Source organism: Mitsuaria sp. GD03876 (assembly GCF_029840635.1).
Classification (GTDB): Bacteria; Pseudomonadota; Gammaproteobacteria; order Burkholderiales; family Burkholderiaceae_C; genus Roseateles.
The window spans coordinates 57672-113300 of the sequence record NZ_JAOCCU010000008.1 but is presented as its reverse complement, the minus strand read 5'-3'; the positions used below and the strand labels follow the sequence as shown (position 1 = coordinate 113300).

The window sequence follows — 55629 nt, the reverse complement described above, 5'->3', positions numbered from 1 at the left end:
TCGCGCGCGGCGCGCTCAAGCCGCCGCGGGCGGCACCAGCGAAAACATGTGGGCGTCCGCCACGACGCCGTTGACCTGCAGCCGGTTGCGCAGCACGCCCTCGTAGTGCGCGCCTGCCTTGCGCGCCACGGCTTGGCTGGGCTCGTTGCCGACGGCCACGACGATCTCGATGCGCTGGATCTTGAGCGTGCCGAAACCGAAGCGGCTCAGCGCGCGCACCGCCGCCGACGCGACGCCCCGGCCCTCGCACGACCGGCGCACCCAGTAGCCGAGGTTGCACAGCGGGTGCATGACGTTGAAGTGGTTGAGCCCGCAGCCGCCGACGAAGGCGCCGGTCTCGCGATCGAAGATGCCGAGGTCGTAGGACGTGCCGGCGGCCAGGTTCTGGGTGCAGCGCGCGAACCAGGCGGCGCCTTCCTCGACGGTGTAGCCCGCATGCGCGAAGCCCATCCAGCGGCCCACGGTCTCCTCGGATTCCCGCACGCCCGCGACGAACTCGGACAGGTCCTCGGGCCGGTAGGGGCGGAACACGAAGGCGCCTTCGTGCAACGGCTCGAAGGCCGGGCGCTCCGGCGCGTCGTCTTCCCAGACCTCCGGGGCCAGCTGCTTCGCGCAGGCCAGCATCGATCGGTTGTAGCGCGACAGGCGCGGCGCGAGCGTCGCCAGCGCCAGGCCGGCCGCCTCGTTGCCGCGGCCTTGCGCGGCATAGGTGAGGGCCAGCAGCGCGCGAGCCTCGTCATGCAGCGGCCGGTCGTTGCCGGACTGCAGGTGATGGGTGAGCTCGCCGACGAGCAGCGCCTCGCTCTCCTCGAGCCGGTCCAGCCAGCGCAGCGTGCTCGCCAGCTGGATCACCGCGCGCGTGCGGCGATAGGGGTCGAGCTGGCCGCTCTCGAGCGCGGCGCGGTAGAGCGGCTCGGCCTCGGCTTCGAGCCCCGCCGTGTCGCGGGCGCAGGCGCGCTCGAACAGGGCGCGGCCGTCGGTCGCGGGACGCTCGGCGGCGAGCGCGTCGATCGCGGCGACGAGCTGGTCGCCGGCCAGGTCCGGGGCGCGACGCCAGACGTCGTCGATGCGCAGGGTCCAGGCGTCGTGGAGCGGGGCGGGCGTGGTCATCGGGGCAGTCTAGCGACCGCTTTCAGGAGGTGCCGGAAGTCTGCAGGACCGCCATGGCGACCGTGGCCAGCGCCATCGCGGCGGTCGCGAGCCAGCCCAGCACGCGCCAGACCGGCGGCATGCGCAGTTCGCCGACGATCTTCGGATGCGAGGCGGCGATCATCACCGCCACCATGATCGGGACCGAGATCACCGCGTTCACCACGGCGGACCAGACCAGCGCCTTGATCGGGTTGATGCCCGCGAGGCTGACGGCGAGTCCGACCAGCATGGCGCCGCTGAGGATCGCGTAGAAGGCGCGAGCGGACTGCGGCGGGCGGTCCAGGCCGCGGCGCACGCCGGCGAGCGTCGCCACGGCGTAGGCGGCCGAGCCGGCCAGCACCGGCAGCGCGAGGAAGCCGGTGCCGACGATGCCGGCGGCGAAGAGCACGAAGGCGAACTCGCCGGCGATGGGCTTGAGGGCGGTGGCGGCCTGGGCGGTGGTTTCGATGTCGCGGATGCCGTGGGCGTGCAGCGCGGCGGCGGTCGCGACGATCATGAAGAAGGCGATGGTGTTGGAGAAGCCCATGCCGACCAGCGTGTCGGTGCGCAGGCGCCGGAACTGCGCGGCGGCCTGCTCGGGCGCGACGGCCAGGGGGCGGTCGGCGTCGATGCGGCGGATCTCTTCGGCTTCCTGGCTGGCCTGCCAGAAGAAGAGGTAGGGGCTGATGGTGGTGCCGAGGATGGCGACGAGGGTGGTGGCGTAGTCCCGATCCCAACGCAGGGTGGGGAGCACCAGCGACTTCAACGCGAGGGCCCAGTCGGCCTGCGCCGCGAAGCCGACGCCGACATAGGCGAGCAGCGACAGCGTGAGCCACTTGAGGAGCTTCACGTAGCGCTCATAGGGCAGCCAGATCTGCAGGAGGAGGGAGACCAGGGCCATGGCGATGACGTGGGCGCTGGCGGGGCCGCCGATGGCGAGGTGCATGGCGTCGCCCATGGCGGAGAGGTCGGCCCCGAGGTTGATGACGTTGGCGAGCACGAGCAGCGAGACCAGCGCGACGACGAGCCAACGCGGACAGAGTTTGGCGAAGGTTTCGGTGAGTCCTTTGCCGGTGATGCGTCCGATGCGGGCGCTGGCGAGCTGGATGCCGACCATGAGGGGGAAGGTGAGGAGGATGGTCCAGCTGACGGCGTAGCCGAACTGGGCGCCGGCTTGGGAGTAGGTGGCGATGCCGCTGGGGTCGTCGTCGGCGGCGCCTGTGATGAGTCCGGGTCCGAGCTTGGACCACCAGGGAGGCTGGACGTGTTTCGGTGCCTTCATCCCGCCCCCCAGGCAACCGGAATGCCCGAACGAACAACGGCCGTCTCGGAAACGGGCATGGCCGGGGCCGGCGACGAAGTCGAGCCTTCCATGACTGACCAGGCGCGTTCTGTCTGACCGGAGCGAGCCGAAGGTGAGCGCAGGGAGTTGAGCGCCGAGGCTCGACGGGAGTCGCCGGCCCCGGTCATGCTCGTTGGCGCTGTTGGTGGCGCAGTCGGCCTATGCCGAGCCTACTGGCCCAAGCCGGGCCTACTGGTCGAACCTGAGGTGTTCCACCGGAAGCCGAGGCGCCTCCCACGCGTAGTGGGGGTGGAGCACATTGCGGGCATCTTGCCGCCCGTCCCACCGCAGGTGCATGAGTTCCGCGAGCGTCCACCCGGCCCAATCGGCGCGGAACGGGCGAGCGGCGGTGGCTGGATCGAAGCCCGCGTCGCCGCGCCAAAGGAGTGTCGGGATGCGATACCCCGCCGCGGTTCCGGGGCTGTGCCCCGCGTGCACGATGGTGTGTCCGACCTCCTGTCCGTGGTCGGAGAGGAACATCCAGGCGGCCCGTCCATGGGCGGGCTGGTGCTGGCGGGTGAGGCGAAGCGACTGGGCGACGACGCTGTCGTGGTACTGGATGGCGCCGTCGTAGTCCTGGCGGAACTCGCGCAGCCAGGCGGGTTTGCCGGCGCGTGCCATGTCGGCGTCGATGGTGTCGTTGACGTGGTCGAACGGGTGATGGCCGGGCGGCATGCGCAGCCGGTAGTGGGGGTGGGCGCCGAGCAGATGGACGACGATGAGCTTGCGCGGCGCGGGATCGACGAGCGCTTCCTCGAGGCAGTCGAGGAGTTCCCCGTCCAGGGAGATGGTGGAGCGCCCGGGTCGGCGGTTGATCATCTCGATCTCGTCGGCGAGGCGCGCGTGCTGCTGGTCGACGGCGACGTCGTCGTGGTTGCCCATCCACCAGACCTTGTAGCCCGCGACGCGCGCGAGCGCGAGGAGGTGCTGCGCCTGGCCGGCCGGGTCGTCCTCGTCGCGTTCGCCGAAGCTGAACAGGCCGCTGAGCGAGGCCACCGTGCCGGCCTTGGCGGACCAGGCGTGGCGCAGGGTGAGCAGGCGGGAGGTTTCCTCGTCGCGCAGCGCCGCGAGTTGCGGCGTCGTGGGACGCGCGTAGCCGTAGAGGCTCATGTTGTCGCGGTTGATGCTGTCGCCCAGCACGAGCACGACCGTGGCGGGGCCGTCGGTGGTGATCGCCGGCGACGCGGCGCGCGCGTTGCGCATCAGCTGGTCGCGCTGGGCTTGCTGGTCGGACCAGATCGCGCGCAGGTCGGCGACCTGCTGCGTCCATTGCGGCCAGAACAGCAGCGGGTGGTGGCGGCGCCAAGGCTTGCTCAGGTGGGCGAGGGCGCACAGGACCAGCACGGCGACGAGCGCGATCCGCCAGCGCCGCGACAACGCGCGTTCGCCGCGCCCGGCGGCCGAGATCGCCGCGCCGGTCAGGAGCAGCAGGACGACCAGGGCGCCCGCGCCGGCCGCCATCGCGGACCGCTGCGCGTTCAGGAACTCGGCGGCCTCGCGCGGCGTCGTGTTCGCGACGGCGCCGAGCACCAGCGAGCTGTCCGGCGCCGCCTGGTAGTGCGCGAGCAGCCAGGTCCGCACCGCGCCGTCGAGCAGGAAGGCGGCGATGACGATGAACACGACGATCCCGCGCGTGCGACGCCAGAGGGCCGTCGCGATCGGCCATCGCAGCCACAGCAGCGCGGGGAGCGCCAGCATCGCGACCTGAGCGCCGCGCCGCCCGTCATGACCCAGCGCGATCGCGGCGGCGCATGACGCGCCAAGGAACACCATCGCGAGCCAGGACGGCATCGCGGACCGGAGAGGAATCGAAGGGAGCATCAACGCGCGGGCCGGAAACGGAAGCGGCGCGAGTCTAGGAGCGCGCCGCCTTTCCCACCTGCGCTTCGTCGAGGCCGGCCCGGAGGTTTTTGCGGCGACCCTCGGGGCCGCCGGCGCTCACAGCATCGGGCGCAGCACCTTCCAGACGTTGTCCAGCATCACCGGATGGGCCTTGGCCAGCGGATGGATGCGGTCGCCCTGGAACCAGTCCGCCGAATCGGCGCGGTCGGCGATGCCGGCCAGCAGGAAGGGCAGCAGCGGCACCTTCTCTTCCTGGGCGACGGTCTTGAAGCTGTTCTCGAAATCGCGCCCGTAGCTCGCGCCCATGTTCGGCGGGATCTGCATGCCGACCAGCATCACCTTCGCGCCGGCCGCCTTGCCGGCCCGGACCATCGCCTGCAGGTTCTCGCGGGTCATCTTCAGCGGCAGCCCGCGCAGCGCGTCGTTGCCGCCGAGCTCGATGACCAGGTGCGTCGGCCGATGCTGCTGGAGCAGCGCCGGCAGCCGCGAGCGGCCGCCCGACGTGGTGTCGCCGCTGATGCTGGCGTTGACGACGTCGGCGCCGAGCTTCTGGGCCTTCAGCCGCGCGTCCAGCAGCGCGACCCAGCCGCTGCCGCGGGCCAGGCCGTACTCGGCCGACAGGCTGTCGCCGAGCACCAGGATCCGGCGCGTGCCCGACGCGGCGCCTTCGGCGCGGCCTTGCGCCGCGACAGGCCGGGACAGGGTCCCCGCGGCGGCGAGGGTCACGACACAGGCGCTACAGTGCACGATCCATTCACGGCGGCGCATCTGCGGTTGATTCATGGTTCAGAACATCCTCGAAGTCGATCACGTCAGCAAGTCGGTCCAGGATGCCGACGGCGTGCTGACCATTCTGCATGACATCAATTTCCAGCTGCAGGCGCGGGAGTCCGTCGCCATCGTCGGCGCATCGGGCTCCGGCAAGAGCACGCTGCTGTCGATCCTGGCGGGCCTGGACACGCCCAGCGAGGGCACCGTGCGCCTGCGCGGGCAGGACATGTTCGCGCTGGACGAGGACGGCCGCGCCGCGCTGCGCGGCGCGCACCTGGGCTTCGTGTTCCAGAGCTTCCAGCTGCTGGCCCACCTGACCGCGCTGGAGAACGTGATGCTGCCGCTGGAGCTGCGCGGCGAGCGCGACGCCCGGGGACAGGCCAGGCAGATGCTCGAGCGCGTCGGGCTGGGGCAGCGGCTCTCGCACTACCCGCGCGTGCTGTCGGGCGGCGAGCAGCAGCGCGTCGCGCTGGCGCGGGCCTTCGTGCAGCAGCCGGCGCTGCTGCTGGCCGACGAGCCCACCGGTAGCCTGGACTACGCCACCGGCGAGCAGGTGATGGCGCTGATGTTCGAGCTCAACCGCGAGCTGGGCACGACGCTCGTCATGGTCACCCACGACAACAGCATCGCCGCGCGCTGCGAGCGGCAGCTGAAGATCTCGGCCGGCCATCTGCAGGACATCACGATGGCCGACCTGCCGGCCTGAGCTCAGGCATGGCGCGGCGGGAAGGCCGCGCCGGCGCTCAGACGCGCAGCGCGCGCTCGCGCAGGCGGCGTCGGCGCTCGTAGCGGATCACCGCCCACCAGCCGACATAGACGATCGCGTACAGCGACAGCCCGAGCAGGATGCCCGCCAGCGGCAGGCCCGCCAGCAACGGCGTGCCGAGCTCCGACAGCCACTGGCTGATCGCGTGCCACCAGCTGGTCGGATCGCTCCAGTTCAACGCCAGCTCCTTGGGCGCCGAGATCGGTCCATGGATGCCCAGCACCTGGCGGCCCAGGAAGATCGCCAGCGTCCAGATCGGCACCAGCGTCAGCGGATTGGTCAGCCAGGTCGCGGCGATCGCCGCGGCGACGTTGGCGCGGCACACGATGGCCACGAGCGCGGCCAGCAGCATCTGCGTGGGCAGCGGGATCACGCCCACCGCCAGTCCCAGGCCGGCGCCCAGCGCCACGCGCCGCCGGTGCGCGACCCACAGCCAGGGCCGATCGCGCAGGTAGTGGCCCAGCCATTTCAGCCCCTTGGTCTGTTCCAGGGATTCGGGCGAGGGCAGCAGCCGTCGGGCGAGTCGGGAAGCCGTCATGAAGGAGTCAAGTGGGCACGGAGGCCGGAAAAGAAAGAGCGGGGCGGATGTGAAAAGCCCGCGCGGCTGAGATCAGCGGCGCGGGCCTCGCAGGTCGACGGGACCGGGATCAGTTCGCGGAGAACTTGTAGTCCGTCTTGGCCTTCGTGCGCAGTTCCTCCTGGAACTCCGCGACCTTCTGCTGCTGCATGCGCTGGATGATCTGGGCCTTGACGTCGTCGAAGGCCGGGAACTGCTGCGGACGCGACTCTTCGAGCTTGATGATGTGGAAGCCGAATTGCGACTTCACCGGCTCCTGCGTCATCTCGCCCGGCTTGAGCTTGGCCATCGCGGCGCTGAACTCAGGCACGTAGGCGTCCGGCGCGGACCAGCCCAGGTCGCCGCCGTTCTGGGCGGAACCGGTGTCCTTGGAGTTCTTGGTCGCGACGTCCTCGAACTTCGCGCCGCCGTTGAGCTGCTTGATCAGCGCCTTGGCGTCGTCTTCCTTCTCGACCAGGATGTGACGCGCGTGGTATTCGTTGCCGGTGGCTTGCGCCTTGAACTTGTCGTACTCGGCCTTGGCGTCGGCGTCGGTGATCGGGTTCTTCTTCGCGTAGTCGGCGAAGAGCTCGCGGATCAGCAGCGACTGGCGCGCCAGTTCCATCTGGTTCTTGTAGTCGTCGGTCTTGTTCAGGCCGCGCTTCTCGGCTTCCTGCAGGAAGATCTCGCGCAGGACGACCTCGTCCTTGACCTTGGTTTCCATCTCCGGGCTGCGCGGCTGGCCGGCCTTGGTGATCTGGCTGATCAGCACGTCGGCGCGGGCCTTGGGCACCGGCTTGCCGTTCACGATCGCGATGTTCTGGGCCATGGCCGGCAGGGCCACGGCGCCGATGGCCGCCACGGCGGCGGCAAGCACAAACTTCTTCATGGATTAAGGGCCTTTCGACTCCCGGGTGAGCGTGAACGCTCCAAAACAAAGCGCCGGCAGGCGGCGCTACTGAGGACCAGAGTTCTGTTGTTCGTCGGGCGCGCGAGCATCGATGGCCAGCGCGTGAATGCCCTTCTGCATCAGATCGGCGAGGGCATCATATACGAGCCGATGTCGCGCGACCCTGGGTAAACCGGCAAAGCGCGGGCTCACGATTTCGAGGTAATAGTGGCCGCCCTCCCGGGCGCCGGCGTGCCCCGCGTGGTGCGCGCTGTCGTCGCGCAGACGCAGCGAGACGGGCTCGAGCGCGGCCTGCAGCCGGGCCTCGATCGCCGCCGACGGCGTGGCCGCCGGATTGGTTTTCCCCGAGGGAGTTCCGTGCCCGCTCATGGCTTGCGCTCCTCGGCCGGGGCTTCGCTTTCCTGCGGCAGGTGGCGGCTCATGTAGAGCCCCTGGCCCAGCGTGAACAGCAGGATCAGCCCGGTCGAGCCGAAGGCCTTGAAGTTGGCCCAGGCCTCGGTGCTGTAGGCGTAAGCGACGTAAAGATTCGCAAAACCCATCGCCGCGAAGAACGCGACCCAGGCCCAGTTCAGCCGCGTCCAGACCGGATCGGGCAGCGGGAGCTCCGCGCCCAGCATCTTGCGCAGCAGGTTCTTGCCGAGCACCACGTGGCTGATCAGGAAGGCGGCCGAGAACGCCCAGTACAGCATCGTCGGCTTCCACTTGATGAAGGTCTCGTTGTGGAAGTAGACCGTCGCGGCGCCCAGCGTGACCACCAGCCCGAGGCTGATCCACAGCATCAGGTCGACCTTGCGGCCGCGGATCTTCAGGTAGAGCACCTGCGCGATGGTCGCCAGCATCACCACGATCGTGGCGAGCAGCACCGGGGCCTCGGTCGGGCCGACCTTGCCGCCGGACACCAGGAAGCCCAGGTGCTCGGTGGCGAAGGCCGCCGCCCAGTCCGGCTGTCCGTCGGCGTACTTGAACGTCACGAAGAACAGCAGGAGCGGCAGGAAATCGAGCAACAGCTTCATTCGGAATCAGCAAACAGCAGCGCTCAGCGCTGGGGCTCGAAGTCTATCGCGGCGGAATTGATGCAGAACCGCTCGCCCGTCGGTTCCGGGCCGTCGGGAAAGACGTGGCCGAGGTGGGTGCCGCACTTGTTGCAGCGCACCTCGACACGGACCATCCCGTGCGTCGAGTCGACGACGCGCTCCACCACCTCGGCGTTGATCGGCTCGTAATAGCTGGGCCAGCCGCAGCCGGCGTCGAACTTGGTGTCGGCCTGGAACAGCGGCGTGCCGCAGCCGACGCAGTTGTAGCGGCCGGCTTCCCAGTGGTCCCAGTACTTGCCGGTGAAGGCGCGCTCGGTGGCGGCATGGCGGGCGACCTGGTACTGCGTCGGGTCGAGTTGCTCGCGCCATTCGGCATCGGTCTTGTGCACCGGGTAGGCGGTGTCGCGGTCGCGGTCCACGTCGGAGGCGGCTTGGATGAACTTGTCGTAGCGGCTCATGATGAACAGGAAACCTCCAGCGTTTGCGCCCAGTCGGGCGGGAAATCGGCGTCCGACGCCTGCGCGGGTTCGTCGAACGGGCGGCGCAGCACGTCCAGCAGCCGGCGCGTCTCGTCGAAGTCGCCGGTCTCGGCCCGCTGGATCGCCGTCTCGGCCAGGTGGTTGCGCAGCACCACCGCCGGGTTGACCGCGTCCATGCGGCGGGCACGGGTCGCAAGTGCGTCCGCCGGCTCGATCTTCAAGCGCGCCGCGTAGCGCGCGGCCCAGGCGTCGAAGGCGTCGCGGTCCAGGAACAAATCCCGGATCGGCGCCTGAGCGGCGGCATCCAGCGGCAGGGCGGCGTCGAAGCCGGCCAGGCGACGGTGCGCGATCGTGTAGTCGGTCCGGTGCGCGGCCAGCAGCCGCAGCCAGTCGTCGATCAACGGGCCGTCCTCGCCGCGCTCGTCGACCTCGGCGCTCAGGCCGAGCTTGGCGCGCATCGCGCCCAGCAGCGCGGCGCCGAAGCGCTCGCGGTAGACCTCCAGCGACTCGACCAGCTCGTCGCCGGCCGCCTCGGCGTCGGTGTCGACACCGGGCATCAGCGGCAGCAGCGCCTGCGCCAGCGCATGCAGGTTCCAGAACGCGACCTGCGGCTGGCGCGCGAAGGCGTAACGGCCCTGGTGGTCCGAGTGGTTGCAGACATGGCCTGGGTCGAAGCCGTCCATGAAGCCGAACGGGCCGTAGTCGATGGTCAGGCCGAGCATCGACATGTTGTCGGTGTTCATCACGCCATGCATGAACCCGACCGCCTGCCATTGCGCGACCAGCTCGGCCGTCCGCGCGGCGACCTGGGCCAGCGCGGCGGTGACCGGGTTGGGCGCGTCGACGCAGTCGGGCGCGTGGTGGCGCAGGAAGAAGTCGAACAGCTCGCGCGTGCGCGCTTCCATGCCGTGATGGGTGAAGTGCTCGAAATGGCCGAAACGCAGGAAGCTGGGCGCGACCCGCGTGACCACGGCGCCGGTCTCGACGCGCTCGCGCTGGACCTTCAGCGCGGTCGAGCCGGTGATCGCCAGCGCGCGGGTCGTCGGGATGCCCAGCGCGGCCATCGCCTCGGAGCAGAGGAATTCGCGGATGGACGAGCGCAGCACCGCGCGGCCGTCGCCGCGGCGCGAATAGGGCGTCAGGCCGGCGCCCTTCAGCTGGAGCTCGAAATGCCCGTTCGGGCCGTCCACGCCGCCGAGCAGCAGTGCGCGCCCGTCGCCGAGCTGGCCGGCCCAGACGCCGAATTGGTGGCCGCTGTACACGGTCGCCAGCGGCCGCATGCCGGGCAGCGGCGCGTTGCCGCTGAAGGCCTCGAGCATGCCGGGGCGCGTCCACCAGTCAGCCGGCAGGCCGAGGAGGGCGGCGCAATCGGGGCTGGTGGCGACCCAGTGCGGGTCGGGCAATCCGGTGCCGGGAAGTTCGGTGAAGAAGTCGGGACCGAGGCCGGCGAAGCGGTGGGTCCAGGAGAGCTCCGGCGGGGAGAAGGGAGCGTTCATCCGGGGAGTTTAGCGACCGCTCCATGGCCCTGCGGCGCATGGGGACGCGCGCGCCGGCGCTTGGCGGGCCGGCGCCGCGAGGCTCAGGGACGCAGGTCCAGGCTCATCAGGTCCTTGGCGCAGTAACGGCCGTCGGACAGCCGGATCGCGCGCGGCAGGTGGCCGTAGCGGGTGAAGCCCGCCTGGCGGTACAGCGCGATCGCCGGCCGGTTGCCGGCAGTGACGCTCAGCGTCACCGTCTCCAGCCGCGGCTCGCGGCGCAGCAGCGCCAGCGCCTGCTCCAGCAGCCGCTTGCCGATGCCCCGGCCGCTGAAGCCGTCGTCGACCATCATCCCGATCAGGTGCGCGATGTGGCGCACCTTCTGGCGGCCCTCGTGCTCGCAGGTCAGCGCGCCCACCAGGCGCTCGCCCTGCCACGCGCCCAGCGTGAACAGCGACTTGCCGCCCGCCTGCGGATGCAGCCGCACGCGGTAGCTCGAGGCCTCGCGGGCGCGCTCGGTCTCGGCGTCGGAGGTGAAGGCCTGCTCATGGCGCGCGAGCATCGCGTCGCGCAGCGCCTTGTAGGCGGGCAGGTCGCGCTCGGTCAGCAGGCGCAGCGCGATCGTGGTGCTGGCGTCGTTACCGGAGACGTTCGAGTCGCTCAAGCTCGCTCCTGTCGTTGATGTTGGCGAAGGCGGTGTCGTCGCCCGGTCGGTCGAACGCGACGCGCGCCAGCGGCAGGGTGTCGAGCCAGCGTTCGACGCGCCGTTCCCCGGCGCGCAAGGCCGCCTCGAGCGCGTCCCGGTGCCGGGCGTGGACCAGGCTCGCGAGCGGCTGGCTGCGCAGCGGCTCGCCCGGCGCCTCGCGGCCCAGCGCCATCGCCGCCGACTGTCCGGGCGCCAGGCCGCTGGCCAGCCGCGCGAGCAGGTCGGCCGGCAGCCAGGGGCTGTCGCCGCTGGCCACGAGCAGCCAGTCGCCGTCGCCCGGGTCCTCGCCGCCGCGAGGCCGGGTGGCGAGCGCGTTCAGCCCGGCGAGCACGCCCGCGAGCGGGCCGGGGAAGTCGGGCAGCGGATCGGTGAGGACCGGGTGACCCAGCCGGCGGTAGTCGTCCAGGTGGCGATTGGCGCTGATCAGCACGCGGCCGTCCGTCTGGGGCGCCAGGCGCTCGAGGACATGCGCGACGAGCGGTCGTCCCTGGAAGGGCTGGAGCGGCTTGTCGACGCCGCCCATGCGGGTGGCGCGGCCGCCGCAGAGGATCAGCGCGGTGGCGCGCATCAGCCGCCGATGTAGTGCATCTCGACGCGGCGCGCCGAACCGGACTCGGCCGCCGGCAAGCTGGCCCGCAGCTCGGAATAGCGGTCGCCGCGCCGCGTCCAGAGCGCGCCCAGCGCGGCGGCGATCTCGTCGTCGGTGCGCGGGTCGTGCTGGGCGTCGCCGCGCAGCAGCGCGCGCAGGTCGTGGCCGTCGCCGGCGAACAGGCAGGTGTAGAGCCGGCCTTCGGTGGAGAGCCGCGCGCGGTTGCAGTCGCCGCAGAAGGCCTGCGTGACGCTGGAGATCAGGCCGATCTCGCCGCTGCCGTCGGCATACCCCCAGCGGGTCGCGGTCTCGCCCTCGGCGGCCGGGGCCAGCGGCACCAGGTCCGCCTGCTCGCGCAGCCGCGCGAGCACCTCGGACGACGGCAGCACCTCGTCCATGCGCCAGCCGTTGCTCATGCCGACGTCCATGTACTCGATGAAGCGCAGCACCACGCCGGTGCCGCGGAAGTGGCGCGCCATCGGCACGATCTGGTCGTCGTTGGTGCCGCGCTTGACGACCATGTTGACCTTGATCGGCGCCAGGCCCGCCGCCTGCGCGGCCTCGATGCCGCGCAGCACCTCGGCCACCGGGAAGTCGACGTCGTTCATGCGGCGGAAGACGGCGTCGTCCAGCGCGTCCAGGCTGACGGTGACGCGCTGCAGCCCGGCGGCCTTCAGCGCCGCGGCCTTGCGCGCGAGCAGCGAGCCGTTGGTCGTCAGCGTCAGGTCCAGCGGCCGGCCCTCGGGCGTGCGCAGCGCGGCCAGTTGGGCGATCAGCGCCTCCAGGTTGCGGCGCAGCAGCGGCTCGCCGCCGGTCAGGCGCAGCTTGTGGATGCCCAGGCCGGCGAAGACCCGCGCCAGCCGGGTGATTTCCTCGAAGCTGAGCAGCTCGCGATGCGGCAGGAACGGGTAGTCCTTGTCGAACACGTCCTTGGGCATGCAGTAGCTGCAGCGGAAGTTGCAGCGGTCGGTCACCGAGATGCGCAGGTCGCGCAGCGGCCGGCCGCGCGCGTCCAGCCACGGGCCGCTGCGCGGCGGCGGCAGCGGATGCGGCACGGGAGGCGTCCGCCCTGCCTGGCGCAGGTCGAGCAGCGGAATCACACCATCGGTCATGGGTCGGGATTGTGCCGCCGACGGCCCGGCCTGATCGGAGCAGGGGCTCGCGGGCCGGACTGTCTCGTGAATCGGACACGGCCTGCCCTTCGTCACCCTGTAGGACTTATCACTTGCGGCGCGCCGCCCCCGGGGGTCGAATCGCGGACATGAGCTTGACCCCCACGACCGTGGTCCACGCGGACCTGGCCAGCTTCGTCTCCTTCGGCGAGGCCCTCACCGACATGATCCGCGTCGGCCACGATCTCTGGCACAGCCGCAGCGGCGGTTCCCCCTGGAACGTGGCCGTGGCGATGTCGCGCCTGGGCCAGCTCAGCGCCTTCGCCGGCGGCCTCAGCAAGGACCCGTTCGGCCAGGCGATCTGGCAGGCCAGCGCGGATGCCAGCCTCGACCTGCGCTTCATCCAGCAATTCGCCAAGGCGCCGCTGATGGCCTACGTCCACAGCGTCGAGCCGCCCGAGTACGCCTTCGTCGGCGACGACAGCGCCGACCTGCATTTCCGCCCGCACGCGCTGCCGGCCGGTTGGCGCCGGGCGCTGCGCTGGGCGCATTTCGGCTCGATCAGCCTGACCCGCGAGCCGCTCGCCGCCCGGCTGATCGCGCTGGCCGAGTCGCTGAAGGACGAGGGCGTGCGCCTGAGCTACGACCCCAACTACCGCATCTCGATGGACTCGCGCTACGACCGCACGCTCGAGCGCATGTGCCGCCTGGCCGACGTGATCAAGGTCTCCGACGAGGACCTGCGCGGGCTGTTCCGCAGCCGCGACCACCACCTCGGGCTGGCGCAGATCTCGGCCTGGAACCCGCGGGCGATCGTGATGCTGACGCTGGGCGAGCGCGGCGCCCAGCTGTTCCACCCGAAGGCGGACCTCAGCGCCTCGCCGCCGGTGATGGACGGCGTGGTCGACACGATCGGCGCCGGCGACGCGTCGATGGCCGGGCTGCTCTACAGCCTGATGAACGGCCCGACCCAGGATCCCGAGGAACACCTGCGCTGGGCCGTCGCGGCCGGCGCCGCGGCGTGCGCGGGCGGCGGCGTGCACGGGCTGTCGGCCGGCCGGGTGAGCGCGCTGATCGACCGGGTGGAGATCAGGAAGGCCGAACTGGCCTGAGCCGGCGTCCGGCGATCCCGGGCGCGGCGGCGACACCCCACGAAAAAAGCCCCCGCGCCGTCGCCGGGCGGGGGCCTGCGGGCAGGGCGCCGACGGCGCCCCGCGCGGGCGGATTACTGGTAATCCGGCTGGGTCAGCTGCGGGTCGAAGGGCAGCGACAACTGGGTCGCGACTTCCTTGCCGACGGTGCCCGGCGAGGCCAGCGGGGCCGCGCCGCACAGGCCGGTGGCCTTCTTCTGGATGGACCAGATCATGGCGCCGTCACGCGGATTGCGGTTGGGGCCGGCGTACTCGCGCACCGCCTTCATCAGCCGCTCGACCGAGTAGGGCTTGTCCACGTTGTTGCCGTACTGGTCCTGCAGGACCTTGGAGCCCACGCACTGCGCGTCGGCGTCCTTGACCACCAGCATGGCGCCGGCCCAGCTCTCGGGCGCCGGCTGCAGGCCGGGCGAGACGATGGTCTTGGCCGGGAACAGCGCGCGGTTCTCCTGGTAGGCCAGCACCGGGTCGTAGCGCTCGAAGCGGGCGTCGTAGGTCATGACGTTGATCATGTCCAGCGCGGCGATCGCGTCCGGATGCTGCTTGGCCAGCACGCGTTCGCGGCCGGCGCTGCCGCCCCAGTACGACACCTTGCCGTTGCACGCCGGGTCGCCGGCGGTCGCGGCGATGCAGTCCGCGCCGGTCGACCAGGTGGCGGCCGTCAGCAGGCGGTCGCCGCCGGCCAGCTTCACCGCGTTGCGCATCGCGCGGATCGCGTTGGCGTAGCGCGGCACGTCGCCGTCGGCTTCGTAGTCCACGTCCAGGCCGTCGAAGCCCAGGTCGTTGATGACCTTGGCCAGCGCCGTCGTGATCGGGCCCGATCCGGCCGCGCCTTCCGCCGCCAGCGGCGACCAGTTGTGATACGTCGCGCCGCCGACGGCCAGCAGCACCTTGATGTTGCGCTGCTTGAGCACCGCGATCGCGTCCTTCACGTCGCTGGGCTTGCTGTTGAACTGGATGCCGCTGCCGGTCCAGTCATTGGCGGCCAGGCCCTTCCACTGGAAGTTCGGGTCGGCAAACGAGACCATCACATGGGTGTAGGTGGCCGGCATGCGGGCGAAGTGGCTCGACGCGTAGATCTCCGCCGGCGTCTTGCCCGTCGTGGAGAACCAGGGCGCCGACCACGTCATGTAGTAGCCGGTGTAGGCGCGGCCGGTCTGGTCGGCGATCGGGCCCAGGTCGCCGGTCGCGGGCGGTTTCACCGGCGGTTGCGTCACGGGCGGTTGGGTGACCGGGGGCTGCGTGACCGGCGGCTGGGTCACCGGGGGTTGCGTGACGGGCGGTTGGGTGACCGGCGGCGTCGTGCCGCCGCAGGCGCTGGCGGCGACCTGGGTCCAGGGCTGGCCGGAGCCGGAGGGGCCGTTGGCGGTCGACGGGTTGGCCTGAGTCCACCAGTTGGCGCGGTAGGCCTGGCCGCCGAGCGCGGCGAACTGGCCGCCGACGTAGGTGGCGCTCGCCTCCCAGGCGGGGCAGTGGCCCACCGACGGCGGGGTGGTGGGCGGCGTCGTGACGGGGGGTTGCGTGACCGGCGGTTGCGTCACCGGCGGCTGGGTGACCGGCGGCGTGGTGCCGGCGTCCGAGACCAGGACCCACAGCGAGGTGGTCGTCGGATTCCAGTTGGAGCTGCTGTAGTTGACCTGGTTGACCAGGGCCTTGTAGACCTTGCCCTGGTAGGAGACGAGGTCGCCGGCGCGGTAGAAGGTGTCCTGTTGCCAGGCGGGCGCGGCGGCCATCGCCGCGGTGGTGACGGTCGCGAGCACGGCCGAGGCGAGCCACGACTTGAGGGTGCGGGGACGGTGGAATGCGAGAGGCACTGTGGGTCTCCTGGTTGAAGAACCCGCATCCTCGGGAGTGGCGCTCGACGCGGGAATGACCCGGATGACAGGGGTGTGGCCCCGGTGATGGCCCATCGAAGTGGGTGCCGCTGACATCAAGTGGTTGTCCGGCGAACATCGCTTGATCGCCATCAACCGGGGCGCGGGCTCACTGGTACTCGGGCGCGGTCAGCTGGCTGTCCTCGGACAGCGAGAACTGGCGCGACACCTCCTGGCCGAGCATGCCCGGCGAGGCGACCGGCGCCGCGCCGCAGCGGCCGGAGGCGCTCTTCTGGATGGCCCAGAGCATCGCGCCGTCGCGCGGATTGCGGTTCGGGCCGGCGTACTGGCGCACCGCGTTCAGCAGTGACAGCGATCGCTGGCCGATATTGACCATCGCTCGGCGCCAGGCCGACCTGAATCAGCCGGTCTCCGCCTGACGCTTGACCGCGATCAACGGCTCCACCTCGCCGGTCTTCAGGCGAGGGCGGTCCGCCTCTTCCTCGGCCAGCGGCTGCACCTCGACCAGGCTGGCCTGGCAGCGCCGGGTCAGCGCCTGGTAGGTCTCGGTCCCGGCGCGCTTCCAGCGGATCTCGTCCTCGGTCAGCGGGCGCACGACCTTGGCCGGCAGTCCCGCGACCAGCGACTTCTCCGGCAGCTTCAGCCCCGCCCGCACGAACGCGCAGGCCGCGACGATGCTGTACGCGCCCACCTCCGCCTCGTCCATCACCACCGCGTTCATGCCGACCAGCGCGTCATGCCGCACGACGCAGCCATGCAGCACCGCGCCATGGCCGACATGGCCGTTCTCCTCGACCACCGTGTCCGAGTCCGGAAAGCCGTGGATCACGCAGGTGTCCTGCACGTTGGAGCCTGCCATCAGCCGGATCCGGCCGAAGTCGCCGCGCAGCGACGCGCAGGGGCCGACGTAGCAGCCCGGTCCGACGATGACGTCGCCGATCAGCACCGCCGTCGGGTGCACGTGGGCGCTGGGATGGACGACCGGTGACAGGCCGTCGATGGCATAGCAAGGCATGGAATCCTCTCCAGTTAGGTGGTAACCCTAGGTTTCCCACCTTGTTTTGTCAGCCGATGGCTCGTAGTATCTACCGACCGGTCGGTAAATAGAAGCCGATCAATAGAAGCTGAAAAGCTGAATCCATCGACGGCCGAGGAGACAAGCCGAATGAGCACCGCCCCCACGACCCCCGCGTCCTCCGACACGCCCGCCGGCGACAGCCCGCTGCTGATCGGCAGCGAAGGCGCCGTCCGCGTCCTGACGCTGAACCGGCCGCAGGCGCTGAACGCCTTCACGACCGGGTTGCTGAGCCAGCTGCGCATCGCGCTGGACGACGCGGCGAAGGACGAGTCGGTCCGGGCGGTGCTCATCACCGGCGCCGGGCGCGCGTTCTGCGCCGGGCAGGACCTGTCCGATCCCCACATCAAGCCCGAGTTCGACGAGACCACCGGCGCGGTCGACCCCCACCGCAAGCCCAAGGCCAAGGACATCGGCAACCTGCTGGACCATTACTACATCCCGCTGGCGCTGCGCCTGCGCAGCATGCCGGTGCCCACCGTGTGCGCGGTCAACGGCGTGGCCGCCGGCGCCGGCGCCAACTTCGCGCTGGGCTGCGACCTGGTGCTGGCGGGGCAGTCGGCCTCCTTCATCCAGGCGTTCTCGCGCATCGGGCTGGTGCCCGACTGCGGCGGCACCTGGCTGCTGACGCGGCTGGTCGGCCGCGCGCGGGCGCTGCAGCTGGCGCTGCTGGGCGACAAGCTGAGCGCGGCCGACGCGCAGGCCTGGGGCCTGATCGCGCGCTGCGTCGCCGACGCCGAGCTGCAGAGCGAGGCGATGCAGCTCGCGCAGAAGCTCGCCAAGCTGCCCACCGCGGCGCTGGTGCACACGCGCCAGGCGATCGACGCGTCGATGGACCTGGAGTTCGAGGACGCGCTCAAGCTCGAGGCCAAGCTGCAGAGCCAGCTCGGCTACGCGCACGATTACCTCGAGGGCGCCGCGGCCTTCCTGTCCAAGCGCGCGCCGGTGTTCAAGGACCGCTGATGAGCGAGGCCCTCGATCCCCAGCGCGTCGCGGAAGCCGTCCGCGACACCATGTTCGCCAACGACCGCGCCTCGCGCGGCCTGGGCATGCGCATCGACGCGATCGGCCCCGGCAGCGCGACGCTGTCGATGACGGTGCGCGAGGACATGCTCAACGGCTTCGACATCTGCCACGGCGGCTTCGTGACGACGCTGGCCGACTCCTGCTTCGCCTTCGCCTGCAACTCGCACAACGAGGTGACGGTGGCCTCGGGCTTCGCGATCGACATCGTCGCGCCGTCCCGGCTGGGCGACGTGCTGACGGCGCGCGCCGACGAGACCGCGCTGGCCGGCCGCACCGGCGTCTACGACATCCGCATCACCAACCAGCGCGACGAATTGATCGCGGTCTTCCGGGGCCGGTCCTACCGCATCAAGGGCAAGCCCGTGGTGCCCGAGCTGGCCGCCGGGCGCTGAGCCCGTCCCGGACGACAAGGAGACACGACCCATGACGGTGAAGACCTTCCGGCCCGAGGACCTCGAGCCCATCGAGCGCGCCAGCCAGGACGAGCTGCGCGCGCTGCAGCTGCAGCGCCTGAAGTGGACGCTGAAGCACGCCTACGAGAACGTGCCGCACTACAAGGCCGCGTTCGACGCCAAGGGCGTGCATCCCGACGACCTGAAGGACCTGTCCGACCTGCGCCTGTTCCCGTTCACGACCAAGAAGGACCTGCGCGACAACTATCCGTTCGGCCTGTTCGCCGTGCCGCGCGACCAGGTGGTGCGGGTGCATGCGTCCTCGGGCACGACCGGCAAGCCGACCGTGGTGGGCTACACGCGCAAGGACATCGACACCTGGGCCGACCTGGTCGCCCGTTCGCTGCGCGCGGCCGGCACGCGCCAGGGCGACATCGTCCACATCGCCTACGGCTACGGCCTGTTCACCGGCGGGCTGGGCGCGCATTACGGCGCCGAGCGGCTCGGCTGCACGGTGATCCCGATGTCGGGCGGACAGACCGAGAAGCAGGTCCAGCTGATCCAGGACTTCAAGCCCGACGTGATCATGGTCACGCCGAGCTACATGCAGGTGATCGTCGAGGAGTTCCTGCGCCAGGGCCTGGACCCGCGCGCGTCCTCGCTCAAGACCGGCGTCTTCGGCGCCGAGCCCTGGACCGAGGCGATGCGCCGCGAGATCGAGCTCAAGGCCGGCATCGACGCCGTCGACATCTACGGCCTGTCCGAGGTGATGGGCCCGGGCGTCGCCTCCGAGTGCATCGAGACCAAGGACGGCCCGGTGATCTGGGAGGACCACTTCTATCCCGAGATCATCGACCCCGAGACCGGCGAGGTGCTGCCCGAGGGCTCGGAGGGCGAGCTCGTCTTCACCTCGCTGAGCAAGGAAGCGCTGCCGGTGATCCGCTACCGCACCCGCGACCTGACGCGGCTGCTGGCGCCGACCGCGCGCAGCATGCGCCGCATGGGCAAGATCGTCGGCCGCAGCGACGACATGCTGATCATCCGCGGCGTCAACCTGTTCCCGACGCAGATCGAGGAACTGGTGCTCGCCGAGCCCGGGCTGTCGGGCCAGTACCAGATCGTCGTCAGCCGCGACGGCCACCTCGACGCGGTCGAGGTGCGCTGCGAGATGTCGGCCGCCGGCGGCGACGCGCAGGCGGCGGCGAAGTCGCTGCAGCACCGCATCAAGACGCTGATCGGCGTGTCCACCCGGGTGACCGTGGGCGCGCCCGATTCGATCGAACGCACCTTGGTCGGCAAGGCGCGCCGCGTCGTCGACCAACGACCCAAGACCCCCTGAGGAGAGCCTCCATGTACACGCAAGCCATGAGCGTCGGTCCGCAGGACCAGGCCGCCAAGCTGCAGACCGCCGAGGAACAGCAGCGCAACGCCGCCTTCGACGCCCGCATCGACGCCGGCGACTTCATCGAGGCCAAGGACTGGATGCCGGAGCACTACCGCAAGACGTTGGTGCGCCAGATCAGCCAGCACGCGCATTCCGAGATCGTCGGCATGCTGCCCGAGGGCAACTGGATCACGCGCGCGCCCACGCTCAAGCGCAAGGCGATCCTGCTGGCCAAGGTGCAGGACGAGGGCGGCCACGGGCTGTACCTGTACTCGGCGGCGGAGACGCTGGGCACCAGCCGCGACCAGATGCTGGACGCGCTGCACACCGGCAAGGCCAAGTACAGCTCGATCTTCAACTACCCGACGCTGACCTGGGCCGACATCGGCGTGGTGGGCTGGCTGGTCGACGGCGCGGCGATCATGAACCAGGTGCCGCTGTGCCGCTGCTCCTACGGGCCGTACGCCCGCGCGATGATCCGCATCTGCCGCGAGGAGTCCTTCCACCAGCGCCAGGGCTACGAGAGCCTGCTGGTCATGATGCGCGAGGGCACCGAGGCGCAGAAGGCGATGGTCCAGGACGCGGTGAACCGCTGGTGGTGGCCGTCGCTGATGATGTTCGGGCCGGCCGACAAGGACTCGCCGAACTCCGAGCAGTCGATGCGCTGGGGCATCAAGCGGCTGACCAACGACGAGCTGCGCCAGAAATTCGTCGACGCGACCGTGCCGCAGGCCGAGATCCTCGGCGTCACGCTGCCCGACCCCGACCTGAAGTGGAACGCCGAACGCGATCACCACGACTTCGGCCCGATCGACTGGACCGAGTTCTGGCGCGTCGTCGGCGGCAACGGCCCCTGCAACACCGAGCGCCTGGAGACGCGCGTGCGCGCCTGGGAGGAGGGCGCCTGGGTCCGCGACGCGGCGCTCGCCCACGCCCGCAAGCGCGCCACCGAGGCCAAGGCCGCCTGAGCGCGGCCGTCCGGCGCGCCCCCCGACACGTTCCACGCACACGCACCATGAGCATCAATCAAACGACCGGCGCCAACGAATGGCCCCTGTGGGAAGTCTTCGTCCGCAACAAGGCGGGCCTGGACCACAAGCATTGCGGCAGCCTGCACGCGCCCGACGCCGCGATGGCGGTCCAGATGGCGCGCGACGTCTACACCCGGCGCCAGGAAGGCGTGAGCATCTGGGTCGTGCCGTCGTCGGCGATCGTCGCGTCCGACCCGGGCGAGAAGTCGATGTACTTCGACCCGATGGAGGACAAGGTCTACCGTCACCCGACCTTCTACGAGCTGCCCGAGCAGCTCGACCACATGTGAGGACCGGACGATGACCGCCTCCGTCCAACCCAGTGCCCGCGCGGACGCGCAGTACCTGCTGCGCGTCGGCGACGCCTGCCTGGTGCTGTCGCACCGGATCTCGGAATGGATCGGCCATTCGCCGATCCTGGAAGAGGACCTCGCGCTGGGCAACATCGCGCTGGACCTGCTGGGCCAGTCGCGCGCGCTGCTGACGCGCGCTGGCCAGCTCGGCGCGGCCGCGGGCGGCGCGCCGCTCGACGAGGACCAGCTCGCCTACCTGCGCGAGGAACGCCACTACCTGAACCCGGTGCTGATGGAGCTGCCGCGCGGCGACTTCGCGTTCACGCAGGCCCGCAACCTGATCGCCGCCTGCTGGCTGCTGCCGATGTGGACGCGGCTGCAGGCCTCCAGCGACGCCGAGGTGGCCGCCATCGCCGCCAAGGCGGTCAAGGAAGTCCGCTACCACCAGCAGCACGCGGCCGAGTGGGTCGTGCGCCTGGGCGACGGCACCGATGAGTCGGCGCGGCGGATGACGGCGGCGCTCGCGCAGCTGTGGCCCTACGTCAACGAGCTGTTCACTTCCGACGCGGTCGACGCCGCGGCCGACGCCAGCGGCCTGGGCCCGGCCTGGGCCTCGCTCAAGCCCGAGTGGGACGCGGCGATGGACGAGGTGCTGGCCGAGGCGCGCCTGGCGCGTCCCAAGGACACGCCGCATGTCTACACCGGCGTGCGCGGCGTCCACAGCGAGCACATGGGCCACCTGCTGTCGACGATGCAGTCGCTGCAGCGCGCCTACCCCGGCGGGGTGTGGTGAACGGAGCATGCGCATGAGCGCCGCGCCCACGCCCTCGCCCACGCCCTCGCCAATGCCCTCGCCAATGCCCTCACACCTGGACTGGCTGGCCACGCTCGCGTCACCGCTGTCGGCCCCGGGGGCCCCGGCCGGTCCGCGCGCGGTCCCCTCGGACGCGGGCAGCGATCTCGGCTGCGGACGTCTGTCCGCGGCGTGGGAGGTGCTGTCGCAGGTGCTCGATCCCGAGGTGCCGGCGGTGTCGCTGGTGGAGCTCGGCATCGTGCGCGACCTGCTGGAGAGCGCCGACGGCCTGGAGGTCGTGCTGACGCCGACCTACTCCGGCTGCCCCGCGACCGAGGCGATCGAGCAGTCGGTGCGCGACGCGCTGGCGCGCTTCGGCACCGTCACCGTGACGATGCGGCGCGCGCCCGCCTGGACCACCGACTGGATCACCGACGAAGGCCGCGAGAAGCTGCGCCGCTACGGCATCGCGCCGCCCGGACCGGTCGAGGCGGGGCAGGGCGTGCCGATCCGCATCGTCCGCCGCCGCGAGGCCATCGCCTGCCCGCGCTGCGGCAGCGCGCACACCGAGCAGCTGTCCGCCTTCGGCTCGACCGCCTGCAAGTCGCTGTACCGCTGCCTCGCCTGCCGCGAGCCCTTCGAACACTTCAAGCCGATCTGAGCATCGGCGCCGACCTTCCCGAGCCATCGCCATGAGCCTGCACTTCCACCCGCTGCGCCTGCGCGCCAAGCACCAGGACACCGACGACGCCGTCGTGCTGTGCTTCGACGTGCCCGAGGCGCTGCGCGACACCTTCCGCTTCACCCAGGGCCAGTACCTGACGCTGCGCTCCGACGTCGGCGGCCAGGACCTGCGCCGCTCGTACTCGATCTGCGCCGGCGTCGACGACGGCGAGCTGCGCGTGGGCGTGCGCCAGGTCGACGGCGGCGCCTTCTCCACCTGGGTCCACCGCGAGCTCAAGACTGGCGACGAGGTCCAGGTCTTCCCGCCGCAGGGCCGCTTCCACGTGCCGCTGGACCCGGCCTCGGCCCGGCACTACGTCGGCATCGCGGCCGGCTCGGGCATCACGCCGATCCTGTCGATCATGAAGACGGTGCTGGCGCGCGAACCGATGAGCCGCTTCACGCTGATCTACGGCAACCGCCGGCCGGCGTCGACGATGTTCAAGGAAGAGCTCGAGGACCTGAAGAACCGCCACATGACGCGGCTGACGCTGCACCACGTGTTCTCGCGCGAGCATGTCGACGCGCCGCTGATGGCGGGCCGGCTGGACCAGGCCAAGCTGGACGCCTTCCTGGCCGGCCCGGTGCCGGCGGCCGGCATCGACCAGGTCTTCGTCTGCGGCCCGTTCGAGATGAACGAGCAGGCCGAGGCGGCCTTGCTCGCCGCCGGCGTGCCCGAGGAGCGCATCCACGTCGAGCGCTTCGGCACGCCGGAGATGCAGGCCGGCCGCCCGGCGCCGCACGAGATCCACGACGAGGACGCGGAGGCCGCCAAGGTGGTGGTGATCCGCGACGGCGTGTCGCGCGAGATCGAGTTCCGCAAGAGCGATCCCAGCCTGCTCGACGCCGCGGCGCGGGCCGGCATGGACGTGCCGTTCTCCTGCAAGTCGGGCGTGTGCTCGACCTGCCGCTGCAAGCTGATCGAGGGCGAGGTCCGGATGGATAAGAATTTCGCCCTCGAGAAACACGAGGTCGCGGCCGGATTCATCCTCAGCTGCCAGGCGCACGCCCTGACGCCGCGCGTCGTGATCTCCTTCGACGAACGCTGATTCACAAGGAAAAGAGATTCATGGCCCGAGGTCGAGCTCCAGGATTCGATGCCACCCGCGAGGAGATCCTCGCGCAGGCGGCCCGCCTGTTCGCCAACCAGGGTTACCCGGCGACCTCGATGAACCAGGTCGCCGAGGCCTGCGCGGTCAGCAAGCCCACGCTCTACCACTACGTCCGCGACAAGCATGAGCTGCTGGCGCAGATCTGCCAGAACCACCTGCAGCACCTGGTCGACCTGGTCGACGAGGTCAGCGCGCAGCGCCTGGCGCCGCAGGAGCACCTGCGCGGGCTGATCCACCGCTTCGTGCAGACCTACGGCGAGGCGCAGCACGAGCACCGCGTGCTGACCGAGGACCTGAAGTTCCTCGACGAGGAGCACCGCGAGCGGATGGTGGCCGTCGAGCGCCAGGTGGTGGGGCGCTTCGCCGACGCGGTGGCCGCGGTGCGGCCGGAGCTGCGCGGCGCCCACCTGCACAAGCCGCTGACCATGCTGCTGTTCGGCATGATCAACTGGACCTTCACCTGGATGCGGCCCGACGGCGCGTTGACCTACGAGGCCGTCGCGCCGATGGTGGCGGACCTGTTCTTCGGCGGCCTCGGCGCGGTGCGCACCGAGCTGACCCAGCCCGCCCCGCAGCACCCGCTCCCGCAAGCCTCATGAAGGTTTCGCGGGGGAGCATCGCCGTCGGCGATCGGGATCGGACGCCGACATCGTTCGAGCAGTGGCAGTCCCCCTTTTGACCTTGCGTTCCTGAAAACACATTCCCAAGGAGACAACATGAAACGCATCGAGAAGACCCTGCTGGCCGTGGCCGGCGCCGCGCTGATGGGCCTGGGCGGCGCCGCCCGCGCCGACATCAACGTGGGCGTGACGGTCTCGGCCACGGGGCCGGCCGCGTCGCTGGGCATCCCGGAGAAGAACACCTTCGCGCTGATGCCCAAGACGATCGCCGGCCAGAAGGTCAACTACATCGTGCTGGACGACGCGTCCGACACCACGACGGCGGTGGCCAACACCCGCAAGCTGATCACCGAGCACAAGGTCGACGTGGTCGTCGGGTCCACGGTGACGCCGAACTCGCTGGCGATGATCGACGCGGTGTCGGAGGCGCAGGTGCCGATGATCTCGATGGCGGCGTCGGCGCGCATCGTCGAGCCGATGGACGCCAAGAAGAAGTGGGTCTTCAAGACGCCGCAGAACGACATCATGATGGCGCTGGCCATCGCCAGCCACATGCAGGCGCAGGGCGTGAAGACGGTGGCCTACATCGGCTTCGCCGACGCGTACGGCGAGGGCTGGTACGGCGAGTTCAACAAGGTCGCCGCCAGCAAGGGCCTGAGCATCGTCGCCAACGAGCGCTACAACCGCACCGACACGTCGGTGACCGGCCAGGTGCTCAAGATCATGGCGGCCAAGCCCGACGCGGTGCTGGTGGGCGGCAGCGGCACGCCGGCGGCGCTGCCGCAGAAGACGCTCAAGGAGCGCGGCTACGCCGGCAAGTACTACCAGACGCATGGCGTGGCCAACAACGACTTCCTGCGCGTGGGCGGCAAGGACGTCGAGGGCACCTTCCTGCCCTCGGGCCCGGTGCTGGTCGTGGACCAGCTGCCGGCGGACCATCCGGCCAAGAAGAGCGCGCAGGCCTACGTGAGCGAGTACGAGAAGGCCTACGGCAAGGGCAGCGTGTCGACCTTCGGTGGCCACGCCTGGGACGCGGGCCTGCTGCTGCAGGCGGCGATCCCCAACGCGATCAAGAAGGCCCAGCCGGGCACGCCGCAGTTCCGCGCGGCGCTGCGCGACGCGCTCGAGGGCGTGAAGGAACTGCCCGCCGCGCACGGCGTGTTCACGATGTCGCCCAACGACCACCTCGGCCTGGATCAACGCGCCCGCGTCATGGTCAAGATCGAAGGCGGCACTTGGAAATTCCAGCCTTGAGTCTTTGATCCCGAGGGCGGGACACGCCAGTCCCGCCCTCGTTCATTTCAGAAGTTCGAAAGAGACATCCCATGAGCGCCACTCCTGTCCTTCAAAGCCTCATCGCCGGCCGCTGGATCGGCTCCACCGCCGCGCGCGGCCTGCACAGCGCCATCAACGGACGGCTGGTGGCGCAGACCCATGCGGAGGAACTCGACTTCGCCGAGAGCCTCGCCTTCGCCCGCCGCCAGGCGCTGCCCGCGATGCTGGCGCTCGACTTCCAGCAGCGCGCCGCCATCCTCAAGGCGCTCGCGACCTACCTGCAGGAACGCAAGGAAGCGCTCTACGCCGTCTCCGCCCACACCGGCGCGACCCGGCCCGATTCGTGGATCGACATCGAGGGCGGCTTCGGCACGCTGTTCGCCTACGCCTCGATGGGCCGTCGCGAACTGCCCTCCAGCAACATCGTCCATGAAGGCCCCGCCCAGGCGCTGGGCAAGGCCGGCCAGTTCATGGGCACCCACGTGCTGGTGCCCAAGCGCGGCGTCGCCGTGCACATCAACGCGTTCAACTTCCCGATGTGGGGGATGCTCGAGAAGTTCGCACCGAGCTTCCTCGCCGGCATGCCCTGCATCGTCAAGCCGGCCACCGCGACCAGCTACGTCGCCGAGGCCTGCGCCCGCATGATCGACGAGTCCGGCCTGCTGCCGCCCGGCGCGCTGCAGCTGGTCATCGGCGGTTCCGGCGACCTGCTCGACCGCCTGGAGGAGACCGACGTCGTCACCTTCACCGGCTCGGCCGACACCGCCGCCCAGCTGCGCGTGAACCCGAACCTGATCCGCCGCTCGGTGCCGTTCAACGCCGAGGCCGACAGCCTGAACTGCGCGATCCTGGCGCCGGACGTGGTGCCCGGCGATCCGGAATTCGATCTCTTCGTCAAGGAAGTGATGCGCGAGATGAGCGCCAAGGCCGGCCAGAAGTGCACGGCCATCCGGCGCGCGATCGTGCCGGCGGCGCAGGTCGACGCGGTCGCCGCGGCGCTGCGCGAGCGGCTCGCGAAGATCAAGATCGGCGACCCGGCCGTCGAGGGCGTGCGCATGGGCGCGCTGGCCTCCAAGGCGCAGCAGGCCGACGTGGCCGAGCGGCTGGCCCAGCTCGCCCAGGGCAACGAGGTCGTCTACGGCGAGCGCGACGGCTTCGCGCCGGTGGGCGAGGGCGTCGGCGACGGCGCCTTCTTCGCGCCGACGCTGCTGCTGTGCCGCGACGCGATGCGCAACGAGGCGGTCCACAACGTCGAGGCCTTCGGCCCGGTGTCGACGCTGATGACCTACGACGACTTCGACCAGGCGCTGGCGCTGGCCGCCAAGGGCCGCGGCAGCCTGGTGGGCTCGGTGATCACGAAGACGCCGGCGCTGGCCGCCGAGGCCGTCTATCACGCGGCCGCCTTCCACGGCCGGCTGCTGGTGCTGGACCGCGACGCGGCCGGCGAGTCGACCGGCCACGGCTCGCCGCTGCCGATGCTCAAGCACGGCGGCCCGGGCCGCGCGGGCGGCGGCGAGGAGCTCGGCGGCATCCGCGCCGTCAAGCACTACCTGCAGCGCTGCGCGGTGCAGGGCTCGCCGACGATGCTCACCGCGATCACCGGCGAGTACGTGCGCGGCGGCAAGGTCACCGAGGACGCCATCCATCCGTTCCGCAAGCACTTCGAGGAGATCCAGGTCGGCGACTCGCTGCTGACCCATCGCCGCACCGTGTCGGAAGCGGACATCGTCAACTTCGGCGGCATCAGCGGCGACTTCTTCTACATGCACTTCGACGAGGTCGCGGCCAAGGACACCCAGTTCGGGCAGCGCATCGCGCATGGCTACTTCGTGCTGTCGGCCGCCGCCGGCCTGTTCGTGTCGCCGGCGCCGGGCCCGGTGCTGGCCAACTACGGGCTGGACACGCTGCGCTTCGTCAATCCGGTGGCCATCGGCGACACCATCCAGGCGCGCCTGACCTGCAAGCGCCGCATCGACCGCGGCAACCGTCCCGACCAGCCGCCGCAAGGCGTCGTGGCCTGGGACGTCCAGGTCACCAACCAGCGCGGCGAGCTGGTGGCCAGCTACGACATCCTGACCCTGGTCGCGAAAAAGGCCGCGTGAGCGGCCTTCGGAGCGGATCGACCGCGGGCCCCTTCGGGCCGCGGTCGACGAACTGACGGGTCACTGCGACGCGGCGCTCGCGGCCTCCATCGGGCCGCTGGCGACCGCGTCCGGCACGCCCGCCGACGAGGCCGGCACGACCTCGGGCGAGGGCGCCGGCGCGGTGAGCGCCGGCGGCACATGCGCCCCGGCGGCCGGGCCGCTGACGCCCACGGCCGGCAGCAGCGGCACGATCAGCAGCGCCACGATGTTGATGATCTTGATCAGCGGGTTGACCGCCGGGCCGGCCGTGTCCTTGTAGGGATCGCCGACGGTGTCGCCGGTGACCGCGGCCTTGTGGGCATCGCTGCCCTTGCCGCCGTGGTGGCCGTCCTCGATGTACTTCTTGGCGTTGTCCCAGGCGCCGCCGCCGGTGCACATCGAGATCGCGACGAACAGCCCGGTGACGATCGTGCCCATCAGCAGCCCGCCCAGCGCGGCCGGGCCGAGCGCCAGGCCCACGACGATCGGCACGATCACCGGCAGCAGCGACGGCACGATCATTTCCTTGATCGCCGCGGCGGTCAGCATGTCCACCGCGCGGCCGTACTCGGGCTTGCCGGTGCCTTCCATGATCCCCTTGATGTCGCGGAACTGGCGGCGCACCTCCTCGACCACCGAGCCCGCGGCGCGGCCCACCGCCTCCATCGCCATCGCGCCGAACAGGTAGGGGATCAGCCCGCCGATGAACAGCCCGACGATGACCATGTGGTTGCTCAGGTCGAAGCTGACCTGCAGCCCGCGCGATTCCAGCGCGTGGGTGTAGTCGGCGAACAGCACCAGCGCGGCCAGGCCGGCCGAGCCGATCGCGTAGCCCTTGGTCACCGCCTTGGTCGTGTTGCCGACGGCGTCCAGCGGATCGGTGATGTCGCGCACCGACTCGGGCAGGTCGGCCATCTCGGCGATGCCGCCCGCGTTGTCGGTGATCGGCCCGTAGGCGTCCAGCGCCACGACGATGCCGGCCATGCTGAGCATCGCCGTGGCCGCGATCGCGATGCCGTACAGCCCCGCGAGCTTGAACGCGACCAGGATCGCGACGCAGACGAACAGCACCGGCCAGGCCGTCGAGCGCATCGACACGCCCAGGCCCGCGATGATGTTGGTGCCGTGGCCGGTGGTCGAGGCCTGCGCCACGTGCTGCACCGGCTTGTAGTCGGTGCCGGTGTAGTACTCGGTGATCCAGACCATCGCCGCGGTCAGCAGCAGGCCGACCAGGCAGGAGAAGAACAGCGCGTTGGCGCCGATCGTCTGGCCGCCGGGCAGCGTCAGGTCCTGCGGGAACAGCGCGCGGGTGATGAACCAGAAGGCGATCGCCGACAGCACGCCGGCGACGACCAGGCCCTTGTACAGCGCCGGCATCACGTTCTTCATGCCGGGGCTGGCCTTGACGAAGCCGCAGCCGATGATGGACGCGATGATCGACGCGCCGCCGAGCACCAGCGGGTACACCAGCGCCGCGATCGACATGCCGCCGAAGGTCAGCGCGCCCAGCGCCATCGTCGCGATCAGCGTGACGGCGTAGGTCTCGAACAGGTCGGCGGCCATGCCGGCGCAGTCGCCGACGTTGTCGCCGACGTTGTCGGCGATCACCGCCGGGTTGCGCGGGTCGTCCTCGGGGATGCCGGCCTCGACCTTGCCCACCAGGTCGGCGCCGACGTCGGCCCCCTTGGTGAAGATCCCGCCGCCCAGCCGCGCGAAGATCGAGATCAGCGACGAGCCGAAGGCCAGGCCCAGCAGCGGCTTGAGGGTCTCGCTGTCGGCATGGGTGCCGTTCTGGCTGATCCACATGAAGAACAGCCCGACGCCCAGCAGCCCGAGTCCGACCACCAGCATGCCGGTGATGGCGCCGCCCTTGAAGGCGACATTGAGCGCCGGGGCCATGCCTTGCGTGGCAGCCTGCGCGGTGCGCACGTTGGCGCGCACCGAGACGTTCATGCCGATGAAGCCGCAGGCGCCGGACAGCACCGCGCCGACGACGAAGCCCAGCGCGGTCTGCCAGGTCAGGAACACGGCGATCAGGATGGCCAGCGCGACGCCGGCGATCGCGATGGTGCGGTACTGCCGGGCCAGGTAGGCCGCGGCGCCTTGCTGGATCGCGCCGGCGATCTCCTGCATGCGGGGGTTGCCGGCATCCTGGCTCAGGATCCAGCTGCGTTGGATAAAGCCGTAGAGCACCGCCGCCAGCCCGCAGGCCAGCGCGAAGTACAGCGCCAAACTCGTCGACATGTGTGTGTCTCCTCTCGCTGATTCGCCATCCTGTGAAGACGTTCCATCCAGCGGGCGCCGGGCCTGCGCGCACGCAACAGCAACAGTCCGTCGGGCGATGCTAAGGCCGTGCCTATCGCACGGCATGAGCGTTTACCAGCGGATTCGAAGGCTTTGCAAGGCGGGTGTCAGGCGTTGCGGGGCGCCGCGAGAGGGAGGGGCAAGAACTGGCCCCGGGCATGGCGCCTGCCCCGGCGGCAGCCTTTACGCGTTCTTCATCCGCCGCGCCCGGCGCGGATCCGGCGCCTGCGCGGCGCTCGGCCCGGTGTAGCGGCCGCGCGGCCGGATCACCGAATCCACGTCGAGCTGCTCCATCGCATGCGCCAGCAGGCCGACGCTGCGCGCGATCGCGAAGACGGCGAAGCCCGCGTCGGCCGGCAGCCGGTAACGGGCGACCAGCGCGGCGAGCGCCACGTCCATGGACGGCGGCAGGCCGGTCAGCGCGACCACGCGCTCGATCAGCCGCGCGATCGCCGCCGGCGGCTTGAAGTCCGCCAGCAGCGCCGCGGCGCGCGGATCGCCGTCGGGATAGATGTGGTGGCCGAAGCCGGGGATCGGCATCGCCGCCGACAGGTAGCGGTCCACGACCGCGTCGGCGCCGTCGCGCTCGACCTCGTCGAACAGCGTGCGCACGCGGCCGGTCGCGTCGCCGTGCAGCGGGCCGGAGAAGGTCGCCAGTCCCGCCAGCAGGCAGGCCGGCAGCGACGCGCCGGTCGACGCCGTGATGCGCGCCGAGAACGCGGACGCGGTGATCTCATGGTCCGCGCCAAGCACCAGCGTCTTGCGCAGCAGCGTGGCCACCGCGCGCGACTGGCCCCAGCCGCGCGCCAGGCGCTCGTGCAGCGGCGAGCCGTCGTCGTCGGCGGCGCCGAATGCGCCGGCCAGCCGGCCCACGAGCGCCGACGCTTCCTCCACCAGCACGCGGGCGACGCGGCCGCGCGTCGAGTGGCCGGTCGCCGCGAGCGCCGCCAGCTCCGCGAAGGCGCGCGCGCGTCCGGCCGGGAGTGTCGCGACAAGGGCCAACGGCGCGGCGGCCGGCGTGCCTGCGGCGTTCGCCGCGGACGCCGTGATCGCCGTGATCGCGGGACGGGCCAGGCGCGGCGTCTCGGCGGCGTCCCACAGCAGCCGCGCGGTGTCCTCCAGCGTCGCGGTCGCGGCGAGTTCGACGACATCGACGCCGCGATAGAACGGCCGCCCGCCGGCGAAGGTCGAGATCGAGGTCGGCACGCTGGGCTCCGCGCCGAACAGCGTCGTCGCCGCGAGCGTCTCCCGCGTGCGTCCCGTTTCCTTGCGACGCCGCAGCGCGTTCACGTCCTCCGCGCGGTACAGGCTGCGGCGCGAGTCCTGCGGATTGGGGCCGACGCCGATGCGCCCGCGGCTCACGTACGCGTAGATCGTCTGCGCGCGCACGCCGAGTACCGCGCGCGCTTCGTCCAGGGTCATCCAGGTCGCCATCCGAGGGAGCTTTCGTCGGGGTTGGAGTCGTCAATGTAGTCGTCAACATGACACCCGTCCACGTCGATCACATCGAGGCCGGATGCCAGCAATCATCGTATCCATCGAGGACGGTTGATCTTGACGATCAATATTGACCGGTCATGGCGCCGCTGCCAGCATGAGCTCACGCGACATCGACGAGGGCCGACAGAGTCCCGCGACGCCGCGCCACCGTCCACCCTCGGAGACAACCGCATGAATCCCATCCGCCGCGCCGCCGCGCTGTCGTTGCTGAGTTCCGCCTGCCTCGTGTCCCTCGGCGCCTTCGCGCAGGGCGCGCCGGCCGCCTACCCGTCGCGGCCGATCACGATCGTCGTCGGCTCCAGCCCCGGCAGCACGACCGACGGCCTGGCCCGCGCCATCGGCACCGAGATCACCGCCGCGACCAAGGTGCCGGTGATCGTCGACAACAAGGCCGGCGCCAGCGGCGGCATCGCCGCGCAGTCCGTGGCGCGGGCCGCGGCCGACGGCTACACGCTGTTCATGACGACCAACACGACGCAGGCCGCCAACCCGCACCTGTTCCGCAAGCTGGCCTACGACCCGGTGAAGGACTTCGCGCCGGTCGGCGCGCTCGTCAAGGGCTACCTGCTGCTGGTCACGAATCCCCGCATCGCCGCGCGCAACGTCACCGAGCTCAGCGCGATCGCGAAGAAGCAGCAACTGACCTTCGGCGCCGGCAGTTCCTCGGCGCGCGTCGCGGCCGAGCTGTTCCAGCAGATGACGCGCACGCAGCTGACCTACGTCCCGTACAAGGCCAATCCGCAGGCGATGGTGGACCTGGTCGGCGGGCAGGTCGACCTGATGATCGTCGACCTCACGACCAGCCTGCCGCAGGTCAAGGCCGGCAAGCTCAAGGCGCTGGGCGTCAGCAGCCCGGCGCGCTCGCCGCTGGTGCCGGACCTGCCGACGATCGCCGAGGCCGGGCTGCCCGGCTACGAGATCAGTTACTGGAACGCCGTCTACGCCCCGGCCGGCACGCCGGCGGCGGTGGTGGACAGGATCAACGCGCTGATGCGCAAGGCCATGACCGCGGAGCCGGTCAAGCGCTTCGTCGAGCAGAACGGCATGGAGCCCTTCACCTCGACGCCGGCCGAGCTGGCCGCGTTCCAGGCCGCCGAGTACCAACGCTGGGGCGCCGTCATCAAGACGGCGGGCATCCAGCCGGAATGAGAGAGCACCCGATGAAACCGCACATCCTCCAACTGAACCCCATCCTCGTGCCGTCGATCAACGCGCGGCTGGACGAGCGCTACACGATGCACCGCCTGTACGAGCAGGCGGACCCCGACGCCTACCTGGCGGTTCACGGCGCGGCGATGCGCGGCGTGATCACCGGCGGGCACACGGGGATCTCCCGCTCGGTGATGGAGCGGCTCCCGGCGCTCGAGGTCGTCGCGGTGAACGGCGTCGGCACCGACGCGGTGGACCTCGCCTACGCCCGCGAGCGCGGGCTGCCGGTGACCGGCACCTTCGGCGCGCTGACCGAGGACGTGGCCGACATGGCGCTGGGCCTGCTGCTGGCCACCTGCCGCCAGCTGGCCTCGGTCGACCGCTTCGTGCGCGGCGGCCTGTGGCCCAAGTTCCCGCAGCCCGGCGCGATCCCGCTGGCGCGCCGCGTCAGCGGCATGCGCGTGGGCATCGTCGGGCTGGGGCGCGTGGGTCGCGCGGTGGCGGAGCGCCTCGGCGCCTTCGGCTGCCCGGTGCGCTACACCGACCTGAAGGCGATCCCCGGCGTGCCCTGGGCTTTCGAGGCCGACCTGGTCCAGCTCGCCCGCGACAGCGACGCGCTGATCGTCTGCGCCGCCGCGGACCAGGCCCGCGACCTGATCGACATGCCGGTGCTGGAGGCGCTGGGGCCGCGCGGCTTCCTGGTCAACGTCGCGCGCGGCCGGCTGGTGAAGGAGGCGGACCTGGTGAAGGCGCTGCAGGAACGGCGCATCGCCGGCGCGGGGCTGGATGTCTTCGCCGACGAGCCGCATGTCCCGCCGGCGCTGCTGGACATGGACCATGTGGTGCTGCAGGCGCACCGCGCCAGCGCGACCGAGGAGACCCGCGCCGCGATGGGCGAGATGGTGCTGGACAGCCTGGCGCAGGCGCTGGCCGGCGAGCGCCCCGCGCACAGCCTGACGACGTGACGATGAATCCCGCGCCGCGGGGGAGGGCGTCAGGGCCGGTTCAGGCGAGCCTCTAGAATCTCGGTCTTTCCGGGTCCCGGCCCGGATTCCCCCGTATTCACCGCTGTCCACCACCATGAGCCTGCACAAAGTCACCCCCGGCGCGAAGGCGCCCGAGCAGTTCAACGTCGTCATCGAGATCCCGATGAACGCCGACCCGATCAAGTACGAGGTCGACAAGGAAAGCGGCGCGCTGTTCGTCGACCGCTTCATGACGACGGCGATGCATTACCCGTGCAACTACGGCTACGTCCCGCAGACGCTGGCCGACGACGGCGACCCGGTGGACGTGCTGGTGATCACGCCGTTCCCGCTGACCCCCGGCGTGGTGGTGACCTGCCGCGCCATCGGCGTGCTGCAGATGGACGACGAAGCCGGCGGCGACGCCAAGCTGCTGGCCGTGCCGACGACCAAGATCCTGCCGATCTACGAGCACTGGACCAAGCCCGAGGACATCAACCAGATGCGCTTGAAGGCGATCCAGCACTTCTTCGAGCACTACAAGGACCTCGAGGCCGGCAAGTGGGTGAAGGTCAAGGGCTGGGAAGGCCCGGAAGCCGCCAAGAAGGAGATCACCGACGGCATGGCCAATTACGCGAAGTCGCAGCAGGCCTGATCGCCCCGGCGGGCCCGCCCCAGCGGCGAGCCCCGGCCCGCCAAGGGCCGACCACCAAGCGCCCCTCGGGGCGCTTTTTCGTTTCCGACGTTTCCGACTGCAAGGGTTTCCGCCCGGCAAGGCGGATGCCATCACGGTGCGTTACATCTGGACTGTCCCCGCTTTGGGGAGGGGCGTTGTGCCGTTGGTGCGCGCGGCACCAAAATGGGCGGGTTCACCCCTACGGAAGTTTCGTCACGTGAAAGTCGCCTACCTGCTCAACCACTATCCCAAGGTCAGCCACACCTTCATCCGCCGCGAGATCCTCGCGGTGGAAAAACTCGGCATCGACGTGATGCGGCTGGCGGTGCGGGGGTGGGACGACGCCGCGCCCGACCCGACCGACCAGGACGAGAAGACCCGCACCCACTACCTGCTGCGCGGCGGCGTGGGTCCGCTGCTCAAGGCGATGGTCCGCCAGGCGCTGAGTTCGCCGGCGAAGTTCCTGTCGGCGCTGGCGCTGACGATCAAGCTGGGCCGACGCGCCGACCGGCCGCTGCCGGTCCACTTCATCTACCTGGCCGAGGCCTGCCTGGCGGTGCCGCTGCTGCGCGCCGAGGGCGTGACCCACGTGCATGCGCACTTCGGCACCAACGCGACCGAGGTGGCACTGCTGATCGAGGCGCTCGGCGGTCCCGGCTACAGCTTCACCTGCCACGGCTCGGAGGAATTCGACCGGCCCGAGATGCTGCACCTGGGCGAGAAGATCCGGCGCTCGCGCTTCGTCGTCGCGATCTCGTCGTTCTGCCGCAGCCAGATCTACCGCTGGGTCGACCACGCGCACTGGCCCAAGATCCCCATCGTGCCCTGCGGCGTCGAACCCGCCTTCCACGAGACCCATGCCGCGCCGGCGACCGGCCGCCGCCTGCTGGCCGTGGGCCGGCTGTGCGAGCAGAAGGGCCACCTGCTGATGCTGGAGGCCGCGGCGCTGGTCGCGGCCCAGGGCGTCGACTTCGAGCTGGTGCTGGCCGGCGACGGCGAGTTGCGCGAGCCGGTCGAGGCCCGCATCGACGCGCTGCGCCTGCGCGACCGCGTGCGCATCACCGGCTGGATCAGCAGCGACCAGGTGCGCGAGGAGATGCTGGCCTCGCGCGCGCTGGTGGTGTCGAGCTTCGCGGAAGGCCTGCCGGTGGTGGTGATGGAGTCGATGGCGCTGAGCCGCCCGGTGATCAGCACCGCGATCGCGGCGATCCCCGAGCTGGTCCGGCCCGAGAACGGCTGGCTGGTGCCGGCCGGCGATCCGGCGCCGCTGGCGCAGGCGATGCTCGAGTGCCTGCGCTGCGACGACGCCGAGCTGCAGCGCAAGGGCGAGGCCGCCCGCGTGCGCGTGCTGGCGCGTCACGACATCGACGACGCGGCTGCCCGCCTGGCCAAGCTGTTCCGCGAGCACGCCGGCGTGGCGGTGCAGGGCCAGCCGCGGCTGGCGACGTCGACCTCGACCTGATGGCGGAGTGAGGCCGGTGCCAGGTTCGCGCGATGTCGATCTGGCGCAGGCCTGACGTCGACCGCGAACAACCTCGATTCGAACAAGTTGGCGCCGCGGCCGCGAGCGCCCGGGTGAGCGGATGACAACTGATGGGCTCGTTCAACGAACCGCCCGTCATCCATGAACCCGATCTCCCGCTTGTTCCACGCGCTGCCCTTCTCCTTCGGCTCGACCGCGAAGTCCACGCCGTCCCCTGGCGCCGCCGCGCTTCGCCCGCCTGCCGATCTCCGCGGCGCCCATGTCGGCCTCTGGTCGGCCTCGCTGAAGCAGGCGGACGCGATCCGCTCCGGGTTGGACCAGGCGCTTCAGCAGTTGCCACCTGGGTCCACGACCCAGCGGCTCGCCGGCAGCGCCGCGCCCGACCGTCCGCTACCGGCCGCGACCCGCCTCGAGGTGTCGGACAAGGCAGCCGCGACAACCCCGGATCAACTGCATGCGTCGTGGCTGTCGAGGGACTCGGCGCCCGGCGGCCGAAGCCTCGCGATGGCTTCCCCGCGCGTGAAGGACTCGATCGCCTGGGCGGCGGCCTGCGCCGAGCATCAGGTCGCCGTGGTGGTCGATCTCGGCCTTCCCGAGGAGGCGAGGCAGCTCAACCACTGCATGCGCAGCACCGCACCGACGGCGTTCAAGGACCACACGGTGACCTTCAAGGGGAAGGGCGTCGGCGGCGGCCACGTGGAGGAAAAGAAGGAGACGGCTTTGGGGCCGGAGGCGCGGTCCCGCGCGGTTTCGATGGTGATGCAGCCGCACCGGTTCGATGCCAAGGGCCGACCGTTCGCGGCCGACCCGTGGGAGGACGCCACACGCCGCGAAGCCGGCGCCATCGCCCAGGACCTGGCCTGGCTGCGGATCCCGTGCGCCTACGACCGGGCGATCTCGCCGGGCGCGCTGCTCGCGGCCTGCCGCCACCTGCGCGGGCAGGACCTCGCCGGCAACCGGACCGTGGCCTTCATGAGCCCCGACGGCGATCGGCGCTCCGCGGTGTACGGCGCGGCCTGGGAGATTCAACGACACATCGACCGCGGCGGTCGGAGTCGGTCCGAGTTGGCCGACCTCGTGGAGACGGTGTGCATGCAGGTGCGCATGCAACGCGATCCAGAAGCGTTCAGCAGGAAGGAGGACGTGGCGTCGCTGCTGGCCTTCGCGTCGCTGGCGCTCGAGGAGCGCGGGCGGGCCTGAGGCCCTGCGCGAGGCGGCTCATTCGGGGCGCGGCGCCTTGAATGGCCGGTGCCGTTCCAGCTCGTCGATGTACTCGTCCATCGCCTGACCTTCGCGCTGGAGGAAATCGGCGACCGCCTCGCGGAACTGCGGATGCGCGAGCCAGTGCGCCGAGTGCGTCGCCACCGGCATCAGGCCGCGCGCCATCTTGTGCTCGCCCTGCGCGCCGCCTTCGAAGCGGCGCCAGCCGTTCTCCAGGCACCAGGCCAGCGGCTGGTAGTAGCAGGCGTCGAAATGCAGGTTGGGGATGTAGCGCGTCGCGCCCCAGTAGCGCCCGTAGGCGGCGCGCTGCGATTCGTCGATCGCCACCAGCGACGCCGCCACGCGATCCCCCTGCTCATCGCGCGCGATGAACATCAGCCAGTGATCGGCCATGTCCGCGGCCATGCGCGCGAAGAAGTCGCGCGTCAGGTAGGGCTTGTTGCGGTGCGCGAGGTAGGTCCGCGTGTAGCACTCGTGGAAGAAGTCCCAGTCCTCGCCCGTGATCGCGTCGCCGCGCAGCGCCTCGAAGCGGATGCCGGCCTCGGCGACCTTGCGCCGCTCCTGCTGGATCTTCTTGCGCTTCTCGCGCTGCAGCGTCGCGAGGTAGTCGGCGAACGAGCGCGGCTCGCCGTCGCCGGTCCAGTGGAACTGCACCTGTTGCCGTGCCAGCCAGCCGTCGCCGGTCAGCGCGCGCTGGTCCCGCGCGTCGCCGAAGAGCACGTGCACCGACGACAGCTCGGACCGGGTCGTGAGCGCCTGCAGCGCCTTCACCAGCCACGCGCGCGCCTCGTCGTCGCGCGCCAGCAGCCGGCTGCCGGGCACCGGCGTGAAGGGCACCGCGACCAGCAGCTTGGGGTAGTACGCGAGGCCGTGGCGCTCGTAGGCATCGGCCCAGGCCCAGTCGAACACGTACTCGCCGTAGGAGTGCCCCTTCAGGTAGGCCGGGCAGGCGGCGATCAGCGTGTCGCCTTCCCAGACGCTGAGGAACTGCGCCTGCCAGCCCTTCTTCGCGACGGCGGACCCCGAGGCCTGCATCGCCTGCAGGTACTCGAGCTTCATGAACGGCGAGGGCAGCGGCGAGGCGGCCAGCAACGCGTTCCATTGATCGCGCGGCAGCGCGGCGGGATCGTCGTCGACGCGGATCAGCGGCTGCGGCGCGTGCGCGTCGGCGGGCACGGGATCGGGCGGGGAGGAGGGGGTGGCGGTCATGCGCGGCAAATCTTAGGGGCAAGCTCAAAGCCCGCGCTTTGGTGGCAGGATGCACGCCATGCAAGCGACGACGACTTCCTCCTCGAGCTCTTCCTCGGCCGCGACCTCCGCCGGCCCGTCCTTCGACAACCTCTACGCTCACGATTTCGCCCGCGTCGCGGTCGGCGTCCCGCTGTGCCGCGTCGCCGATCCCGTCTTCAACGGCGAGCAGACCGCGCAGCTGCTGCGCGAGGCGGCCGCCGACGGCGTCGCGGTCGCGGCCTTCCCCGAACTCGGCCTGGCGGCGTACACCAGCGACGACCTCTTCCATCAGCGCGCGCTGCTCGACGGCTGCGAGGCGGCGCTGGCGCAGTTGCTGACGGTGTCGCGCGACCTGCCGACCGTGGCGATCGTCGGCCTGCCGCTGCGTCTGGAGCACCGGCTGTTCAACTGCGCGGTCGTGTTCCAGCGCGGCCGGCTGCTCGCGGTGCTGCCCAAGAGCTACCTGCCCAACTACGGCGAGTTCTACGAGGCGCGCCAGTTCAACGCCGCCGACGAGGCGCTCAGCGAGGAGATCACGCTGCTGGGCCAGCGCGTGGCCTTCGGCACGCGCCTCGTCGTGGCCGCGAGCGACCTGCCGCTGCTGCGGATCCACGTCGAGATCTGCGAGGACGTCTGGACGCCGATCCCGCCGTCGTCCTACGCGGCGCTCGCCGGCGCGACGGTGCTGGTGAATCTCTCGGCCTCCAACATCACCGTCGGCAAGGCGGGCTACCGGCATCAACTGGTCGGCCAGCAATCGGCGCGCTGCCTCGCGGCCTATGTCTACACCTCGGCCGGTGCCGGCGAATCCAGCACCGACCTCGCCTGGGACGGCCAGGCGCTCGTCTACGAGAACGGCAGCTTCCTGGCCGAGAGCGAACGCTTCCAGCGCCGCTCGCAGCTGGTCGCCGCGGACGTCGACCTGGAGCGCCTGTCGCGCGAGCGCATGCGGCAGACGAGCTTCGGCGATTCGGTGCGGCATCACGCGCCGCTGCTGAAGAGCTTCCGCACGGTCGAGTTCGAGCTCGGCCTGGACCGCGCGCAACCGCTGCCGCTGCGCCGCCGCGTCGAGCGCTTCCCCTACGTGCCCGCGGACCGTCAGCGCCGCGACGAGCGCTGCAACGAGGTCTTCCAGATCCAGGTCCAGGCGCTGGTGCAGCGGCTGGTCTCGAGCGGCATCCACAAGCTGGTGCTCGGGATCTCGGGCGGCCTGGACTCGACGCATGCGCTGCTGGTGGCCGCGCGCGCGATGGACCAGATGGGCTGGCCGCGTACCCACATCCTCGGCGTCACGATGCCGGGCTTCGCGACCGGCACCCGTACCCGCGACCAGGCGCTGCGCCTGATGCGCGAGATCGGCTGCGAAGCGCGCGAGATCGACATCCGTCCCAGCTGCGAGCAGATGCTCAAGGACCTCGGTCATCCGTACGCCAACGGCGAGCCGGTCTACGACGTGACCTTCGAGAACGTGCAGGCCGGCGAACGCACGAGCCACCTGTTCCGGCTCGCGAATCACACCGGGGCGCTGGTGCTGGGCACCGGCGACCTCAGCGAACTGGCGCTGGGCTGGTGCACCTACGGCGTCGGCGACCACATGTCGCACTACAACGTGAACGCGTCGGTGCCCAAGACGCTGATCCAGTACCTGGTGCGCTGGGTCGCGGAGACCGAGCAGCTCGGGCACGCGGGCCGCGAGGTGCTGCTCGACATCCTCGGCACCGAGATCAGCCCGGAGCTGGTGCCGCAGGACGCGCGCGTCGATGCCGCGGGCGGCTCCGGCCTGCAGAGCACCGAGGACCGGATCGGCCGCTACGAGTTGCAGGACTTCAACCTGTTCTACACGATCCGCCATGGCTACTCGCCGGCCAAGATCGCGTTCCTCGCCCGGCATGCGTGGGGCGACCGCTCGCGCGGCGACTGGCCCGACGGCGAGCACGTGCAGCGCAACGAGTACCCGCTCGCCGAGATCAAGCGCGTGCTGCGGATCTTCGTGTCGCGCTTCTTCCGCGGCAGCCAGTTCAAGCGCAGCTGCGTGCCCAACGCGCCCAAGGTCGGCAGCGGCGGTTCGCTGTCCCCGCGCGGCGACTGGCGCGCGCCCAGCGACTCCGAGCCGGCGGTCTGGCTGGCGGAACTCGACCGCATCCCCGACTGAGCGCGGTCCGCGACGCGCTCGCGCGATGACTCCCTTCGCCGATGGAGGGAGCCCGCGCGAAACGATCCGTGCTTAAATCACCGCCAGTCCCGACCGTCATTTCCCCCTCCCGGAGCCCGCGATGAAACAGATCACCGCCATCATCAAACCGTTCAAGCTCGACGAAGTCCGCGAGGCGCTGGCCGAGGTCGGCGCGTCCGGCCTGACGGTCACGGAAGTGAAGGGCTTCGGCCGCCAGAAGGGCCATACCGAGCTGTACCGCGGCGCCGAGTACGTCGTCGACTTCCTGCCCAAGGTGAAGGTCGAGGTCGTCGTGAAGGACGACGAGGTCGACCGCTGCATCGACGCGATCCTGAAGGCCGCCAAGACCGGCAAGATCGGCGACGGCAAGATCTTCGTCACCGCGGTGGAGCAGGTCATCCGCATCCGCACCGGCGAACAGGACGAAGCGGCGGTCTGACCGCCGGGCCCGCGCCGCGGGCCGCTGGAAACAGGAAGGGCGGGGCGCCGATCGGCGTCCCGCCCTTGTTCATTCGGGGCTTGGCGGACCCGGCGCGAGGCCGGCGTTCCCCTTCAGCGCAGGTGCTGCCAGATCGCGGCGGCCCAGATGCCGCCCGCCAGCACCAACGACAGCAGCACGGCGGCGCTGGCGATGTCCTTGGCGCGCTTGCTGAGGTCGTGCAGTTCGAACGACACGCGATCGACGACGGCTTCGACCGCCGAATTCAGCAGTTCCACGATCAGCACGAGGATCAGCGAGCCGGCCAGCAGCGCCACCTGCACCCAGTCCTTGCCGACCAGGAAAGCGAGCGGCACGCCGATGATGCTCAGCCAGGTTTCCTGGCGGAAGGCGCTTTCGCCGCGGTAGGCGGCGACCAGGCCGGCCCAGGAGTAGCCGGCCGCGTGCAGGATGCGGTTCAGGCCGGTGCGGCCCTTGTGGGGGTTGCTCATCGTCGGGGAGGGGGTCAGGCGTCGCCGGCGGGCTGGGCCGCCGGGGTCCGCGGTGCCGGGCGCTGGGTCACCAGCCGGGTACCGCAGAGGATGTCGTGCAGGAACTGGCGTTGCGGATGCAGCCGTGCCAGCAGCAGGTAGCCGGCGATGCCGGCGGTCATCGCGCCGAAGATGGCGCCGGTGCTGTGGTCCAGGCCCAGCAGGTGGACGCTCGCCAGCGCGGGCAGGAACCAGAGCCAGGCGGCCAGGTAGCGCAACGCGGCGCGGAACTGCGTCACCGGGCGGCCCTGGGCGTCGACGACCCGCAGGTGCCAGGCGCGCATCGCGACCGTCTGGCCGCCGCGCGACCAGAACCAGATGAAGTAGATCCCCAGCACCAGGAACAGGAAGGCCTGCAGGCCGTGCTGTCCGACCAGCGCATTGCGCTGCTGGGTGAGCGTCGAGTACAGCCAGCCGGCGATGAAGACGACGCCAAACAAGACGACGCCTTCATAAATGAAGGCGGCGAGTCGGCGCATCAGGGCGGGCGGGGCATCGCCGCCGGCTACGGGTGCGGAGGTCATCCCGCCAGTTTAGCGGCTGGCCCCGTTGCGCCGCGGGAGCAGCGTGTTCGGGTCGAGATTCGCGTCACGCGGCGAGCGCAACGGCCGGCCCGGAGCGGCGCTCGCGCCGGGCAGCGCCGGTTCGGCGCGCTGGGTCAGCAGCACCGTCGTCGCGCCGGGGAGGGCCTGGACGATCGTCGGACCGGTCGTGGCGCTCAGCGGCGCGCGTTGGATCGGCGCGTTCGCGCGGGTCGACCGGACCGGCGCCGGCGCGTCGTGTCCGACGGCCGAGGCCTTTTCCGCGGCGCGCTCGGCCAGGCGTTGGCGTTTCTCGGGCGGAAGCGCCTGGTAGGCCTCCCACTTGGCGCGCAGTTGCGACTCCTGCTCCGGCGCGCGGAGTTCGCCAGCGTGCTGGTACCCGATGCGGGCACGTTGGCGCTCGGCCGGCGACATCCGGGTCCACTCGACCATGCGTTCGCGCAGGCGCTGCTGGTGTTCAGCGGGCAGCGTCGGGTAGCGGGCGGCGATTTCCAGCCATTTGCCCTTGCGGGCGCCGTCGAGCTGGTCCCATTCCTTGGACAGCGGCGCCAGCGCCTCCTTCTGCGAGGCGCTCAGCGAGGCCCAGGTCTGCCCGCCCACCAGGGCGCCGGTGCGCGCTGGCGCGGAGGCATGGGGAACGGACGACGACGCGGCGAGGCCAGCGGGCGCGGAAGCGCCGTCAGCCTGCGCCAGGGCGGTGCCCGAGCCGAGCACCAGCATGCCGCACGCGGCCGCGATGCTCAGGCAGCGGGCCACGCCGCGGGAAGCGCCAAGATCAGGAAAAACGCTGGAACCGACTGGATGCAAGGGGAGGCGGAAGGATCTGGCCACGCACCGCCTCACTGCGACGATTTCGCTTCGTCGGACTTTTCGCCTTCGTCGGCGTTCGTGGAGGCGTTGGGGTCGGTCCGGTCCTCATTGAGGTACTCGCGGAAACCCGGATCGCTGTAAGCCGCGGGAGGCAGCGGCTTGGAGAGCATCTCGGTGTCCAGTTCGGCCGCGCTGCGGATCTGCTCGTACCACTGACTGTGCTGGATCAGCAGCAGGCCGCCGAGCAGCAGCGCCAGCGGCAGCAAAGCCGCGGCCTTGCGCCAGCGCGGGGTCTTCTCGCCGCCGCCCAGGGCCATCACGCCGCCGCCGACATGACGGGTCTCGGACGCCGCCTGGGTGGGCGCGGCCGCCCGGGCCGCCATGGCCCTGGCGAGCGCTTGCTCACGTGCGAAGCGCAGACGCTCCTGGATATCGCCGGAAAGGGTCTCGCTTTGCTCGGTCAAGCCAGCCGCCACGCGGAGGCCGAAACGGGTGACGCGCGCTTCCGCTTCCAGCGGCTGCGGCGTTCCTGGCGTGTTCTTCTTCATAGCGAGATTCCCTTGGCTTTCAGCGTTTTGGCCAGTGCATGCACGGCGCGGGAGCAGTGTGTCTTGACACTGCCCTCCGAGCAACCCATGACCGCAGCCGTCTCGGCGACGTCGAGTTCTTCCCAGTAACGCAGCAGGAAGGCCTCCCGTTGACGTCCCGGCAAAGCTGCAACTTCCTGTTCGATGGCCGCCAGGATCTGGAACCGCGAGACCTCGTCCGCCGCGGACAAGGCCCCCATCGATCCTTCCCGGGTCTCCAGCATCTCGAGCAGGTCGAAGTCCTCGCCCGGATCGCCGCCCTCGAAGTCGGACAGGTTGCTGAAGAGCGCGTTGCGCACCTTCTGGCGCCGGAACCAGTCCATCGTCGCATTCGACAGGATGCGCTGGAACAGCAGGGGCAGCTCCGCCGCCGGGCGGTCGAAGTACTTCTCGGCCAGGCGGATCATGGCGTCCTGGACGATGTCCAGCGCGGCGTCTTCGTCTCGCACCATGTAGACCGTGCGTTTGAACGCGCGGCGGTCGACGGACTTGAGAAAGTCGTTGAGTTCTTTGTCTGTGGCCAAAGGGCGGGCGCCGTCAGAGGGCGGTCGAGCAGGCAAAACGGCGCGGATTATCGCACTGGCGCCACAAATAGCCATTGGCTGTCGGGCGGCTGCGGGTTTGTGTGCATAATCAGCCTTCTCGCACACCGCAGTTTTTGTCTCAAGTAGGCCGCCAGACCCCGGCGCCCCTGTTTTTGACGCGACGTTTCAAATCCGCCTCACAAGGGTGAGAAGAGAAGCACCGATGGTTTTTCGTCAGAGAAAATCTCAGAGGTTCGACATATGGACATGTCTGCCGCGGACATCAAACGTGCAGCGATCACGGAAGCTCGCTCACAACCGCACCCCCATTCCGTCAGTTCCGGTCAGGAACTGAATGGCTCCGAAATCCTGGTTCAGAGTCTTCAGGCCGAAGGCGTGAAGTTCCTCTGGGGCTATCCAGGCGGTGCCGTCCTCTACATCTACGACGCGCTCTACAAGCAGGACGCCATCCAGCACGTGCTGGTCCGTCATGAGCAGGCCGCCGTGCATGCCGCCGACGGCTACGCCCGGGCGACCGGCGAGGTCGGCGTCGCGCTGGTGACCTCGGGTCCCGGCGTCACGAACGCGATCACCGGCATCGCGACGGCGTACATGGACTCGATCCCGATGGTGATCATCACCGGACAGGTCCCGACGCCCGCCATCGGCCTCGACGCCTTCCAGGAATGCGACACCGTCGGCATCACGCGCCCGATCGTCAAGCACAACTTCCTGGTCAAGGACGTGCGCGACCTCGCGACGACGCTGAAGAAGGCCTTCCACATCGCGCGCACCGGCCGTCCCGGCCCGGTCGTCGTGGACATCCCGAAGGACGTGTCGCTCAGCCGCACCGCGTTCCACTACCCGGAGCGCGTCGAGATGCGCTCCTACAACCCGGTGAAGAAGGGCCACAGCGGCCAGATCCGCAAGGCGGTCCAGCTGCTGATGGGCGCCAAGCGTCCCTATATCTACACCGGCGGCGGCGTGATCCTGGGCGAGGCCACGGCTGAACTCAGACAGCTGGTCGAACTGCTCGGGTATCCCTGCACGAACACGCTGATGGGCCTGGGCGCGATGCCCGGGACCGACCCGCGTTTCCTCGGCATGCTGGGCATGCACGGCACCTACGAGGCCAACATGACGATGCAGCACTGCGACGTGCTGCTCGCCGTGGGCGCGCGCTTCGACGACCGGGTGATCGGCAACCCCAAGCACTTCTCGTCGGTCGATCGCAAGATCATCCACATCGACATCGATCCGTCGTCGATCTCCAAGCGCGTGCGCGTGGACATCCCGATCGTCGGCGACGTCAAGGACGTGCTGCAGGAGCTGATCGCGCAGATCCGGGAAGCGCAGGCGCGTCCGGACGGCGAGGCGATCAACGCCTGGTGGAGCCAGATCAACGACTGGCGCAAGCGCGACTGCCTGTCCTACAAGCAGTCGAGCGAGGTCATCAAGCCGCAGTTCGTCGTCGAGACGCTGTGGAACATGACCCGCGGCCGCGACACCTACGTCACCTCCGACGTCGGCCAGCACCAGATGTGGGCCGCGCAGTTCTACCGCTTCGACGAGCCGCGCCGCTGGATCAACTCCGGCGGCCTGGGCACGATGGGCGTGGGCCTGCCGTACGCGATGGGCATCAAGCTCGCCAAGCCGGAGTCGGACGTGTTCTGCATCACCGGCGAGGGCAGCATCCAGATGAACATCCAGGAGCTGTCCACCTGCCAGCAGTACAAGACGCCTGTGAAGGTGGTCTCGCTGAACAACCGCTACCTCGGCATGGTGCGGCAGTGGCAGGAGCTGGACTACGGCAAGCGCTACTCGCACAGCTACATGGACGCGCTGCCGGACTTCGTCAAGCTGGCCGAGGCCTACGGGCATGTCGGCCTGCTGGTGGAGAAGCCGTCGGACGTGGAGCCCGCGCTGCGCGAGGCGATGCGGTTGAAGGACCGCACCGTCTTCCTGGACGTGCGCACCGACCCGACCGAGAACGTCTGGCCGATGGTCCAGGCGGGCAAGGGCATCTCCGAGATGCTGCTGGGGTCCGAGGACCTCTGAGACCGGCGACGGCCTGAAGCCGTCCGGCGTCGCGCGCGTCACCGCGCGCGTGGCGACCGGCGGCGGACGGCCCGAGACGCTCGGAGCGAGCCGAACCCGTTTCCCAATCGAAGAGCGTGGCCAAGGGCCGACCGGTTACCGCCGGCGGGCTGAAGAGCGCGAAGGACGAGATTCCATGAAACACATCATTGCTTTGCTCATCGAGAACGAGCCGGGCGCGCTGTCGCGCGTCGTGGCGCTGTTCTCCGCCCGGGGCTACAACATCGAGAGCCTGACCGTGGCGCCGACCGAGGACGCCTCGCTGTCGCGGATGACGATCGTCACCAGCGGCAGCGACGACGTGATCGAGCAGATCACCAAGCACCTGAACCGTCTGATCGAGGTCGTGAAGGTCGTCGACCTGACCGAGGGCCGCTACATCGAGCGCGAGCTCATGCTGATCAAGGTGCGCGCCGTGGGCAAGGAGCGCGAGGAGCTCAAGCGCACCTCCGACATCTTCCGCGGCCATGTCATCGACGTCACCGAGAAGACCTACACGATCGAGCTGACGGGCGACGCCGGCAAGCTCGACGCCTTCATCGACGCGATCGACCGCACCGCGATCCTTGAGACGGTGCGCACCGGCACCAGCGGCATCGGCCGCGGCGAACGCATCCTGCGCGTCTGAGCGCGCCATTCACTGAACCACCCCCGTACTGATTTCCCCCGGAGAGACCACCATGAACGTGTATTACGACAAGGACGCCGACCTCAGCCTGATCAAGGGCAAGAACGTCACCATCATCGGTTATGGCTCACAAGGCCACGCCCATGCCCAGAACCTGAACGAGAGCGGCGTGAAGGTCACCGTGGGCCTGCGCCGCGGCGGCGCGTCCTGGGCCAAGGCCGAAGGCGCCGGCCTGAAGGTCGCCGAGATCGCCGAGGCGGTGAAGGCGGCCGACGTGGTCATGATCCTGCTGCCCGACGAGCAGATCGCCGACGTCTACAAGAAGGAAGTCGAGCCCAACATCAAGCAGGGCGCCTCGCTGGCCTTCGCCCACGGCTTCAACGTGCACTACGGCCAGGTGCAGCCGCGCGACGACCTGGACGTGTGGATGGTGGCGCCGAAGGCCCCCGGCCACACGGTGCGCAACACCTACCGCCAGGGCGGCGGCGTGCCGCACCTGATCGCCGTCTACGCCGACAAGACCGGCAAGGCGCGCGACCTGGCGCTGAGCTACGCGGCCGCGAACGGCGGCGGCAAGGCCGGCATCATCCAGACCTCGTTCCGCGAGGAGACCGAGACCGACCTGTTCGGCGAGCAGGCCGTGCTGTGCGGCGGCGCCGTCGAGCTGATCAAGGCCGGTTTCGAGACGCTGACCGAAGCCGGCTACGCGCCGGAGATGGCCTACTTCGAGTGCCTGCACGAGCTCAAGCTGATCGTCGACCTGATCTATGAAGGCGGCATCGGCAACATGAACTACTCGATCTCCAACAACGCGGAGTACGGCGAGTACGTGACCGGCCCGCGCGTGGTGACCGCCGCGACCAAGGACGCGATGCGCCAGTGCCTGAAGGACATCCAGACCGGCGAGTACGCCAAGTCCTTCATCCTGGAGAACAAGGCCGGCGCCCCGACGCTGATCAGCCGCCGCCGCCTGACCGCCGAGCACCCGATCGAGCAGGTCGGCGAGCAACTGCGCGCGATGATGCCCTGGATCAAGGCCAACAAGCTGGTCGACAAGTCCAAGAACTGATCGCCTGATCAGGCTCCAAGAACGGCCCGGCTTGCGTTTGCAGCCGGGTCGTTTGTCTTCCAAGCGGCAGCCGTGGCGTGGCTTTGCCAGGCCACTGGGTGCGCCCCCTTGAGGGGGCCGGCGTGAGCCGGTAGGGGGAGGGCCTAAGGTATCCTCCGCCCCCATGAATTCGATCGACAACAAGAACGCGGACCTGCTCGACGAGGACGAGCCCGACGTCCTCGACGCCCCGCAGCGCCCGCGCCACAAGGGCATCTACCTGCTGCCCAACCTGTTCACCCTGGCCGCGCTGTTCAGCGGTTTCTACGCGATCGTGATGGGCATCGGCGGACGCTTCGAGCAGTCCGTCTACGGCATCTTCGCCGCGATGGTGCTCGACAGCCTGGACGGCCGCGTCGCGCGCATGACCAACACGCAGAGCACCTTCGGCGAGCAGATGGACTCGCTGTCGGACATGGTGTCCTTCGGCGCGGCGCCGGCGCTGATCATGTATTCCTGGGCGCTGCAGGGCCTGGGCAAGTGGGGCTGGTTCGCCGCCTTCGTCTACATCGCCGGCGCGGCGCTGCGGCTGGCGCGCTTCAACACCAACATCGCGGTCGTGGACCGGCGCTTCTTCCAGGGCGTGCCCAGCCCCGCGGCGGCCGCGCTGGTGATGAGCCTGATCTGGGCGCTGGACAGCGCCGGCTACAAGGACATCCACCGCGATCCCGCGCTGGCCTGGCTGGCCTTCGGCTTCACGCTGTACGCGGGCCTGACGATGGTGACCAACGCGCCGTTCTACAGCTTCAAGGACATCACCTTCAAGCGCTCGGTGCCGTTTATCGTGCTGGTCGTGATCATGCTGGCCATCGCGGCGATCAACATCGATCCGCCGCGCGTGCTGTTCGGCGTGTTCTGCGCCTATGGCATCTCGGGCTACATCGTCTACGCGGTCCGGCGCGCCAAGGGCAAGCCGGCGAGCGTGATCGCGATGTCGACCGACGAGCCCGATGAAGCCGGCCTTCACCGATAGCGAACGCTCGGCGCGCGGACAGTCGCGCGCCGGCGTTGACGCCCGTCGGGCGGCTCTCCTATATTCGACGCCCATGACGTTCGTGAACGCGACCAGCGCAACCGCCAGCATTACGCGGCTACTACTAGGCGACCTTCGGGTCCGCTGAACTGCGCACGTCCGTCAGAACCGTCACCGACGACCGACACCGTCCCAGATCCAACGGCCCGAATGCAACTCGCAGCGGGCCGTTTCTGTTTTCTGGAGAGTCTGCGAGTTGCGCCCCTGAACCCACAGGAACGCTCTCATGCTCAAGCAACCGCAGACCAAGTACCGCGCCTTCGCGCCCATCGCCCTCCCGGACCGCCGCTGGCCCGACGCGCAGATCACGAAGGCGCCGCTGTGGCTGAGCACCGACCTGCGTGACGGCAACCAGGCGCTGATCGAGCCGATGGACCCCGAGCGCAAGCTGCGCATGTTCCAGATGCTGGTGAAGATCGGCTTCAAGGAGATCGAGGTCGGTTTCCCGTCCGCCTCGCAGACCGATTTCGACTTCGTCCGCCTGCTGATCGAAGGCGGGCACATCCCCGACGACGTCACCATCCAGGTGCTGACGCAGGCCCGCCAGCCGCTGATCGAGCGCACCTTCGAATCGCTGGTCGGCGTGCCGCGCGCGATCGTGCACCTGTACAACGCGGTCGCGCCGATCATGCGGCGCGTCGTGCTGAACATGAGCGAGGACGAGATCGTCGAGCTGGCTGTCACCCACACGACGATGATCCGCGAGCTGGCCGCGAAGCAGCCGGAGACGGACTTCCGCTTCGAGTACTCGCCCGAGATGTTCTCCGGCACCGAGCTGGCGTTCTCCAAGCGCGTCGTCGACGCGGTCACCGCCGCCTGGGGGCCGACGCCGGAGCGCAAGGTCATCATCAACCTGCCGACGACGGTCGAGCATTCGACGCCCAACATCTACGCCGACATGATCGAGTGGATGGGCCGCCACATCGAGCGCCGCGACTGCGTGATCCTGTCGGTCCATCCGCACAACGACCGCGGCACCGGCACCGCCGCTGCCGAGCTCGCGCTGATGGCCGGCGCCGACCGCGTCGAGGGCTGCCTGTTCGGCAACGGCGAGCGCACCGGCAACCTGGACCTGGTCAACGTCGCGCTCAACCTGTACACGCAGGGCGTGCATCCGGAACTGGACTTCTCCGACATCGACGAGGTCCGCCGCTGCGTCGAGCACTGCAACCAGATCCCGGTCCATCCGCGCCATCCGTATGTCGGCGAGCTGGTCTACACCTCGTTCTCGGGCTCGCACCAGGACGCGATCAAGAAGGCCTTCGCCGCCCGCCAGGAGGGGGAGATTTGGGAGATCCCCTACCTCCCGATCGATCCCAAGGACCTGGGCCGCAGCTATGAGGCGGTGATCCGCGTCAACAGCCAGTCGGGCAAGGGCGGCATCTCCTACCTGCTCGAGGCCGAGTACGGCATCGAGCTGCCGCGCCGCCTGCAGATCGAGTTCAGCCAGATCGTCCAGGGCGTGATGGACACGAACGGCAAGGAACTCGGCGCGGCCGACATCTGGCAGATCTTCGACCGCGAGTACGGCGTCAAGCAGGCGCCGCCGATGCATCCGCAGATCGACACCGCCGAGGACGGCCAGACCCGCGTGCAGACGCAGGCCGACCTGTGCGTGCGCATGGTCCGGATCGACGGCCAGGGCAAGGGCCCGATCGACGCCTTCGTCGAGGGCCTGAACAAGCTGCTCAAGACCCAGGTCCGGGTGCTCGACTACCACGAGCACGCGCTGGGCAGCGGCGCCGACGCGCAGGCGGTGGCCTACCTGGAGCTGCGCGTGGGCGAGGCGACGCTGTTCGGCGTGGGCATGGACGGCAACATCGCGTCGGCCTCGCTGAAGGCGATCGTGTCCGGCCTGCGCCGCGCGGCGCAGCGCGGCGTGCTCAAGCTCGCCGACCGCGTCACCGCCTGAGCGGCCGCCTAAGATCGCCCCTCATCGCCACGGCCCGCCACCGCAAGGAAGCCCGACATGTCCGACCAACTGATCATCTTCGACACCACCCTGCGCGACGGTGAGCAATCGCCCGGCGCGTCCATGACCAGGGACGAGAAGCTGCGCATCGCGCGGCAGCTGGAGCGCTTGAAGGTGGACGTGATCGAGGCCGGCTTCGCGGCGTCGAGCCAGGGCGACTTCGAGGCGGTCAAGGCGATCGCCGACGCGATCCGCGACAGCACCGTCTGCTCGCTGGCGCGCGCCAACGATCGCGACATCGCCCGCGCGGCCGAGGCGCTCAAGGGCGCGGCGCGCTCGCGCATCCACACCTTCATCGCCACCAGCGAGCTCCACATGGAGAAGAAGCTGCGCATGACCCGCGAGCAGGTGCTGGAGCAGGCGATCCAGGCGGTGCGCTTCGCCCGCACGCTGACCGACGACGTCGAGTTCTCGCCCGAGGACGGCTACCGCTCCGATCCGGAGTTCCTGGCCCGCGTCGTCGAGGCGGTGATCCGCGAGGGCGCGCGCACGATCAATATCCCCGACACCGTCGGCTACGCGGTGCCGGAGCTCTACGGCACCTTCATCCGCACGCTGCGCGAGCGCGTGCCCAACTCCGACCAGGCGATCTGGAGCGTGCACTGCCACAACGACCTGGGCATGGCGGTGGCCAACTCGCTGGCGGGCGTGAAGATCGGCGGCGCCCGGCAGATCGAGTGCACCATCAACGGCCTGGGCGAACGCGCCGGCAACTGCTCGCTGGAGGAGGTGGTCATGGCGGTGAAGACGCGCCGCGACTACTTCGGCCTGGACGTGCGGGTGGATCCGTCGCAGATCGTGCCGGCGTCGAAGATGGTGTCCCAGACGACCGGCTTCGTCGTGCAGCCCAACAAGGCGGTGGTGGGCGCCAACGCCTTCGCGCATGCGTCGGGCATCCACCAGGATGGCGTGCTCAAGGCGCGCGACACCTACGAGATCATGCGCGCCGAGGACGTCGGCTGGAGCGCCAACCGGATCGTGCTGGGCAAGCTCTCGGGCCGCAACGCCTTCAAGCAGCGGCTGCAGGAGTTGGGCGTGGTGCTCGAATCGGAGGCCGAGATCAATGCCGCCTTCGTCCGCTTCAAGGACCTGGCCGACCGCAAGGCCGAGATCTTCGACGAGGACATCATCGCGCTGGTGATGGACGAGTCGGTCACGCAGATCCACGAACACTACCGGCTGGTGGCGCTGGCGCAGCGCTCCGAGACCGGCGAGCGCCCGCAGGCGCAGGTGGTCTTCGCCGAGGGCGACACCGAGCACCGCACCGAGAGCGACGGCAACGGGCCGGTGGACGCGGTGCTCAAGGCGATCGAGAGCAAGGTCCAAAGTGGGGCGGAAATGCTGCTGTATTCGGTTAGCGCGATCACCGGCGGCAGCACAGAATCCCAGGGCGAAGTGACGGTGCGCCTGCAGCATGCCGGTCGCGTGGTGAACGGCGTGGGGGCAGATCCCGATATCGTCGTCGCCTCCGCGAAAGCATATTTGAGCGCTCTGAACAAGCTTCAAAGCAAAACGGAGCGGGTCGCCGCCCAAGGTTGACAGGACAGCGCGCGCCAGGCCTTCGAGCGCGTCGGATGACACGGATCCGGGCACTTTAAGAGCCCACGCCAAGTCATTGATCTTGCCGGTCTTTCAGCGATCCCCTACACTCGCGCCCACTGTTCTGGGGACTGGATTGAAGACCATTGCGACATTGCTGTCTGGTGCCGCCCTCAGCGGCATCATGTTGCTGACGGGGTTGACCGCCAGTCTCGCGCCGATCCAATCGGCGCAGGCGGCCACCGCGTCGTCCTCCAAAGCCAAGGCGAAGAGCGTGCGCAAGGCCAAACCGGCCCCGCGCTCTCCGCGCAAGGTGGCCGCCCGCGCGGCGGCCCCGGTCCGGGAAATCGTCCCCGCCAAACCGTCCTTCGGGACGATGTACGGCCTGCACGACACCGAAGACCCCCTCGACCTCAAATCCAGCGTCGCCTACGTCGTCGACCAGGACACCAACGAGGTCCTGTTCTCGAAGAACCCGTCGGCCGTCCTGCCGATCGCGTCGATCACCAAGCTGATGACCGCGCTGCTGGTCGTCGAGGCGAACCAGTCGCTCGACGAGAAACTCGAGATCACCGACGAGGACAAGGACACCGAGAAGTTCACCGGCTCGCGCCTGACGGTCGGCACCACGCTGACCCGCGGCGAGTTGCTGCACCTGGCGCTGATGTCGTCCGAGAACCGCGCCGCCCATGCGCTCGGACGCAACTACCCAGGCGGCCTGGAAGCCTTCGTCGCCGCGATGAACGCCAAGGCCCACCTGATCGGCATGGCCGACACCCACTACGTCGAACCCACCGGCCTGTCCAGCCGCAACCAGTCCAGCGCCGCCGACCTGGCCAAGCTGGTCAAGGTCGCCCACGCCTTCCCGTTGATCCGCGAACTGTCGACATCGCCGGAATACACCGTCGAACTCGGCCGCCGTCAGGTCCGCTTCGGCACCACCAACGGCCTCGTCCGCAAGGGCGACTGGGACATCGGCCTGCAGAAGACCGGGTTCATCAACGAGGCCGGACAGTGCCTGGTGATGCAGGCCCAGCTCGCGGGGCGCAAGCTGATCATGGTCTTCCTCGACTCGGCCGGAAAATACTCCCGCATCGGCGACGCGGAACGCGTCCGCAAATGGCTCACCGGCACCACCTCGCCGTTGGCCGCCGCCGCGGCGACCGCCACCGCCACCGCCGTCGTGCCAGCCATCTCGGTGAAGTAAACCGCTTCGGCGGAATGAAGAAAGCGGGCCTGGTGCCCGCTTCGTCGTTTCTGGGGGGGCGCAGGTAGGGCAGGGCACGGCAGAGCGCGGAAGCCGGCCGAGCGCGGAAGCCGGTCGAGCGCGGAAGCCGGCGGCGCCGGTGCCCCTCTCCGCTCAATCTCCTCCTCGCCGCTCGGAATTCGCTCCAAGGGGCACCGGCGCCGCCGGCTTCCATCCACCACCGAGGTGATCGTCGCCCACCGAGGTGTTCGTCACCCACCGAGGTGATCGTCAACCACCGAGGTGGTCGTCAGCCGCGGAAACCCAAAGCCGCGGAGATCCGCGTCGCCGTCTCCTTCAGGCGAGGCAGCCAGCCTTCCTCCAGGCGGTCCGCCGGGGCGGAAATCGACAGGCCCGCCACCAGCTTGCCCTGATCGTCGTAAATGCCCGCGGCCATGCAGCGAACGCCCAGTTCGAGCTCCTCGTCATCGCGCGCGACGCCACGCTGGCGCACCAGCGCCATCTCGCGCTCCAGCAACGTGATCTCGGTCAGGCTGTTGCGCGTGTGACCCGACAAGCCCGTGCGCGTCGCATAGGCGCGCACGCGCTGCGGATCGTCACCCGCCAGGAACAGCTTGCCCACCGACGTCAGGTGCAGCGGCGCCCGGCCACCCACCGCCCGGACCACCTGCATGCCGCTGCGCTCGGAGTAGGTCCGCTCGATGTAGACGATCTCGTCACCCTGGCGCACCGACAAATTGACCGGCTGGTGCGTCAGCTTGTGCAGCTCGCGCATCGGTCCGATCGCCGCCTCGCGCACGTCCAGCCGCGCCTTGACCAGGTTGCCCAGCTCCAGCAACCGCATGCCGAGCCGGTAGCTGCCCGCCTCCGGCCGGTCGACGAAGCGCCCCAGCGTCAGGTCGTTCAGGATGCGGTGCGCGGTCGAGGGATGCAGGCCGGTGGTCTCGCTGATCACCTTCAGCGACACGGGATCCTGGTGTTGAGCCAGCACGTCCAGCAAGGCGAACGTGCGCTCGAGCACCTGGATGGCGGGGGTCTGGAGCTCCTTGGACTTCATGGCGGACGATTGTGAAGGATTTCTCTCGGTTTTTGCATGGCGAAACCGAGAGGGCGCTCCAACGGGCGCACTGCGTCGTTTTCGCCCATCGGCGGTGCGGCGTGACGGCGGAAATCACCCGCGAGGCGGGGTACCGGCCTCAGGTTGCCGCATTGCGGAACGGGCCGCGGCCAACCCGCTGCGGACCGCGCCTTCCAGCGTCGCCGGATATGGGCCCGCGAGGTAATCGCCCGCCGCCCAGAGCCCCGGCGCGATCGGCGCTTCCGGCCGGCGCAGCCCCGGCGTGCAAGCGAAGGTCGCGCGCTTCTCGCTGAGCACGCGAACGATCCGCGGCGGCGACGCCCACTGGAAATGTCGCTCCGCCTGGGCCAGCGCCGCGGCACCGGTCGCCTCGAGTCCGCGCTCGATCCACGGCGCCGCGCCGCTGACGACCAGGCTGAACAGCCCCGGCTGCTGATCGAGTTGTCCGAGGTCGAAGGCGAACTGCGCCGGTTCGGTCGCCGATTCGCGCAGCGCGACCATCGGCGCGGGCAGCGCGGAGCCGGCGCTCTCCAGGTAGATCGTGACGATGGGTTGGAACTCGAACGCACCGGCGACGGCGCTCCAGGCCGGGGCCAGGTCGCGGGTGAGGCGCGCCGCCTCGACCGAACTGGCGGCGACGATGACCGCGTCGAACTCCTCGTCGCCGTCGATGCGCCAGGCCCGTCCGGCCGCCTCGAGCCGCTGCACGCGCCGCGTGCGGATCGTCGCGCCGCGCGCGAGCAGCCAATCGCGCGCGGGCGTCGGCAGCAGCGCGCTCAGCCCGCGCCGGGGCAGCAGCAGGTCGGCGCTGCCGGGGCCGCTGAACAGCGCGTCCTTCAGCACCCGCAGGAAGACCGCCGCGCTGGCCTGGTCCGCCGGCGTGTTGAGCGCGGCGACGCACAGCGGATCGATCAGGTCGTCGCGCACCGCGCGCGGCAGGCCCGCGCACAGCCCGGCCACCGTCAGCGCCGGATCGCAGCGGAAGCCCCGCAGCGTCCAGCTGCTGCTCGCGGCGAGGAAGCGCAGGCGGTCGCCCCAGGACCAGGCCGAGCAGCCGAGCACGCCGCGCAGGAAGGCGAGGGTGGGCGGGCCGGGCGGCAGTCGGAGCGTCTCGCGGTCCGGATAACGCAGCCGCAGCGGCAGGCGCAGCAGCCCCGCCTCGGGATCGCCGCCGACGCGGCGCATCAGCGCCAGCGTCTCGACATAGGCGCCGATCAGGATGTGCTGGCCGTTGTCGAGCGCCGGTGTGCTGCCTTCGAGGCTGCGCGCCCGGCCGCCGAGCGCCGG

At 70.1% G+C, this 55629-nt stretch carries 53 protein-coding genes (1 of these 53 cut by a window edge); 27 read left to right on the top strand and 26 right to left on the bottom strand.

What is annotated here, in order from left to right; translation table 11 throughout:
* Window positions 1-15 precede the first annotated feature (15 nt).
* The 4 genes from N5D62_RS07275 to N5D62_RS07260 form a co-directional block, all read right to left on the bottom strand.
* Window positions 16-1110, bottom strand: a complete 1095-nt coding sequence (locus tag N5D62_RS07275; RefSeq protein WP_279756997.1) for a tetratricopeptide repeat protein — start codon at window positions 1108-1110, stop codon at window positions 16-18.
* Window positions 1111-1132: 22 nt separating this feature from the next.
* Window positions 1133-2413: an Nramp family divalent metal transporter gene (locus N5D62_RS07270; protein ID WP_279756996.1), complete on the bottom strand. Its 1281-nt coding sequence runs from the start codon at window positions 2411-2413 to the stop codon at window positions 1133-1135.
* A gap of 249 nt (window positions 2414-2662) precedes the next feature.
* Complete coding sequence (locus N5D62_RS07265) at window positions 2663-4264, bottom strand: phosphoethanolamine transferase (protein WP_279756995.1); 1602 nt, start codon at window positions 4262-4264, stop codon at window positions 2663-2665.
* Between the two features lie 147 nt (window positions 4265-4411).
* Window positions 4412-5098 carry an arylesterase gene (locus N5D62_RS07260; protein WP_279756994.1) on the bottom strand — a complete coding sequence of 229 codons (687 nt, stop codon included), beginning with the start codon at window positions 5096-5098 and terminating at the stop codon, window positions 4412-4414.
* Between N5D62_RS07260 and N5D62_RS07255 the strand changes: the two genes are divergently transcribed.
* Window positions 5097-5792, top strand: a complete 696-nt coding sequence (locus N5D62_RS07255) for an ABC transporter ATP-binding protein (RefSeq protein ID WP_279756993.1) — start codon at window positions 5097-5099, stop codon at window positions 5790-5792. The two genes, N5D62_RS07260 and N5D62_RS07255, sit on opposite strands and share 2 nt — an antisense overlap.
* Before the next feature lie 37 nt (window positions 5793-5829).
* On the opposite strand, the gene N5D62_RS07250 is transcribed toward N5D62_RS07255, so the two are convergent.
* The 9 genes from N5D62_RS07250 to moaA form a co-directional block, all read right to left on the bottom strand.
* Window positions 5830-6390, bottom strand: a complete 561-nt coding sequence (locus N5D62_RS07250; RefSeq protein ID WP_279756992.1) for a DUF2062 domain-containing protein — start codon at window positions 6388-6390, stop codon at window positions 5830-5832.
* Between the two features lie 109 nt (window positions 6391-6499).
* Window positions 6500-7297, bottom strand: coding sequence for a peptidylprolyl isomerase (locus N5D62_RS07245; RefSeq protein WP_279756991.1), 798 nt, complete (start codon window positions 7295-7297; stop codon window positions 6500-6502).
* Between the two features lie 66 nt (window positions 7298-7363).
* Window positions 7364-7687, bottom strand: a complete 324-nt coding sequence (locus N5D62_RS07240; protein ID WP_279756990.1) for a BolA family transcriptional regulator — start codon at window positions 7685-7687, stop codon at window positions 7364-7366.
* Entirely contained in the window at window positions 7684-8331 is a 648-nt protein-coding gene (locus N5D62_RS07235) for a septation protein A (protein WP_279756989.1), read from the bottom strand. Before N5D62_RS07235 ends, N5D62_RS07240 begins: the two co-directional genes overlap by 4 nt.
* A 23-nt stretch (window positions 8332-8354) precedes the next feature.
* Window positions 8355-8810 carry a peptide-methionine (R)-S-oxide reductase MsrB gene (msrB, locus tag N5D62_RS07230; RefSeq protein ID WP_279756988.1) on the bottom strand — a complete coding sequence of 152 codons (456 nt, stop codon included), beginning with the start codon at window positions 8808-8810 and terminating at the stop codon, window positions 8355-8357.
* Entirely contained in the window at window positions 8807-10327 is a 1521-nt protein-coding gene (locus N5D62_RS07225) for a protein adenylyltransferase SelO family protein (protein WP_279756987.1), read from the bottom strand. Before N5D62_RS07225 ends, msrB begins: the two co-directional genes overlap by 4 nt.
* Window positions 10328-10410: 83 nt before the next feature.
* A complete protein-coding gene (locus N5D62_RS07220) occupies window positions 10411-10971 on the bottom strand; it encodes an N-acetyltransferase (RefSeq protein ID WP_279756986.1) in 561 nt (186 codons plus the stop codon).
* Window positions 10946-11581 (bottom strand): molybdenum cofactor guanylyltransferase MobA, encoded by a 636-nt coding sequence (gene mobA / locus N5D62_RS07215; protein ID WP_279756985.1) that lies wholly within the window; start codon window positions 11579-11581, stop codon window positions 10946-10948. Before mobA ends, N5D62_RS07220 begins: the two co-directional genes overlap by 26 nt.
* A complete protein-coding gene (moaA, locus tag N5D62_RS07210) occupies window positions 11581-12714 on the bottom strand; it encodes a GTP 3',8-cyclase MoaA (protein WP_279756984.1) in 1134 nt (377 codons plus the stop codon). The genes mobA and moaA overlap by 1 nt, the downstream gene beginning before the upstream one ends.
* A 149-nt stretch (window positions 12715-12863) precedes the next feature.
* Between moaA and N5D62_RS07205 the strand changes: the two genes are divergently transcribed.
* Entirely contained in the window at window positions 12864-13826 is a 963-nt protein-coding gene (locus N5D62_RS07205; protein ID WP_279756983.1) for a carbohydrate kinase, read from the top strand.
* A 113-nt stretch (window positions 13827-13939) separates the two neighbouring features.
* Here the strand turns inward: N5D62_RS07205 and N5D62_RS07200 are convergent, their stop codons facing one another.
* The 3 genes from N5D62_RS07200 to N5D62_RS07190 form a co-directional block, all read right to left on the bottom strand.
* Window positions 13940-15679 (bottom strand): glycosyl hydrolase family 18 protein, encoded by a 1740-nt coding sequence (locus N5D62_RS07200; RefSeq protein ID WP_279756982.1) that lies wholly within the window; start codon window positions 15677-15679, stop codon window positions 13940-13942.
* A gap of 169 nt (window positions 15680-15848) precedes the next feature.
* Complete coding sequence (locus N5D62_RS07195; protein WP_279756981.1) at window positions 15849-16076, bottom strand: hypothetical protein; 228 nt, start codon at window positions 16074-16076, stop codon at window positions 15849-15851.
* 24 nt (window positions 16077-16100) lie between these two features.
* Window positions 16101-16715 (bottom strand): phenylacetic acid degradation protein PaaY, encoded by a 615-nt coding sequence (locus N5D62_RS07190; RefSeq protein WP_279756979.1) that lies wholly within the window; start codon window positions 16713-16715, stop codon window positions 16101-16103.
* A gap of 150 nt (window positions 16716-16865) precedes the next feature.
* Between N5D62_RS07190 and N5D62_RS07185 the strand changes: the two genes are divergently transcribed.
* From N5D62_RS07185 to paaZ, 11 genes are all read left to right on the top strand, one after another.
* The gene (locus tag N5D62_RS07185; RefSeq protein WP_279756978.1) at window positions 16866-17738 is read left to right on the top strand and encodes an enoyl-CoA hydratase-related protein; all 873 of its coding nucleotides are present in this window, start codon (window positions 16866-16868) and stop codon (window positions 17736-17738) included.
* Complete coding sequence (gene paaI, locus N5D62_RS07180) at window positions 17738-18193, top strand: hydroxyphenylacetyl-CoA thioesterase PaaI (protein WP_279756977.1); 456 nt, start codon at window positions 17738-17740, stop codon at window positions 18191-18193. The genes N5D62_RS07185 and paaI overlap by 1 nt, the downstream gene beginning before the upstream one ends.
* Before the next feature lie 31 nt (window positions 18194-18224).
* Entirely contained in the window at window positions 18225-19532 is a 1308-nt protein-coding gene (gene paaK, locus N5D62_RS07175; protein WP_279756976.1) for a phenylacetate--CoA ligase PaaK, read from the top strand.
* A gap of 11 nt (window positions 19533-19543) precedes the next feature.
* Entirely contained in the window at window positions 19544-20545 is a 1002-nt protein-coding gene (paaA, locus tag N5D62_RS07170; RefSeq protein WP_279756975.1) for a 1,2-phenylacetyl-CoA epoxidase subunit PaaA, read from the top strand.
* A gap of 47 nt (window positions 20546-20592) precedes the next feature.
* A complete protein-coding gene (paaB, locus tag N5D62_RS07165; RefSeq protein ID WP_279756974.1) occupies window positions 20593-20898 on the top strand; it encodes a 1,2-phenylacetyl-CoA epoxidase subunit PaaB in 306 nt (101 codons plus the stop codon).
* Window positions 20899-20908: 10 nt separating this feature from the next.
* The gene (gene paaC / locus N5D62_RS07160; RefSeq protein ID WP_279756973.1) at window positions 20909-21694 is read left to right on the top strand and encodes a 1,2-phenylacetyl-CoA epoxidase subunit PaaC; all 786 of its coding nucleotides are present in this window, start codon (window positions 20909-20911) and stop codon (window positions 21692-21694) included.
* Window positions 21695-21758: 64 nt separating this feature from the next.
* The gene (gene paaD / locus N5D62_RS07155) at window positions 21759-22355 is read left to right on the top strand and encodes a 1,2-phenylacetyl-CoA epoxidase subunit PaaD (protein ID WP_279756972.1); all 597 of its coding nucleotides are present in this window, start codon (window positions 21759-21761) and stop codon (window positions 22353-22355) included.
* A 31-nt stretch (window positions 22356-22386) separates the two neighbouring features.
* The gene (paaE, locus tag N5D62_RS07150) at window positions 22387-23466 is read left to right on the top strand and encodes a 1,2-phenylacetyl-CoA epoxidase subunit PaaE (RefSeq protein ID WP_279756971.1); all 1080 of its coding nucleotides are present in this window, start codon (window positions 22387-22389) and stop codon (window positions 23464-23466) included.
* A gap of 20 nt (window positions 23467-23486) precedes the next feature.
* The gene (locus N5D62_RS07145; RefSeq protein ID WP_279756970.1) at window positions 23487-24128 is read left to right on the top strand and encodes a TetR/AcrR family transcriptional regulator; all 642 of its coding nucleotides are present in this window, start codon (window positions 23487-23489) and stop codon (window positions 24126-24128) included.
* Between the two features lie 117 nt (window positions 24129-24245).
* On the top strand, window positions 24246-25403 hold the full coding sequence (locus N5D62_RS07140; protein ID WP_279756969.1) for an ABC transporter substrate-binding protein: 1158 nt from the start codon (window positions 24246-24248) through the stop codon (window positions 25401-25403).
* Window positions 25404-25474: 71 nt separating this feature from the next.
* On the top strand, window positions 25475-27526 hold the full coding sequence (paaZ, locus tag N5D62_RS07135; protein ID WP_279756968.1) for a phenylacetic acid degradation bifunctional protein PaaZ: 2052 nt from the start codon (window positions 25475-25477) through the stop codon (window positions 27524-27526).
* Between the two features lie 60 nt (window positions 27527-27586).
* On the opposite strand, the gene N5D62_RS07130 is transcribed toward paaZ, so the two are convergent.
* Window positions 27587-29791, bottom strand: a complete 2205-nt coding sequence (locus N5D62_RS07130) for a sodium-translocating pyrophosphatase (RefSeq protein WP_279756967.1) — start codon at window positions 29789-29791, stop codon at window positions 27587-27589.
* A 243-nt stretch (window positions 29792-30034) separates the two neighbouring features.
* Complete coding sequence (locus N5D62_RS07125; protein ID WP_279756966.1) at window positions 30035-31285, bottom strand: citrate synthase family protein; 1251 nt, start codon at window positions 31283-31285, stop codon at window positions 30035-30037.
* A 237-nt stretch (window positions 31286-31522) separates the two neighbouring features.
* On the opposite strand from N5D62_RS07125, the gene N5D62_RS07120 reads away from it, so the two are divergent.
* The 5 genes from N5D62_RS07120 (at window position 31523) to N5D62_RS07100 (ending at window position 36824) form a co-directional block, all read left to right on the top strand.
* Window positions 31523-32500 carry a tripartite tricarboxylate transporter substrate binding protein gene (locus tag N5D62_RS07120; protein WP_279756964.1) on the top strand — a complete coding sequence of 326 codons (978 nt, stop codon included), beginning with the start codon at window positions 31523-31525 and terminating at the stop codon, window positions 32498-32500.
* 11 nt (window positions 32501-32511) lie between these two features.
* Window positions 32512-33465, top strand: a complete 954-nt coding sequence (locus N5D62_RS07115) for a 2-hydroxyacid dehydrogenase (protein WP_279756963.1) — start codon at window positions 32512-32514, stop codon at window positions 33463-33465.
* 115 nt (window positions 33466-33580) lie between these two features.
* The gene (gene ppa / locus N5D62_RS07110; RefSeq protein WP_279756962.1) at window positions 33581-34120 is read left to right on the top strand and encodes an inorganic diphosphatase; all 540 of its coding nucleotides are present in this window, start codon (window positions 33581-33583) and stop codon (window positions 34118-34120) included.
* Between the two features lie 238 nt (window positions 34121-34358).
* Window positions 34359-35603: a glycosyltransferase gene (locus N5D62_RS07105; RefSeq protein ID WP_279756961.1), complete on the top strand. Its 1245-nt coding sequence runs from the start codon at window positions 34359-34361 to the stop codon at window positions 35601-35603.
* A gap of 162 nt (window positions 35604-35765) precedes the next feature.
* Window positions 35766-36824: a hypothetical protein gene (locus N5D62_RS07100; RefSeq protein WP_279756960.1), complete on the top strand. Its 1059-nt coding sequence runs from the start codon at window positions 35766-35768 to the stop codon at window positions 36822-36824.
* 18 nt (window positions 36825-36842) lie between these two features.
* On the opposite strand, the gene N5D62_RS07095 is transcribed toward N5D62_RS07100, so the two are convergent.
* Complete coding sequence (locus N5D62_RS07095) at window positions 36843-38054, bottom strand: GNAT family N-acetyltransferase (protein WP_279756959.1); 1212 nt, start codon at window positions 38052-38054, stop codon at window positions 36843-36845.
* 58 nt (window positions 38055-38112) lie between these two features.
* Here N5D62_RS07095 and N5D62_RS07090 point away from each other — a divergent pair, with 58 nt between their 5' ends.
* Both N5D62_RS07090 and N5D62_RS07085 read left to right on the top strand, forming a co-directional pair.
* Window positions 38113-40227 carry an NAD(+) synthase gene (locus N5D62_RS07090; RefSeq protein ID WP_279756958.1) on the top strand — a complete coding sequence of 705 codons (2115 nt, stop codon included), beginning with the start codon at window positions 38113-38115 and terminating at the stop codon, window positions 40225-40227.
* Window positions 40228-40348: 121 nt separating this feature from the next.
* Window positions 40349-40687 carry a P-II family nitrogen regulator gene (locus tag N5D62_RS07085; RefSeq protein ID WP_091722727.1) on the top strand — a complete coding sequence of 113 codons (339 nt, stop codon included), beginning with the start codon at window positions 40349-40351 and terminating at the stop codon, window positions 40685-40687.
* 113 nt (window positions 40688-40800) lie between these two features.
* Here N5D62_RS07085 and N5D62_RS07080 read toward each other — a convergent pair whose 3' ends face one another.
* From N5D62_RS07080 to N5D62_RS07060, 5 genes are all read right to left on the bottom strand, one after another.
* On the bottom strand, window positions 40801-41178 hold the full coding sequence (locus N5D62_RS07080; RefSeq protein WP_279756957.1) for a diacylglycerol kinase: 378 nt from the start codon (window positions 41176-41178) through the stop codon (window positions 40801-40803).
* A gap of 14 nt (window positions 41179-41192) precedes the next feature.
* Window positions 41193-41657 (bottom strand): RDD family protein, encoded by a 465-nt coding sequence (locus N5D62_RS07075; protein ID WP_347881807.1) that lies wholly within the window; start codon window positions 41655-41657, stop codon window positions 41193-41195.
* Between the two features lie 93 nt (window positions 41658-41750).
* Complete coding sequence (locus tag N5D62_RS07070) at window positions 41751-42515, bottom strand: DUF3106 domain-containing protein (protein WP_279756955.1); 765 nt, start codon at window positions 42513-42515, stop codon at window positions 41751-41753.
* A gap of 83 nt (window positions 42516-42598) precedes the next feature.
* On the bottom strand, window positions 42599-43117 hold the full coding sequence (locus N5D62_RS07065) for a DUF3619 family protein (protein ID WP_279756954.1): 519 nt from the start codon (window positions 43115-43117) through the stop codon (window positions 42599-42601).
* The gene (locus tag N5D62_RS07060; RefSeq protein WP_279756953.1) at window positions 43114-43680 is read right to left on the bottom strand and encodes an RNA polymerase sigma factor; all 567 of its coding nucleotides are present in this window, start codon (window positions 43678-43680) and stop codon (window positions 43114-43116) included. The genes N5D62_RS07065 and N5D62_RS07060 overlap by 4 nt, the downstream gene beginning before the upstream one ends.
* A gap of 261 nt (window positions 43681-43941) precedes the next feature.
* Here N5D62_RS07060 and N5D62_RS07055 point away from each other — a divergent pair, with 261 nt between their 5' ends.
* From N5D62_RS07055 to pbpG, 7 genes are all read left to right on the top strand, one after another.
* Window positions 43942-45738, top strand: coding sequence for an acetolactate synthase 3 catalytic subunit (locus N5D62_RS07055; protein ID WP_279756952.1), 1797 nt, complete (start codon window positions 43942-43944; stop codon window positions 45736-45738).
* Between the two features lie 175 nt (window positions 45739-45913).
* On the top strand, window positions 45914-46405 hold the full coding sequence (ilvN, locus tag N5D62_RS07050) for an acetolactate synthase small subunit (RefSeq protein WP_279756951.1): 492 nt from the start codon (window positions 45914-45916) through the stop codon (window positions 46403-46405).
* 52 nt (window positions 46406-46457) lie between these two features.
* Window positions 46458-47474, top strand: coding sequence for a ketol-acid reductoisomerase (ilvC, locus tag N5D62_RS07045; protein ID WP_279756950.1), 1017 nt, complete (start codon window positions 46458-46460; stop codon window positions 47472-47474).
* 163 nt (window positions 47475-47637) lie between these two features.
* Window positions 47638-48486: a CDP-diacylglycerol--serine O-phosphatidyltransferase gene (gene pssA, locus N5D62_RS07040; protein WP_279756949.1), complete on the top strand. Its 849-nt coding sequence runs from the start codon at window positions 47638-47640 to the stop codon at window positions 48484-48486.
* Window positions 48487-48772: 286 nt separating this feature from the next.
* Window positions 48773-50458: a 2-isopropylmalate synthase gene (gene leuA, locus N5D62_RS07035; protein ID WP_279756948.1), complete on the top strand. Its 1686-nt coding sequence runs from the start codon at window positions 48773-48775 to the stop codon at window positions 50456-50458.
* 57 nt (window positions 50459-50515) lie between these two features.
* Window positions 50516-52057 (top strand): 2-isopropylmalate synthase, encoded by a 1542-nt coding sequence (locus N5D62_RS07030; protein WP_279756947.1) that lies wholly within the window; start codon window positions 50516-50518, stop codon window positions 52055-52057.
* A gap of 184 nt (window positions 52058-52241) precedes the next feature.
* Entirely contained in the window at window positions 52242-53264 is a 1023-nt protein-coding gene (gene pbpG / locus N5D62_RS07025) for a D-alanyl-D-alanine endopeptidase (RefSeq protein WP_279757040.1), read from the top strand.
* A 289-nt stretch (window positions 53265-53553) separates the two neighbouring features.
* Here pbpG and N5D62_RS07020 read toward each other — a convergent pair whose 3' ends face one another.
* Together N5D62_RS07020 and hpnE are read right to left on the bottom strand one after the other, a co-directional pair.
* Window positions 53554-54321: an IclR family transcriptional regulator gene (locus N5D62_RS07020; RefSeq protein WP_279756946.1), complete on the bottom strand. Its 768-nt coding sequence runs from the start codon at window positions 54319-54321 to the stop codon at window positions 53554-53556.
* 114 nt (window positions 54322-54435) lie between these two features.
* A protein-coding gene (hpnE, locus tag N5D62_RS07015) for a hydroxysqualene dehydroxylase HpnE (protein ID WP_279756945.1) crosses the window boundary here: on the bottom strand, window positions 54436-55629 show its 3' portion. 99 nt of this gene lie beyond the right edge of the window; the window shows 1194 of its 1293 coding nt (coding positions 100-1293); its start codon lies off the right edge, out of view; it ends in the stop codon at window positions 54436-54438.

Excerpts from the sequence above, each read along its gene's own strand:
- N5D62_RS07275 (WP_279756997.1), bottom strand. The coding sequence starts at position 1,110 with ATGACCACGCCCGCCCCGCTCCACGACGCCTGGACCCTGCGCATCGAC.
- N5D62_RS07270 (WP_279756996.1), bottom strand. The coding sequence starts at position 2,413 with ATGAAGGCACCGAAACACGTCCAGCCTCCCTGGTGGTCCAAGCTCGGA.
- N5D62_RS07265 (WP_279756995.1), bottom strand. The coding sequence starts at position 4,264 with ATGCCGTCCTGGCTCGCGATGGTGTTCCTTGGCGCGTCATGCGCCGCC.
- N5D62_RS07255 (WP_279756993.1), top strand. The coding sequence starts at position 5,097 with ATGGTTCAGAACATCCTCGAAGTCGATCACGTCAGCAAGTCGGTCCAG.
- N5D62_RS07260 (WP_279756994.1), bottom strand. The coding sequence starts at position 5,098 with ATGAATCAACCGCAGATGCGCCGCCGTGAATGGATCGTGCACTGTAGC.
- N5D62_RS07250 (WP_279756992.1), bottom strand. The coding sequence starts at position 6,390 with ATGACGGCTTCCCGACTCGCCCGACGGCTGCTGCCCTCGCCCGAATCC.
- N5D62_RS07245 (WP_279756991.1), bottom strand. The coding sequence starts at position 7,297 with ATGAAGAAGTTTGTGCTTGCCGCCGCCGTGGCGGCCATCGGCGCCGTG.
- N5D62_RS07240 (WP_279756990.1), bottom strand. The coding sequence starts at position 7,687 with ATGAGCGGGCACGGAACTCCCTCGGGGAAAACCAATCCGGCGGCCACG.
- N5D62_RS07235 (WP_279756989.1), bottom strand. The coding sequence starts at position 8,331 with ATGAAGCTGTTGCTCGATTTCCTGCCGCTCCTGCTGTTCTTCGTGACG.
- msrB (WP_279756988.1), bottom strand. The coding sequence starts at position 8,810 with ATGAGCCGCTACGACAAGTTCATCCAAGCCGCCTCCGACGTGGACCGC.
- N5D62_RS07225 (WP_279756987.1), bottom strand. The coding sequence starts at position 10,327 with ATGAACGCTCCCTTCTCCCCGCCGGAGCTCTCCTGGACCCACCGCTTC.
- mobA (WP_279756985.1), bottom strand. The coding sequence starts at position 11,581 with ATGCGCGCCACCGCGCTGATCCTCTGCGGCGGCCGCGCCACCCGCATG.
- moaA (WP_279756984.1), bottom strand. The coding sequence starts at position 12,714 with ATGACCGATGGTGTGATTCCGCTGCTCGACCTGCGCCAGGCAGGGCGG.
- N5D62_RS07205 (WP_279756983.1), top strand. The coding sequence starts at position 12,864 with ATGAGCTTGACCCCCACGACCGTGGTCCACGCGGACCTGGCCAGCTTC.
- N5D62_RS07195 (WP_279756981.1), bottom strand. The coding sequence starts at position 16,076 with ATGGTCAATATCGGCCAGCGATCGCTGTCACTGCTGAACGCGGTGCGC.
- N5D62_RS07190 (WP_279756979.1), bottom strand. The coding sequence starts at position 16,715 with ATGCCTTGCTATGCCATCGACGGCCTGTCACCGGTCGTCCATCCCAGC.
- N5D62_RS07185 (WP_279756978.1), top strand. The coding sequence starts at position 16,866 with ATGAGCACCGCCCCCACGACCCCCGCGTCCTCCGACACGCCCGCCGGC.
- paaI (WP_279756977.1), top strand. The coding sequence starts at position 17,738 with ATGAGCGAGGCCCTCGATCCCCAGCGCGTCGCGGAAGCCGTCCGCGAC.
- paaK (WP_279756976.1), top strand. The coding sequence starts at position 18,225 with ATGACGGTGAAGACCTTCCGGCCCGAGGACCTCGAGCCCATCGAGCGC.
- paaA (WP_279756975.1), top strand. The coding sequence starts at position 19,544 with ATGTACACGCAAGCCATGAGCGTCGGTCCGCAGGACCAGGCCGCCAAG.
- paaB (WP_279756974.1), top strand. The coding sequence starts at position 20,593 with ATGAGCATCAATCAAACGACCGGCGCCAACGAATGGCCCCTGTGGGAA.
- paaC (WP_279756973.1), top strand. The coding sequence starts at position 20,909 with ATGACCGCCTCCGTCCAACCCAGTGCCCGCGCGGACGCGCAGTACCTG.
- paaD (WP_279756972.1), top strand. The coding sequence starts at position 21,759 with ATGCCCTCACACCTGGACTGGCTGGCCACGCTCGCGTCACCGCTGTCG.
- paaE (WP_279756971.1), top strand. The coding sequence starts at position 22,387 with ATGAGCCTGCACTTCCACCCGCTGCGCCTGCGCGCCAAGCACCAGGAC.
- N5D62_RS07145 (WP_279756970.1), top strand. The coding sequence starts at position 23,487 with ATGGCCCGAGGTCGAGCTCCAGGATTCGATGCCACCCGCGAGGAGATC.
- N5D62_RS07140 (WP_279756969.1), top strand. The coding sequence starts at position 24,246 with ATGAAACGCATCGAGAAGACCCTGCTGGCCGTGGCCGGCGCCGCGCTG.
- paaZ (WP_279756968.1), top strand. The coding sequence starts at position 25,475 with ATGAGCGCCACTCCTGTCCTTCAAAGCCTCATCGCCGGCCGCTGGATC.
- N5D62_RS07130 (WP_279756967.1), bottom strand. The coding sequence starts at position 29,791 with ATGTCGACGAGTTTGGCGCTGTACTTCGCGCTGGCCTGCGGGCTGGCG.
- N5D62_RS07125 (WP_279756966.1), bottom strand. The coding sequence starts at position 31,285 with ATGGCGACCTGGATGACCCTGGACGAAGCGCGCGCGGTACTCGGCGTG.
- N5D62_RS07120 (WP_279756964.1), top strand. The coding sequence starts at position 31,523 with ATGAATCCCATCCGCCGCGCCGCCGCGCTGTCGTTGCTGAGTTCCGCC.
- N5D62_RS07115 (WP_279756963.1), top strand. The coding sequence starts at position 32,512 with ATGAAACCGCACATCCTCCAACTGAACCCCATCCTCGTGCCGTCGATC.
- ppa (WP_279756962.1), top strand. The coding sequence starts at position 33,581 with ATGAGCCTGCACAAAGTCACCCCCGGCGCGAAGGCGCCCGAGCAGTTC.
- N5D62_RS07100 (WP_279756960.1), top strand. The coding sequence starts at position 35,766 with ATGAACCCGATCTCCCGCTTGTTCCACGCGCTGCCCTTCTCCTTCGGC.
- N5D62_RS07095 (WP_279756959.1), bottom strand. The coding sequence starts at position 38,054 with ATGACCGCCACCCCCTCCTCCCCGCCCGATCCCGTGCCCGCCGACGCG.
- N5D62_RS07090 (WP_279756958.1), top strand. The coding sequence starts at position 38,113 with ATGCAAGCGACGACGACTTCCTCCTCGAGCTCTTCCTCGGCCGCGACC.
- N5D62_RS07085 (WP_091722727.1), top strand. The coding sequence starts at position 40,349 with ATGAAACAGATCACCGCCATCATCAAACCGTTCAAGCTCGACGAAGTC.
- N5D62_RS07080 (WP_279756957.1), bottom strand. The coding sequence starts at position 41,178 with ATGAGCAACCCCCACAAGGGCCGCACCGGCCTGAACCGCATCCTGCAC.
- N5D62_RS07065 (WP_279756954.1), bottom strand. The coding sequence starts at position 43,117 with ATGAAGAAGAACACGCCAGGAACGCCGCAGCCGCTGGAAGCGGAAGCG.
- N5D62_RS07055 (WP_279756952.1), top strand. The coding sequence starts at position 43,942 with ATGGACATGTCTGCCGCGGACATCAAACGTGCAGCGATCACGGAAGCT.
- ilvN (WP_279756951.1), top strand. The coding sequence starts at position 45,914 with ATGAAACACATCATTGCTTTGCTCATCGAGAACGAGCCGGGCGCGCTG.
- ilvC (WP_279756950.1), top strand. The coding sequence starts at position 46,458 with ATGAACGTGTATTACGACAAGGACGCCGACCTCAGCCTGATCAAGGGC.
- pssA (WP_279756949.1), top strand. The coding sequence starts at position 47,638 with ATGAATTCGATCGACAACAAGAACGCGGACCTGCTCGACGAGGACGAG.
- leuA (WP_279756948.1), top strand. The coding sequence starts at position 48,773 with ATGCTCAAGCAACCGCAGACCAAGTACCGCGCCTTCGCGCCCATCGCC.
- N5D62_RS07030 (WP_279756947.1), top strand. The coding sequence starts at position 50,516 with ATGTCCGACCAACTGATCATCTTCGACACCACCCTGCGCGACGGTGAG.
- pbpG (WP_279757040.1), top strand. The coding sequence starts at position 52,242 with ATGTTGCTGACGGGGTTGACCGCCAGTCTCGCGCCGATCCAATCGGCG.
- N5D62_RS07020 (WP_279756946.1), bottom strand. The coding sequence starts at position 54,321 with ATGAAGTCCAAGGAGCTCCAGACCCCCGCCATCCAGGTGCTCGAGCGC.